This is a genomic window from Oceanobacillus rekensis, assembly GCF_002153375.1.
Lineage (GTDB): Bacteria > Bacillota > Bacilli > Bacillales > Amphibacillaceae > Oceanobacillus > Oceanobacillus rekensis.
The window spans coordinates 173,015-230,685 of record NZ_MTBQ01000004.1 but is presented as its reverse complement, the minus strand read 5'-3'; the positions used below and the strand labels follow the sequence as shown (position 1 = coordinate 230,685).

50 protein-coding genes and 1 riboswitch are annotated in these 57,671 nt (G+C 38.1%); of the genes, 32 read left to right on the top strand and 18 right to left on the bottom strand.

From position 1 onward, the window contains the following. Nucleotides 1-26 precede the first annotated feature (26 nt). Nucleotides 27-1,094 carry a dual-specificity RNA methyltransferase RlmN gene (rlmN, locus tag BV906_RS11865; protein WP_087973749.1) on the top strand — a complete coding sequence of 356 codons (1,068 nt, stop codon included), beginning with the start codon at nucleotides 27-29 and terminating at the stop codon, nucleotides 1,092-1,094. Nucleotides 1,095-1,175: 81 nt separating this feature from the next. On the opposite strand, the gene BV906_RS11860 is transcribed toward rlmN, so the two are convergent. Then, nucleotides 1,176-2,426 carry a GGDEF domain-containing protein gene (locus BV906_RS11860; RefSeq protein ID WP_087973748.1) on the bottom strand — a complete coding sequence of 417 codons (1,251 nt, stop codon included), beginning with the start codon at nucleotides 2,424-2,426 and terminating at the stop codon, nucleotides 1,176-1,178. 2,046 nt (nucleotides 2,427-4,472) lie between these two features. On the opposite strand from BV906_RS11860, the gene BV906_RS11855 reads away from it, so the two are divergent. The 9 genes from BV906_RS11855 (at nucleotide 4,473) to BV906_RS11815 (ending at nucleotide 12,443) form a co-directional block, all read left to right on the top strand. Continuing rightward, nucleotides 4,473-5,666, top strand: a complete 1,194-nt coding sequence (locus BV906_RS11855) for a ParM/StbA family protein (protein ID WP_087973747.1) — start codon at nucleotides 4,473-4,475, stop codon at nucleotides 5,664-5,666. 13 nt (nucleotides 5,667-5,679) lie between these two features. Continuing rightward, nucleotides 5,680-6,201 carry a hypothetical protein gene (locus BV906_RS11850; RefSeq protein WP_087973746.1) on the top strand — a complete coding sequence of 174 codons (522 nt, stop codon included), beginning with the start codon at nucleotides 5,680-5,682 and terminating at the stop codon, nucleotides 6,199-6,201. 118 nt (nucleotides 6,202-6,319) lie between these two features. Then, nucleotides 6,320-6,853: an RNA polymerase sigma factor gene (locus BV906_RS11845; protein ID WP_087973745.1), complete on the top strand. Its 534-nt coding sequence runs from the start codon at nucleotides 6,320-6,322 to the stop codon at nucleotides 6,851-6,853. After that, nucleotides 6,846-7,637 (top strand): hypothetical protein, encoded by a 792-nt coding sequence (locus BV906_RS11840; RefSeq protein ID WP_087973744.1) that lies wholly within the window; start codon nucleotides 6,846-6,848, stop codon nucleotides 7,635-7,637. Before BV906_RS11845 ends, BV906_RS11840 begins: the two co-directional genes overlap by 8 nt. A gap of 140 nt (nucleotides 7,638-7,777) precedes the next feature. After that, nucleotides 7,778-8,425 carry a DUF421 domain-containing protein gene (locus tag BV906_RS11835; protein WP_087973743.1) on the top strand — a complete coding sequence of 216 codons (648 nt, stop codon included), beginning with the start codon at nucleotides 7,778-7,780 and terminating at the stop codon, nucleotides 8,423-8,425. A 103-nt stretch (nucleotides 8,426-8,528) separates the two neighbouring features. After that, on the top strand, nucleotides 8,529-9,347 hold the full coding sequence (locus BV906_RS11830) for an MBL fold metallo-hydrolase (RefSeq protein WP_087974072.1): 819 nt from the start codon (nucleotides 8,529-8,531) through the stop codon (nucleotides 9,345-9,347). A gap of 175 nt (nucleotides 9,348-9,522) precedes the next feature. After that, a complete protein-coding gene (locus BV906_RS11825; protein WP_087973742.1) occupies nucleotides 9,523-10,506 on the top strand; it encodes an ABC transporter substrate-binding protein in 984 nt (327 codons plus the stop codon). Between the two features lie 157 nt (nucleotides 10,507-10,663). Further along, a complete protein-coding gene (locus BV906_RS11820; protein WP_087973741.1) occupies nucleotides 10,664-11,656 on the top strand; it encodes an ABC transporter permease in 993 nt (330 codons plus the stop codon). Continuing rightward, entirely contained in the window at nucleotides 11,649-12,443 is a 795-nt protein-coding gene (locus tag BV906_RS11815) for an ABC transporter ATP-binding protein (RefSeq protein ID WP_087973740.1), read from the top strand. The genes BV906_RS11820 and BV906_RS11815 overlap by 8 nt, the downstream gene beginning before the upstream one ends. 504 nt (nucleotides 12,444-12,947) lie before the next feature. Here the strand turns inward: BV906_RS11815 and gdhA are convergent. Beyond that, on the bottom strand, nucleotides 12,948-14,333 hold the full coding sequence (gene gdhA, locus BV906_RS11810) for an NADP-specific glutamate dehydrogenase (protein ID WP_087974071.1): 1,386 nt from the start codon (nucleotides 14,331-14,333) through the stop codon (nucleotides 12,948-12,950). 140 nt (nucleotides 14,334-14,473) lie between these two features. On the opposite strand from gdhA, the gene gltC reads away from it, so the two are divergent. The 4 genes from gltC to BV906_RS11790 all read left to right on the top strand — a co-directional run bounded on the left by gltC (nucleotide 14,474) and on the right by BV906_RS11790 (nucleotide 19,473). Next, the gene (gene gltC / locus BV906_RS11805) at nucleotides 14,474-15,379 is read left to right on the top strand and encodes a glutamate biosynthesis transcriptional regulator GltC (protein WP_087973739.1); all 906 of its coding nucleotides are present in this window, start codon (nucleotides 14,474-14,476) and stop codon (nucleotides 15,377-15,379) included. Between the two features lie 90 nt (nucleotides 15,380-15,469). Continuing rightward, a riboswitch (cobalamin riboswitch) is annotated at nucleotides 15,470-15,661 on the top strand. Nucleotides 15,662-15,825: 164 nt separating this feature from the next. Further along, nucleotides 15,826-18,018 (top strand): ribonucleoside-diphosphate reductase subunit alpha, encoded by a 2,193-nt coding sequence (locus BV906_RS11800; RefSeq protein WP_425435197.1) that lies wholly within the window; start codon nucleotides 15,826-15,828, stop codon nucleotides 18,016-18,018. Next, nucleotides 18,003-18,449, top strand: coding sequence for a flavodoxin (locus BV906_RS11795; protein ID WP_087973737.1), 447 nt, complete (start codon nucleotides 18,003-18,005; stop codon nucleotides 18,447-18,449). Before BV906_RS11800 ends, BV906_RS11795 begins: the two co-directional genes overlap by 16 nt. After that, nucleotides 18,430-19,473, top strand: a complete 1,044-nt coding sequence (locus BV906_RS11790; protein ID WP_087973736.1) for a ribonucleotide-diphosphate reductase subunit beta — start codon at nucleotides 18,430-18,432, stop codon at nucleotides 19,471-19,473. The genes BV906_RS11795 and BV906_RS11790 overlap by 20 nt, the downstream gene beginning before the upstream one ends. Nucleotides 19,474-19,853: 380 nt before the next feature. Here BV906_RS11790 and BV906_RS11785 read toward each other — a convergent pair whose 3' ends face one another. The 7 genes from BV906_RS11785 to BV906_RS11755 form a co-directional block, all read right to left on the bottom strand. Continuing rightward, nucleotides 19,854-21,119: a hypothetical protein gene (locus tag BV906_RS11785; RefSeq protein ID WP_087973735.1), complete on the bottom strand. Its 1,266-nt coding sequence runs from the start codon at nucleotides 21,117-21,119 to the stop codon at nucleotides 19,854-19,856. Between the two features lie 113 nt (nucleotides 21,120-21,232). Beyond that, on the bottom strand, nucleotides 21,233-22,345 hold the full coding sequence (locus tag BV906_RS11780; protein ID WP_087973734.1) for an N-acetylmuramoyl-L-alanine amidase family protein: 1,113 nt from the start codon (nucleotides 22,343-22,345) through the stop codon (nucleotides 21,233-21,235). A gap of 312 nt (nucleotides 22,346-22,657) precedes the next feature. Further along, nucleotides 22,658-23,188, bottom strand: coding sequence for a flavodoxin family protein (locus tag BV906_RS11775; RefSeq protein WP_087973733.1), 531 nt, complete (start codon nucleotides 23,186-23,188; stop codon nucleotides 22,658-22,660). A gap of 362 nt (nucleotides 23,189-23,550) precedes the next feature. Continuing rightward, the gene (locus BV906_RS11770; RefSeq protein WP_087973732.1) at nucleotides 23,551-24,789 is read right to left on the bottom strand and encodes an ABC transporter permease; all 1,239 of its coding nucleotides are present in this window, start codon (nucleotides 24,787-24,789) and stop codon (nucleotides 23,551-23,553) included. Then, the gene (locus BV906_RS11765; RefSeq protein ID WP_087973731.1) at nucleotides 24,782-25,714 is read right to left on the bottom strand and encodes an ABC transporter ATP-binding protein; all 933 of its coding nucleotides are present in this window, start codon (nucleotides 25,712-25,714) and stop codon (nucleotides 24,782-24,784) included. The genes BV906_RS11770 and BV906_RS11765 overlap by 8 nt, the downstream gene beginning before the upstream one ends. A gap of 444 nt (nucleotides 25,715-26,158) precedes the next feature. Then, entirely contained in the window at nucleotides 26,159-26,881 is a 723-nt protein-coding gene (locus BV906_RS11760) for a DUF2812 domain-containing protein (protein ID WP_087973730.1), read from the bottom strand. Then, nucleotides 26,878-27,195 (bottom strand): PadR family transcriptional regulator, encoded by a 318-nt coding sequence (locus BV906_RS11755; RefSeq protein WP_087973729.1) that lies wholly within the window; start codon nucleotides 27,193-27,195, stop codon nucleotides 26,878-26,880. Before BV906_RS11755 ends, BV906_RS11760 begins: the two co-directional genes overlap by 4 nt. A gap of 425 nt (nucleotides 27,196-27,620) precedes the next feature. Between BV906_RS11755 and BV906_RS11750 the strand changes: the two genes are divergently transcribed. The 6 genes from BV906_RS11750 (at nucleotide 27,621) to BV906_RS19200 (ending at nucleotide 34,819) form a co-directional block, all read left to right on the top strand. Continuing rightward, the gene (locus BV906_RS11750; RefSeq protein WP_087973728.1) at nucleotides 27,621-28,136 is read left to right on the top strand and encodes a DoxX family protein; all 516 of its coding nucleotides are present in this window, start codon (nucleotides 27,621-27,623) and stop codon (nucleotides 28,134-28,136) included. A 586-nt stretch (nucleotides 28,137-28,722) separates the two neighbouring features. Next, nucleotides 28,723-29,340, top strand: a complete 618-nt coding sequence (locus BV906_RS11745; RefSeq protein WP_087973727.1) for a superoxide dismutase family protein — start codon at nucleotides 28,723-28,725, stop codon at nucleotides 29,338-29,340. Between the two features lie 159 nt (nucleotides 29,341-29,499). Next, on the top strand, nucleotides 29,500-29,595 hold the full coding sequence (locus BV906_RS11740; RefSeq protein ID WP_176330336.1) for a putative holin-like toxin: 96 nt from the start codon (nucleotides 29,500-29,502) through the stop codon (nucleotides 29,593-29,595). 314 nt (nucleotides 29,596-29,909) lie between these two features. After that, nucleotides 29,910-31,094, top strand: a complete 1,185-nt coding sequence (locus BV906_RS11735; RefSeq protein ID WP_087973725.1) for an MFS transporter — start codon at nucleotides 29,910-29,912, stop codon at nucleotides 31,092-31,094. 75 nt (nucleotides 31,095-31,169) lie between these two features. Next, on the top strand, nucleotides 31,170-34,343 hold the full coding sequence (locus tag BV906_RS11730; protein ID WP_087973724.1) for a DEAD/DEAH box helicase: 3,174 nt from the start codon (nucleotides 31,170-31,172) through the stop codon (nucleotides 34,341-34,343). A gap of 284 nt (nucleotides 34,344-34,627) precedes the next feature. Then, complete coding sequence (locus BV906_RS19200) at nucleotides 34,628-34,819, top strand: hypothetical protein (RefSeq protein WP_140321991.1); 192 nt, start codon at nucleotides 34,628-34,630, stop codon at nucleotides 34,817-34,819. Nucleotides 34,820-34,866: 47 nt separating this feature from the next. Here BV906_RS19200 and BV906_RS11725 read toward each other — a convergent pair whose 3' ends face one another. Further along, a complete protein-coding gene (locus BV906_RS11725; RefSeq protein ID WP_087973723.1) occupies nucleotides 34,867-36,156 on the bottom strand; it encodes a hypothetical protein in 1,290 nt (429 codons plus the stop codon). Nucleotides 36,157-36,197: 41 nt separating this feature from the next. Next, on the bottom strand, nucleotides 36,198-36,983 hold the full coding sequence (locus tag BV906_RS11720) for a serine hydrolase (RefSeq protein ID WP_176330335.1): 786 nt from the start codon (nucleotides 36,981-36,983) through the stop codon (nucleotides 36,198-36,200). Between the two features lie 258 nt (nucleotides 36,984-37,241). Here BV906_RS11720 and BV906_RS11715 point away from each other — a divergent pair, with 258 nt between their 5' ends. Next, nucleotides 37,242-38,870 carry a glutathione ABC transporter substrate-binding protein gene (locus BV906_RS11715; RefSeq protein ID WP_087973721.1) on the top strand — a complete coding sequence of 543 codons (1,629 nt, stop codon included), beginning with the start codon at nucleotides 37,242-37,244 and terminating at the stop codon, nucleotides 38,868-38,870. Nucleotides 38,871-38,970: 100 nt separating this feature from the next. On the opposite strand, the gene BV906_RS11710 is transcribed toward BV906_RS11715, so the two are convergent. Genes BV906_RS11710 through nikC form a run of 4 tightly spaced genes read right to left on the bottom strand, consistent with a single transcriptional unit; the run spans nucleotide 38,971 to nucleotide 42,941 of the window. Further along, the gene (locus tag BV906_RS11710; RefSeq protein ID WP_087973720.1) at nucleotides 38,971-39,990 is read right to left on the bottom strand and encodes an ABC transporter ATP-binding protein; all 1,020 of its coding nucleotides are present in this window, start codon (nucleotides 39,988-39,990) and stop codon (nucleotides 38,971-38,973) included. Continuing rightward, nucleotides 39,965-41,008 (bottom strand): ABC transporter ATP-binding protein, encoded by a 1,044-nt coding sequence (locus BV906_RS11705; RefSeq protein WP_087973719.1) that lies wholly within the window; start codon nucleotides 41,006-41,008, stop codon nucleotides 39,965-39,967. Before BV906_RS11705 ends, BV906_RS11710 begins: the two co-directional genes overlap by 26 nt. Nucleotides 41,009-41,050: 42 nt before the next feature. Beyond that, nucleotides 41,051-42,007 (bottom strand): ABC transporter permease, encoded by a 957-nt coding sequence (locus BV906_RS11700; protein ID WP_087973718.1) that lies wholly within the window; start codon nucleotides 42,005-42,007, stop codon nucleotides 41,051-41,053. A 16-nt stretch (nucleotides 42,008-42,023) separates the two neighbouring features. Then, nucleotides 42,024-42,941: a nickel transporter permease gene (gene nikC, locus BV906_RS11695; RefSeq protein WP_087973717.1), complete on the bottom strand. Its 918-nt coding sequence runs from the start codon at nucleotides 42,939-42,941 to the stop codon at nucleotides 42,024-42,026. 377 nt (nucleotides 42,942-43,318) lie between these two features. On the opposite strand from nikC, the gene BV906_RS11690 reads away from it, so the two are divergent. From BV906_RS11690 to BV906_RS11655, 8 genes are all read left to right on the top strand, one after another. Next, nucleotides 43,319-44,320 carry a TAXI family TRAP transporter solute-binding subunit gene (locus BV906_RS11690; RefSeq protein WP_087973716.1) on the top strand — a complete coding sequence of 334 codons (1,002 nt, stop codon included), beginning with the start codon at nucleotides 43,319-43,321 and terminating at the stop codon, nucleotides 44,318-44,320. A gap of 134 nt (nucleotides 44,321-44,454) precedes the next feature. Further along, a complete protein-coding gene (locus tag BV906_RS11685) occupies nucleotides 44,455-45,006 on the top strand; it encodes a DUF1850 domain-containing protein (protein WP_087973715.1) in 552 nt (183 codons plus the stop codon). Then, the gene (locus BV906_RS11680) at nucleotides 44,999-46,996 is read left to right on the top strand and encodes a TRAP transporter permease (protein WP_087973714.1); all 1,998 of its coding nucleotides are present in this window, start codon (nucleotides 44,999-45,001) and stop codon (nucleotides 46,994-46,996) included. The genes BV906_RS11685 and BV906_RS11680 overlap by 8 nt, the downstream gene beginning before the upstream one ends. A gap of 119 nt (nucleotides 46,997-47,115) precedes the next feature. Beyond that, entirely contained in the window at nucleotides 47,116-48,456 is a 1,341-nt protein-coding gene (locus BV906_RS11675) for an MATE family efflux transporter (protein ID WP_087973713.1), read from the top strand. 24 nt (nucleotides 48,457-48,480) lie between these two features. After that, nucleotides 48,481-48,909, top strand: coding sequence for a hypothetical protein (locus BV906_RS11670; RefSeq protein ID WP_087973712.1), 429 nt, complete (start codon nucleotides 48,481-48,483; stop codon nucleotides 48,907-48,909). A 586-nt stretch (nucleotides 48,910-49,495) separates the two neighbouring features. Further along, entirely contained in the window at nucleotides 49,496-50,119 is a 624-nt protein-coding gene (locus BV906_RS11665) for a lysozyme family protein (protein WP_087973711.1), read from the top strand. An 82-nt stretch (nucleotides 50,120-50,201) separates the two neighbouring features. Further along, a complete protein-coding gene (locus BV906_RS11660) occupies nucleotides 50,202-50,579 on the top strand; it encodes a RidA family protein (RefSeq protein WP_087973710.1) in 378 nt (125 codons plus the stop codon). Nucleotides 50,580-50,594: 15 nt separating this feature from the next. After that, complete coding sequence (locus tag BV906_RS11655; protein WP_087973709.1) at nucleotides 50,595-51,764, top strand: iron-containing alcohol dehydrogenase; 1,170 nt, start codon at nucleotides 50,595-50,597, stop codon at nucleotides 51,762-51,764. Nucleotides 51,765-51,831: 67 nt separating this feature from the next. Here the strand turns inward: BV906_RS11655 and BV906_RS11650 are convergent, their stop codons facing one another. Both BV906_RS11650 and BV906_RS11645 read right to left on the bottom strand, forming a co-directional pair. Further along, nucleotides 51,832-52,077 (bottom strand): YuzB family protein, encoded by a 246-nt coding sequence (locus BV906_RS11650; RefSeq protein ID WP_087974070.1) that lies wholly within the window; start codon nucleotides 52,075-52,077, stop codon nucleotides 51,832-51,834. A gap of 150 nt (nucleotides 52,078-52,227) precedes the next feature. Continuing rightward, entirely contained in the window at nucleotides 52,228-53,433 is a 1,206-nt protein-coding gene (locus BV906_RS11645; protein ID WP_176330334.1) for an MFS transporter, read from the bottom strand. Nucleotides 53,434-53,723: 290 nt separating this feature from the next. Between BV906_RS11645 and BV906_RS11640 the strand changes: the two genes are divergently transcribed. From BV906_RS11640 to BV906_RS11630, 3 genes are all read left to right on the top strand, one after another. Beyond that, nucleotides 53,724-54,611 (top strand): DUF1002 domain-containing protein, encoded by an 888-nt coding sequence (locus BV906_RS11640; protein WP_087973708.1) that lies wholly within the window; start codon nucleotides 53,724-53,726, stop codon nucleotides 54,609-54,611. 70 nt (nucleotides 54,612-54,681) lie between these two features. After that, a complete protein-coding gene (locus BV906_RS11635) occupies nucleotides 54,682-56,196 on the top strand; it encodes an MFS transporter (RefSeq protein WP_087973707.1) in 1,515 nt (504 codons plus the stop codon). A gap of 300 nt (nucleotides 56,197-56,496) precedes the next feature. Further along, the gene (locus tag BV906_RS11630; protein WP_087973706.1) at nucleotides 56,497-57,291 is read left to right on the top strand and encodes a 3D domain-containing protein; all 795 of its coding nucleotides are present in this window, start codon (nucleotides 56,497-56,499) and stop codon (nucleotides 57,289-57,291) included. A gap of 82 nt (nucleotides 57,292-57,373) precedes the next feature. Here BV906_RS11630 and BV906_RS20040 read toward each other — a convergent pair whose 3' ends face one another. Next, the gene (locus tag BV906_RS20040; RefSeq protein ID WP_281254135.1) at nucleotides 57,374-57,505 is read right to left on the bottom strand and encodes a hypothetical protein; all 132 of its coding nucleotides are present in this window, start codon (nucleotides 57,503-57,505) and stop codon (nucleotides 57,374-57,376) included. Between the last annotated feature and the right edge of the window lie 166 nt (nucleotides 57,506-57,671).

Genomic DNA, 57,671 nt, shown 5'->3' with positions numbered 1-57,671 from the left:
GCAATGAATCGAAATGAGGGTATACAATGAGTAAAACATCCATTTATGGACTAACATATGAAAAACTTACGGAATGGCTTATAGAGCATGGAGAAAAGCGTTTCCGTGCCGATCAAGTATGGAACTGGTTATATAAAAAGCGCATTTCAAATTTTGATGAGATGAGAAATGTGAATAAGGAAACAATCGAGCTTCTGGATGATAATTTTGTCCTGCATACGTTAGGGGAAGAAATCAGACAGGAGTCGAAGGATGGAACGATTAAATTCTTGTTTAAGCTGGAAGATGGGAATTTAATTGAAACGGTATTGATGCGTTTTGCATACGGATTATCTGTTTGTGTGACAACACAAGTAGGGTGTAATATCGGCTGTACGTTCTGTGCAAGTGGTCTTTTAAGAAAAAGCCGAGATTTATCGAGTGGTGAAATAGTTGAACAGATTATGAATGTACAAAAACACTTGGATACAAGAGGCGAAGAGGAGCGTGTCAGCCATATCGTTGTCATGGGTATTGGTGAACCGTTTGATAACTACAACAATCTAATGGACTTCCTTCATGTCGTAAATGATGATCGCGGTCTTAATATTGGTGCAAGACATATTACGGTTTCAACTAGTGGACTCGCCCATAAAATTTACGAATTTGCGGATGAAGATCTACAAGTAAACTTAGCTATTTCACTTCACGCACCGAATAACGAACTTCGGACGAAGATTATGAAGATCAATAAGGCATTTCCAATCGAAAAGCTGATGAAATCGGTGGATTACTACCTGGAGAAGAAAAACAGACGTATTACCTATGAGTATATTATGCTGAGAGATGTAAACGATCATAGGGAAGAAGCAATACAATTGGCAAATTTGATCAAAAATCATCGTCATTTAGCCTATGTTAATCTAATCCCTTACAATACGGTAGATGAGCATATTGAGTATCAACGAAGTCAATCCGATTCTATCCAGGCTTTCTTTGAAACGCTTAAAGAAAGAGGAATTAACTGTGGCGTTCGTTGGGAAAACGGAGCAGATATTGATGCTGCATGTGGGCAGTTAAGAAGTAAACAGATTAAGAAATCAAAAGCTGTATAAACAAACAATAGAACCCCCTAAATCTAACAATTAGATGAGGGGGTTAACTTATATTCCTATAATTTTGTAGTAAGGCTGCTATTATGCCCTTTTCGATGGTAAGTCAATTATAGAATTTAAAGTGGAGACTTGATTTTTTCCTCTATTTTTTGCTTCAAAAAGCAGATCATCTGCATGTACATATGCATCTTTAATATTAGTTTCTGAATTAGACTGATAAAAATATAAACCAAATGACGCAGTATACGAGATGGTTATCTGCTTTGACTTAAATTGTGCAACTGCAGGTGTATTTTGAATGCTATTTTGCAATTGTTCAACCAATCGCACGCATCCTATATAACTTCTATTCCTTAAAATAATGGTAAATTCCTCTCCACCACTTCGGAATAGGTAATCCCCATCACTCAGCATGCCTTTTACAGTTGATGCAAAATGTTGGATGACACTATCACCAACAGTATGATTATATGTGTCATTAACACGTTTAAATGTGTCGATATCTCCAACAATGATACCGATTTCTTCCTCTGTATTGTTTAATTCAATCATAACTTTATTCATATATGTACGATTATGAACCTTTGTGAGAAAATCAGTATATGCCATCTTCTTAAATCGGTCACGCTCTATTTTATCTTGGATGCTTCTGGATTGGAACACCGCAGATCTACTGACAAGGTAATATAAGATAAATAGGGCGATTAGAACTTCCCATTGCTGCTCCAATAGGAAAATGAATAATAAACCGTTAGAGAGTGCCTTTTTTAAAATATCCATGAAGCTTCTGCCTTTAATAAAGTCCCATAAATCCTGTCCAGTATGAAGATTGCCTGATATATGAAATATGATGAGGAGCAGGATTGATGATAGTGTGTCTATAAGAGCAACAATTGTAATCAACAGTCCCCAATAGCCAAATGAAATATCACCAACATAAGGATACAGCCAATAAAAGATAAAATAGCCTAATGAATGGAGTAGTGCTGGCCCTCCAATATTATAAAACGTATGTAAAAACTCATCTTCATCTGCTATTCCGGTCTTTTTACGATAAAAATAAACATAGAACCGATTAACAATTTCAAATAAAAATAAACCTAATGGCCCAGCAAATAATACAAAGGAAAGTCCATAGGAGATGCTGTAATCGATATTTACATTACCTGTTTTAACGACCGTTTTTAAATGTGAATAAAGTGTAGTAAATAAGAGATACACAAAAAACAGATTGAAATAAAGTGATAAATTTATATTTAACGGACCTGATGCAACAGCAACGATTAGTCCAGTTATGAAAATACCAATCAAAAATATCTTTAATTTGTTCATGATAAGGTTGTCCCTTCATAAGCGAATTAGGAAGTTAATGCATTGCAATTGGCCTAGGTAAAATTTACCATTAATTATTATAATAGCATATTTTTACAAAAAGAGTTTGAAAATATAAATAATGTTTAAGATTAATTTTCGGCTTTTTTTCGGAGATATTGTTTCTTTATAATTGTGTAATTGAGATAAACTGCGAACTAAGTTAAGTTCTTCGCCGACCGCTCTGGGAAATACAATTCGCGCATCCGCCCGGAGCGATCCCGGACGGAGGAAAAGCACAATTTATAAAAATCAACCTGCAGTTACTTTGCAGTTTATAGATTTTGTAACATAAGAAACAATTTTCTGGGTGGGGCGAGTGATCACAGTCTTAAATTTTTTCGAATGGAATGAGCAGTTGTAGTTCTAAACTTTAGAAAAACATACTTTGTATAGGATGCAACTATAAAGAGGGACGCTGAACATCTATCCTTTTTTGGATCGTCTAATTGATAGGAAGAGGGGAGGGGGGAAGTAGATTAATTGTATAGATATTAGTTGATTACAAAAATGTTTACATGTGTTCTTTATACGTAGTTTTGTTTTCAATAAAGTATACAAGTACACAAAGTTGTTTGCATATTGATTTTATAGTGAATACAAAATGTTTACATGTATACGGTAAAGAAAACATTTAAATATTTCATGCATACAATGAAAAAGAAATTATTCATTGAGACTGCTTTTATAAAAATTTCTAATAGATTTTTACTTTTAATAAAGTCCCATAAATTCTATCCAATATGATTACCGGAAATATGAATGTTAGGAGCAGGAACGATGCTAGGGTGTTCATAAAAGCAACAATTAGAATTATTAGTCCTTAATAGACAAAAGGTTGTCATATTAACATAAGGATATAGCCCATAAACTATCCTAATGATTGAATTAATACTGCCCCAAAAAATATTATAAAAGTATGTAAAAATTTAACTTCACGGGCTGTCCACGTCTTTTTCCATTAAATGTATACATAAAACCAATTAACTATTTTAAATAAAATTTCCTCCAATGGCCTAACAAATACAAAAGAAAGCCCGTAAGAATTGCTGTAAACGATATTTACATTATCTGTTTTTAAATGCGAACAAAGTGTAGTAAATAAGAGATACACAAAAAAGATCTTCAAATAAGGTAATATATTTATATTTAACGAACAAGATGCAACAGCAATAATTATCCAATTGTGAAAATACGAACCCGAAATAGTTTAAGTTGTACATGAAAGGTTGTTTTTACTTAAAAAAATTAGAAAACTCCCTCACTGGATTACACCTAGGCAATAATCCTTATTTTCCAATTATAATAACGTAAATTATTAATAAGAGTTAGAAAGTGCTTAAGTTTATTTTTAGGTTTTAATAACAGGCTATTTTTTAGTATTACTTCATGATAATTGTCGCGTTTGGTATAAACACCTGTGGCTTAGGATAAGAATCTTTGGTGGACTGCTCTAAGAAATACACTATACGCACCCTAAGGCGGCTGTTGAGCCTTTCAAGTTAACGTATTTCAGTGTCTCACAAGTTCCTCCCTTCCCGGAGGAGTCTCCTTATATTTCACAGACTTGGTTAGAAGAATGCTGATAATTAATAAACTTACAATACCTATATAGCATCATACAGCTTCACCAATCCGGTATCATTCTGGGTGGTGACTCCTACGGGAAAAGCACATACTTTTAAAAAACAACCAGCAGTTACCTCGCAGTTTATATCTTTTCTACAAAACAAATATTTCCAAATCATCTTGGTGAGGGGGAGGGGTAAGAAATAGATTAACATGATAGATATTAGTTGAGTGCAATAATGTTTACATGTATACTTTGGTAGTAATGTTGTTTTCAATAATGTAAACAAGTACACAAAATCGTTTGCATGCTGATTTAATAACGAATGCAGAATGTTTACATGTATACGGTAAAGAAAACATGTAAACGTTGTTGTATATTCTATGAAAAACACTTATTCTAGTAGTATATGGAAATTTAGAGAGGGGTATTAATAAATGGTAAAAACAAGAGTCGCGGCAGTTGATGTCGGAAATGATGCATTAAAAGGAAACTTTGGTAAGCTGGAGAATGAATTATATATTCCGAATGTAATCGCACCTGATTTAGAAGATCGGCCTGTAATAGGAATAGAGGACTTGGATACGAAAGATGTGCTGGATAATATTCATATTCGAGTACACTCTCCTGCTTTAGATGAAAATAATATCATTTATCGTGTTGGTAATCTGGCAACGAAAACAAGTAATTCTCAAGAACTTGATCCAGGCAGTAATAAAGCAGAAGAAGATCAAACAATAATCATGCTTTTAACTGCATTGGCGTTGGATGCAGTTAACACGGATGATTTTTATGCAAGAAATAATATTATTGATGCAACCTATACATTAGGGACTGGACTTCCATTAAGAGAAGTAAAAGAAGGTAAAGATGTCGGATACAGATCCCAGCTTCTTGGATCTGTCCACCAAGTAGAATTTCTTGTAACACCAAAACACCAGGGTAAAAAGGTGAATATTAAATTTGAAGAAGTAAAAGTGTATCCAGAAGGTTTTGCGGCATATGTGAATCTGATTATGGATAATGACTTAAAAGTAATTAATAAGGAATTGATTGATAAGCAGATTTTGATCCAAGATATTGGAGGTTTATCAACAGATATCGCTGTGATTAAAAATCGTAATGTGGATGATGATAAGGCACAAGGATTCAATTTGGGTGTCTCGGAATCGTTGGAAGCAATTCGAGAAGAAATACGCTCGAAACACGGTGTTGAATTGGACAGCCGTCGTGATGTCGTGGATATTATTACGAGAAAAAATGATCGGCACCATATTATGGTAAAAGGAAGCAGAACGAATGTACATGATATAACAGATCATATTCTCCTTGAACTTGCGAAAAAGGAGTATCGCTTCTTAAGAAATGTATGGGCTAAAAACTCACAATCAGAAATCTGCTATTTCATTGGTGGGGGATCTGCAGTACTGAAAGATTATATAATTGCATTGAACAATAAACTGGCTGGCTATAATATTGAATTTTTCGAGGATGAAAATGAGAGTATTTGGATGATGGCAAATGCCTATTATAAATTGATAACTGATTTTATCCGTAAAAATGAAATTAAAGCTGATAAAGCTGATAAAGGTATCAAGGTAGAAGAAAAAACGACTTCAAAGGCAAAATAAGTAGGGTGAGATCATGTCGAAAAATAGTATAGAGAGGGGACAATCCATTACTTTCCGTGTTCCCTCCGATACGCCTGATTATCTATTAAAGCAATTGCAGAACCTGAAGGAAACCGAACGAAGGAATTTTTCAGGTAAGGTTGCCAGTTTTGTACTTAAAGGGGTTAATGAAACCTTTGTTAGAGAAAAGGAAACAGTAACAATCCCGCTGCCAAAGCAGCTTACAAAAGAACAGAGGAGCTGGCTGAAGCATGAGCATTCAGAAGCGCTTATTGGAAGTATCCTTTATCATCTATTAAGTGATCCAATGCGGGCAACCAGCTTGCTGGCAGCGATGAACAGTAATACAAGTAATATTGATGAAGCGTTATATCTTCAAGAAGAACCTGTGAAAGTAGTAGAAAAAGAGCCAAAACCGGAAATAGATCTGGATGATTTTAGTCTTGATGGTCTGGATTTGCATGAAGAAGAAATAGTGGAAGAAGAAGAGGATGAAGATCCTTTAGATGATTTCTTCTCCAGTATGAATAAATAATATAGCGAATACCGAATAGGATGAAAATCTTATTCGGTATTTTTTTAATGCATTGAAAACTTTTTACAAGTGGAGAAGGTATATAGTATAGAGCGATTGATAAAGGGGGGTATTGCTGTTGGCTGATCAGGAAATAAAACTCATCAAAAAGATAAGAAAAGGGAATCAACACGCCTTTAAGAAGCTATATGACATGTACGTAGATTATTCACTTCGAACTGCATATGCCATAACAAAGAATAATAGTGATGCATCAGATATTGTGCAAGAAACATTTATCAAAGTATATCGGAACATCAACTCCTATGATACTACGAAACCGTTCAGAGCCTGGTTTTACCAGATATTAGTTAATGAAAGTAGAAGGTATATGAAAAGGAAATCCAAAGATGCAATAAGTATTGAGACAGAACAACTACTGGACCACCTTAATCATCAGTTAGAAAAAGAGCCGGATTTCGAACGGCTGGAATCAGCAATGGAGCAACTAAGTGACGATCATCGTACAGTGCTCATTTTGAAATATTTAAATGGCTTTTCCGAAAAAGAGATTTCCGAAGTTCTTGCGTTAAATGTGAATACGGTAAAGTCTAGGTTGTATAAGGCAAGAATACAGTTAAAAGCAGTTTTGGGAGGTGTTGTTGATGAGTAATGAAAAAATGAATAAACAAATAGAGCAGCTATTAAAAAAGCAGACAGAGGACGCTGTTAATTTAAAAGAAGAAACATGGAATAAAATCAACAGTGAACTATTCTCATCCACAACTGGTAACACATCCAAAAGAAAGAAGAAAAAGAAAGGAATTGGAATTACGATTGCTGGGTTAAGTGTTGCCGCGATAATAACTATCTTTTTTTTAGGAATGACAACAGAACCGGGGCAGGCGATGTTTCACAATCTAAAAGATATGTTTATTCAAGAAAAACAAGAGGAAATCGAGTTGGAAGGTCAGAAAGAAGATACGAATGTACAGTTGGAAGTGAATGAAGAACTTCGTTATATCATCTATATCGATGAAGAACGTTACAAAATGGTTGAGGGTGAGACGATTGATCGAATTGAAACAATCGAACCACTAGGGGATAGATATCCTGATGTTAAAATGGAAATCACACGTTTTGAGAATACTTCCACAGAAGAAGTACTAGAAGAAATTAAACAAACAATTGAAAAAGATGATGAGTTGGAATTGCGCAGAGAAGAGCGAGTTACCGAACCAATTGAAGCAGAAATGATTCAAGGAATGGGACCTGAGACTACAAACGAATCTGGGAAAACAGGTCATCAATGGGATACACCAATTCATAGATATTATGTTACGGATGAAATTGATGGTCAAGTATTTGTTATCAAGCAAGCATACTTCCTTGAGGCGGCAGAAGGACATGGAGCGAGATTTCATTATATGCTGGAAAGCTTTCAAGTAGTTAAATAAATTGCAGAAAGGTATGAATTCTAGATAAAAAATAAAATTAAAAGCGCAATCTACAATGATTGCGCTTCTTTAATGCTACTAGGGAGAATAAAAACTCTATATCTTTAAATACTAATCATAACGGAAGGGAGATATGAACAATGGAATTTGATTGGATATGGAAGGCAATCCTTATTGTTCTGGCAGGTACATTCCTCTTGAGATTGGCTGGCAGGAAATCTATTTCACAAATGACACTTGCGCAAACAGTAATCATGATTGGTATAGGTTCATTATTAATACAGCCGTTAGCAGGCGAAAGTGTATGGACGACTATTGGTGTAGGATTCATCTTGATTTTGACCTTAATTTTTATGGAATATATTCAAATTAAAGGTAATTTCTTTGAAAGAATATTGACTGGTAATGCAAAGATTTTAATTGAGAATGGTACATTGCAGGAGAAAAATTTGAAAAAACTTAGACTCACGGTCGATCAGCTGGAGATGAACCTTAGACAAGCCAATATTTCGAAGATCAGTGATGTTGAATGGGCAACACTCGAACCAAATGGAAAAATTGGGTTTACTTTGAAGCAAGAGGCACAACCAGTAACGAAAAAGGAATTCCGCGAGCTTACTAAACTATTGGCAGAGATAGTTGGAGAAATGCACTCCGATAAAGATAGGAGTTATGAATTGTTGCAGAGATTGGAGAAACAGTCGCTTCCAGCAACTGAGCAGGAGAATCTTTTTGCTGAAGTAAAGCGGAATCATCATAATAATAACCCGCCAAAACATTTACAGTAATATCAAATTGTATTAGGTTAAGTGCTGATTATTGGGGAATGGAATTACATACTAATTTCATGGAGGTTTTTTTGTGGAAAAAAATGATGGTCATGATAAATACATGCCAATGACGTCTGTACAAAGCGGAAATCTGACACAAGTTGCTGATGATGTACATTGTTTTACAAATCAGATTGTCAACCTATGCTTTGTGGGCAATGTGGATAACTGGGTGCTTGTTGATGCCGGAATGCCAAGATCATTCAATAAAGTTATGGAGCAAGTGGAAACCCTTTATGGTGAAGGTGCAAAGCCAAAAGCAATAATCTTAACACATGGACACTTTGATCATGTTGGAGCAGCAGAAGAGCTTGTGAAAAAATGGAATATTCCCGTTTTTGCTCATCCATTGGAAGTCCCCTTTTTAACAGGGAAAGAAAGCTATCCATTTCCAGATCCGAGTGTTGAAGGAGGGATGGTCGCTAAGATTTCTGATTTGTTTCCAGAAGAGCCAATTAATTTAAATGGCAATATATCCCTGCTACCTAATGATGGAACGGTGCCAGGAATGCCAGGCTGGAAATGGCTGCACACTCCTGGGCATGCACCGGGCCATGTGTCTTTATTCCGTGACTCTGATAAACTCCTAATTGCCGGAGATGCATTTACGACGGTAAAACAGGACGAACTGTTAAAGGTAATGATGCAGACAGTTGAAGTTAACGGACCACCTAGATATTTCACTCCGGATTGGAAAGCATCAGAAGCTTCCGTTCAAAAGCTAGCGGCACTCCATCCGGAAAAGGCAATTACCGGACATGGCAGACCAATCTCTGGAGATGATTTGACTGCAGGTCTACAAAAACTTGTGGGGAATTTTAAAAAAATTGCAGTACCAGATTATGGGAAATATGTAAAGGGTGAAAACAAAGAAGAATAGCCCCGAAGAGATGGTTAACTAAGGAGACCGTCTCTTTTTAATGTTAAGGTACTTCTAAAGAATGTAAGGCGATCACTTCAGAGCTATAAAAAAGTTATCGCAAATGAGCAAATAGTATGATATAATCACGTTTAAATATTTAGAAAAAAGACAAGAGTCGAATGGGGGAATAAATGTGAAGAAGTTACTAATGCTCATGCTTGCTGTTCTTGTAATCACATTGGCAGCTTGTGGATCTGATGATGAAACAGATAGCGCATCTTCAGATGATGAAAATACATACCAGGTTGGGGCGACACAGATTGTGGAACATCCTTCGCTTGATACAGCCTATGAAGGGTTTAAAGACGCCTTGACAGACGCAGGACTTGACGTGGAATATGATTTCCAAAGTGCTCAAAATGATCAAAATAATGTAAAGCCAATTTCAGATGGTTTTGTTGCAGATGATGTTGATTTGATTTTTGCAAACTCAACACCTAGTGCGCTTGGTGCCCTTCAGGCAACAAGTGATATCCCGATTGTTTTCACATCTGTGACAGATGCTGTAGATGCTGGTCTTGTGCCGTCGATGGATGAAGCAGGTGAGAACATTACTGGCGTCGTTGATCTTCATCCGGAACAAATTGATAAGACAGTTGAATTCATTGGTACTTACTTTGAAGACGCTACAATAGGTATGGTATACAATGCCGGTGAACAGAACTCTGTAACCCAGGTTGACTCTGTAAAGGCGTCTGCTGAGGAGCAAGGGTTGGAAGTGGTTGAGCGTACAGTAGCGAACTCATCTGAAGTTCAACAGGCTGCAACAACACTTGTCGGTGAAGCAGATGTTTTTTATATCATTACAGATAATACGGTAGTTTCAGCATTGGATAGTGTTGTAGGTGTTGCAAATGAACAGGATATTCCGCTAATCGTGGGTGAGCCTGATTCATTAGCTGGCGGAGGTTTTGCAACATTTGGGATTGATTACCATACAATTGGATACCGTACTGGAGAAATGGCTGCTGAAATCTTGACTGGAGAGAAGTCACCAAGTGATCTCCCTGCTGAATATCCACCAGAGATTCAATTATTCATCAACAAGCAAGGTGCAGAGGAACAAGGTGTTGAATGGAATTCAGAGTGGGATGATAAGGCGCAATTTGTAGAGTAACTTTTTTTCGGAGCCAGGTATAATCTGGCTCCTTTCATATTTGAGATGAATACATATTTTCACTTAGAGTGCATGTTCAAAACGGAAGATAGCGTTCGGTGTGTCTTTTTTACACGACCTTTTGACATCCTCTTAAATGTAGCGGGAGGAAATAATCATGTTTATATCAATGTTTGGCGCTGTAGAATCAGGAGTTATTTATGCCATTATGGCTTTAGGCGTATACCTAACCTTCCGTGTATTGGATTTTCCTGATCTGACAGTGGATGGTAGTTTTGTTACAGGAGCAGCAGTAGCAGCTCTTTCTATTGTGAATGGTGTACCACCAGTTCTTGCAACATTGTTTGCATTACTTGCTGGATTTATAGCAGGCTGTATCACTGGCTTACTACATACAAAAGGTAAGGTAAATGCGTTGCTTGCAGGTATATTAATGATGACAGCTCTCTATTCCGTCAATTTACGCATATTGAGCCAGCCTACTTTATCCATGCTTAATGAGACAACTGTGTTTAATCAGTTGGATACACTCTGGTCTATGACTGGAATAGATGCTGTGTTAAATGGACTTCTTTCTGTAATCGGACTAGATCGATTCCCTAGTACATGGGGCATTGTTATTATTATGTTTCTTGTTACAGTTGTAATTAAGCTTGTTACAGACTTTTACTTGAAGACGGAAGTTGGCCTGGCGTTAAGAGCAATTGGTGATAATAAGAGAATGATCCGAAGTCTCTCTGCAAATACAGATAACCTGACGATTGTCGGTGTTGGAATATCAAATGGACTTGTTGCCCTTTCAGGTGCATTGATTGGTCAGCTTGGTGGATTTGCCGATGTAAATATGGGGATTGGAATGATTGTTATCGGTCTTGCATCCGTTATTATTGGTGAAGCACTATTTGGTACGAAGACAATTGCCAGAGCAACATTGGCTGTCATTGGTGGTGCAATCATATACCGTATGATTGTAACACTTGCGCTAAGAGTGGACTTTTTGGAAACCGGTGATATGAAAATGATTACGGCAATCATTGTTATCTTTGCTTTAGTAGGTCCGAAATTCATTCAAATGAGAAAAGAGAAGAAACGCAGACAGCAAAAACGTCAGGAGCTAAGTGTACAGTCAGGAGGCAGAAAACATGCTTAATATCGCTAATATTTCCGTAACTTTTAACGAAGGTACCTTGGATGAGAAAAAGGCATTAAATGGGATTGATCTTGAATTAGCACAAGGTGATTTTCTTACGGTAATTGGTAGTAATGGAGCAGGGAAATCAACATTGATGAATGTTATCTCGGGAAACACATTACCAGATGTGGGGGACGTTGTAATTAATGGGAAACAGGTCGTTCATTTGCCTGAATATAAACGGTCTGCATTGATTGGGCGGGTTTTCCAGGATCCTATGGCAGGTACAGCACCATCCATGACAATTGAAGAAAACCTTGCAATGGCCTATTCACGTGATAAGAAAAGAAAGCTGAAAATAGGTGTTACGAAAAAAAGAAAAAGCATGTTTCGTGATCATCTGAGAACATTAAACTTGGGGCTTGAAGACCGTCTGTCTGCCAAGGTCGGATTGCTTTCTGGTGGGGAAAGGCAAGCACTCTCACTATTAATGGCCACATTCACCAAACCCAATATCCTTCTGCTTGATGAACATACAGCGGCATTGGATCCATCCCGTGCAGAATTAATTACATCCCTTACTGAGAAAGTGGTCCGGGAATCGGGTCTGACAACTTTAATGGTGACACATAATATGCAACAGGCATTGGATTTAGGGAATCGATTGATTATGATGGATAAAGGGCAAATTATATTTGAGGCACAAGGCGAGGCTAAACAAAAACTAACAGTAGAGAACCTTCTCAAGGAATTCCAAAGGATTCGTGGAGAGCAATTTGAAGACGACCGGGTTGTATTGGGATAATCTGATTTATTCTGCTTATAGAAATAAAAAAACACATGCTATCTCACCACTTGAGTGGGCATGTGTTTTTTGGTGTTTGAGCTAGACTCTTTGATTAATTTTTATTGCTTTAAATTCTTCGCAGCCCGAGGTGAATTGCGACATAAGTTAAGAGTCTTCGGCGGCCGCTCTGGGAAATATACTGCGCGCATCCTATGGCGGCTGGTGAGCCTCTTCATACTAACTCATTTCAGAGTCTCACCTATTGCCTTTCCTCCCACAGGAGTCTTCGTATATTTCCCAGAGCTGGTTTTAAGCTTACAAACTATTAACTGCATTGAGTGATTGTTATAAAATTCATCCAACAGCTTTATCAGTCCAGCAACAGCACATATCTGGAAAACAGCCAGCCGTTAGTTCGTAGTTTATTGATTTTATGGCAATAACAAAAAATCTTTTCGCTGGGACGAGAATTACGCCGTCCCAACGAAAAGAAAATAGTTTTAAGCTAAAAACAAATGTCTATTATACTAGCCCTTGTTCAACCATTGCGTCGGCAACTCGTTTAAAGCCTGCAATATTAGAACCAATTTCAAGATTTCCTGTTACATCAAATTCCTCGGAAGCTGCATAACAAGCGTCATACGTATTTTTCATGATTTGCTGTAATTTTGCATCCACTTCTTCAAAACTCCAGGACATCCGCATACTGTTTTGGGACATTTCTAAAGAGGAAACAGCTACGCCACCTGCATTTGCTGCCTTTGCAGGTCCGAATGAAATATTATTTCCGATAAATAATTCGATTGCTTCAGGTGTAGAAGGCATGTTTGCGCCCTCAGCAACGGCTTTAACACCATTTTCGATAAGTTTCTTCGCTGAAGCTTCGTCAAGTTCATTTTGAGTTGCACAAGGTAGGGCAACATCACAAGGGATACCCCAAATTCCATTACAGCCTTCAAAATAGCTTGCGGAAGGATGTTTATCAATATAGGTTTCAATTCGATCCTGATTTACTTCTTTAATTTCTTTCACTGTATCTAGGTCAAGTCCGTTTTCATCGTATATAAATCCATTTGAATCACTGCAGGCAACAACCTTAGCGCCGAGCGAGATTGCTTTTTCCATCGCATAGATTGCTACGTTTCCTGAGCCAGAAACAGCTACCGTACTACCATTTATGGACAGGTTAATATCTTTCAGCATTTCCTGAACGAAGTAAATGAGACCATAACCTGTTGCCTCTTTTCTGGCGAGGCTTCCGCCATAACCAATCCCTTTACCTGTAAGTACGCCAGCTTCAAAGCTGCCACGCATTTTTTTGTATTGACCAAACATGTAGCCAATTTCTTTTGCACCAACACCGATATCTCCAGCAGGAATATCAGTATCAGGTCCAATATGCTTCGCGAGCTCACTCATAAAGCTTTGGCAGAAACGCATAATTTCGTTGTCGGATTTCCCTTTAGGGTCAAAATCTGCCCCGCCTTTACCGCCACCAATTGGCTGTCCGGTAAGAGCATTTTTAATTATCTGTTCAAGACCGAGGAATTTCACGATGCTAACATTTACAGAAGGGTGAAAACGTAAGCCGCCTTTATACGGTCCGAGTGCACTATTGAATTGAACACGGAAACCGCGATTAACATGTACTTTGCCGTAATCATCCATCCACGGTACTCGAAAAGTAATTACCCGTTCAGGTTCGACGAGTTGTTCGAGGATACCTTTTTCCATATAGACAGGGTGTTTTTTGAGTATTGGGAGAAGGGATTTGAAGATTAATGCTACAGCTTGGTGAAATTCAGATTCATTTGGATTACGTGTTACAACAGTGTTATATACCTCATCTAAATATCGTGCTTCTTTTGTAAGTTCTCTACTATTGTCTGTGTTAGATGGTCGTGTCATAATAATCATGAAAACCTCCTAGGATATATTTTGAAAATTTATAAGATAGATTTATTTTACTTTAGTTAATCAATCGAAACAATATAAAATATAGATATAATTGATGCCGATATGAGATAATGGAATCAGAGGTGTTCATTTTGGAGCTAAAACAAATTAAATATTTTATTGAAGTAGCAAAACGAGAACATGTTACTAAAGCTGCCGAATTCTTGCATGTCGCCCAATCTGCTGTGAGTCGCCAAATTGTTAACTTGGAAGCTGAATTAGGTGTAAGCTTATTTATTCGTGAGGGTCGTAATGTTCGATTGACCCCTGTTGGACGGGTGTTTTTAGAGCATGTCGAGAAGGTTGTGCATGTTGTTGATGACGCTGAGCGAGTTATTAATGAATACACTGATCCGGAGAGGGGAACGATTCATATTGGCTTTCCGAGTAGCTTGGCAGGCAATATACTTCCTTCTACTATATCAGTTTTTCGTGAACAACATCCCGACGTAATGTTTAAAATGAAACAAGGTACCTACTATGAACTAGTTGATGCAGTAATAAGTGGAGAAATTAATATGGCGCTGCTCGGTCCGCTGCCACCAAATGATAAAAGATTGAAAGGGTCCATTTTGTTTACTGAAAATATTGTTGCCTTACTGCCAGTAAAACATACATTATCAGGTGAAAGTGTTATAAATTTAAACCAGCTCCGTAACGATTCCTTTGTTATTTTCAAAGAAGGATACATTTTGAGAGAATTGGTTATGGATGCATGTAATCAGCTTGGATTCACCCCATCCATATCATTTGAGGGTGAGGATACAGATGCATTAAAAGGGCTTGTATCTGCAGGGCTTGGCGTAACACTTATACCAGAAATTACTTTAATGAACAACTTGCCCCCGGGAACAGTTAAAGTGCCGATTGTCGAACCCGAAGTATCCCGGACGGTCGGCATTATTATTCCTGTTGACCGCCAGCTGCTACCGACAGAGGTCATATTTTATGAGTTCTTAAAAGACTTCTATAGTCGACTGGAAAAATTCCAAAATTAGTTGACGCTAATTATTGATTTCATACTTTTTGTGTGATAATGTAAGTACAAGATATTGATAATTAATAAAATTAAAACACTATATATTGTATGTTATATATTGAGTAAAGGTGACATTGCATCATATGTCTTAAAAGGGAACCCGGCGTAAATCCGGGACTGTCCCCGCAACTGTAAGTGTGGATGAACGAGAATTCCACTGTATTGTTTTTAAAACAATATGGGAAGGACTCTAGTAAAACGAAACACAAGTCAGGAGACCTGCCATTACTTGAAGTTTCATTTCTCCGGGATGAGAGATGGTGAAACGATAGGGATATTCTACTTTTCTGTCGTTTTAGCCGTTCATCCATTTGGGGTGAACGGCTTTCTTCGTGTACATATAAAAAATGGGAGGCAGGAAATATGATTACAGATATGCAGGTGGAAGAGAACAAGCTTGGACAAATGATGGATAAGGCTACAAAGGGTTTGTCCGTTGATTCAAACTTATTGAAGGAGAAGGCTCTAAAAACGATTAACCCGAATGCTACAGTTGAAAAAGCAACAGATATTATGATTAAAATTGCCTTGGAGAATATTGATGAGACCAATCCGGAATGGACATATGTAGCATCAAGAATTTATTTACAACAACTGTACCGTCATGCAGCAGAAAATCGCAATTATAGCCAGGATAACCGTTATGGATCATTGTTTGAATTGGTTCAAACGTTAACAGATAAGGGGATTTATGCACCGAATATTCTTTCTAAATATACGGAATCAGAGATGAATTATTTTGAGCAACTCATTCAGCCTGATCGTGATTTATTATTTAATTATCTAGGAATCTATACAATTGCGACACGGTATTTGGCGACGGATCATCATAAAAATAGTTATGAACTGCCACAGGAACGCTGGATGATTATAGCGATGTATTTAATGCAGGATGAAGATGGGGAAAAGCGCTCCAAACTGGTAGAAGAAGCATATTGGGCATTAAGCAACCTATACATGACTGTAGCCACACCGACACTTACCAATGCAGGAAAGACACATGGGCAATTATCCAGTTGCTTCATCGATACGGTTGATGACAGCCTGCAATCCATTTTTGACAGCAATACCGATATCGCAAAGCTCTCCAAAAATGGTGGAGGTATTGGGGTCTATATGGGCAAAATACGCTCGAGAGGTAGCTCAATTAAAGGATTTAAAGGGATGTCGAGCGGGGTAGTTCCATGGATCAAGCAATTGAACAATACAGCGGTAAGTGTCGATCAGCTTGGTACGAGAAAAGGCGCAATCGCTATCTATTTAGATGTTTGGCATAAAGATATTGAATCTTTTCTAGACCTGAAGCTGAACAATGGTGACGACCGAATGCGTGCCCATGATATTTTTACCGGTGTCACTTTACCGGATTACTTTATGGAACAAGTGGAAAAACGCGGGGATTGGTATTTGTTTGACCCGCATGAAGTGCGCCAAGTGATGGGTTTTTCCCTTGAGGATTTTTATGATGAGGAAAAAGGGGATGGCCAGTGGCGCAGAAAGTATGAAGCCTGCGTGAAATCGGACAAGCTTTCGCGGGAGAAAATAGCTGCCATTGATATAATGAAGCGGATTATGAAATCCCAGTTGGAGTCAGGTACACCGTTTATGTTTTACCGGGATGAAGTCAATAGACAGAACAGTAATGCACATAATGGAATGATTTATTGCTCGAATTTATGTACAGAGATTACGCAAAATCAATCACCAACACAATTTGTCGAGGAATTTTTGGAAAATGAGAACACAATTGTTAAAAAGTATCAAGCAGGGGATTATGTTGTTTGTAATTTGAGTTCGATTAATTTAGGAAAAGCAGTACCGGATAATGTTTTGGAGCGTCTGATAAAAATTCAAGTGCGTATGTTGGATAATGTGATTGATATCAATACATTACCAATCAAACAAGCGGAGTTGACCAATCGAAAATATCGTGCGATCGGACTTGGGACATTTGGCTGGCATCATCTGCTGGCCTTGGAAAATGTTAAATGGGAATCAGAAGAAGCAGTTGATTATGCAGACAAACTTTACGAGAAAATTGCCTTTTTAACGATTAAAAATAGTATGGAACTAAGTGAAGAAAAAGGAAGCTACCCAGCATTTGAGGGCAGCAAATGGAGTACAGGCGCCTATTTTTCTGACAAGGGATATGAAAGTGAAGAATGGGTATCGCTTGCGGCTAAGGTTACGAAGCATGGCATGCGAAATGGATATTTGATGGCAGTTGCACCAAATTCAACTACTTCGATGATTGCAGGTTCTACTGCCAGTATCGATCCCATTTTCAATGTGTTTTACAATGAGGAGAAAAAAGACTTTAAAATTCCTGTGACAGCACCTGACTTGGATCATCATACGTATGATATCTATCGTCGATCAGCATATATCGTTGATCAGCGCTGGTCTGTGAAGCAAAATGCTGTTAGACAAAAGCATATTGATCAAAGTATCTCATTTAACTTTTATGTACCAAATACGATACGTGCATCGGTACTGTTAGATCTTCATTTACAGGCATGGAGAGAAGGGCTAAAGACAACATATTATGTACGTTCAACATCCAATGATGTCGAAGAATGTGAGTGGTGTCAAAGTTGAGAGCTCTAATTGCGTATTTATCTTATAGTGGAAATACAAAAGAAGTTGCTGAACTGGTGGAAGGCAAATTAATGGAAGAGGGAGTCTCTGTGGAGGTGCATCGAATCGGAATCGATGCACCAATCGATCCTGAGCATTATGATTATCTCTTTATCGGTACATTTACATGGGAGATGGGCAGCACACCGGAAGAAATCAAAGACTTTGTGTTAGAGATAGGTTACAAGCCTAGCAATATCGCTGTATTTGGTTCAGGTGACACGCAATTCGGTGGTGATGATATGTTTTGCAGGGCTGTGGATAAACTGGTTACATTTTATCGAAGTAAATGGAGCGGTTTAAAGGTGGAGCAGTCACCACGTGGCAGTCAGGAAGAGAAAGTTAAATCATGGGTGGAAGGAGTGTTGCATCATGCCAAAAGCATTGCTTGAAAAGGCGAAAACATTGGAACCAATGCATCCAAATAAATCTACGGCATTATTCGGTGGGAAATCCAGTGGAATTTTGAATTGGAATGATATTGCTTATCCACATTGGTATAAAATGTATAAGCGATTGGTCGGAAATTATTGGCAGGCAGATGAAGTGAATATGTCGAGCGATGTAAAGCAATTTTCTTCCTTAACGGAGGAGGAACAAGAGGCATATCTCAAAATAATTGGATTGTTATCCACATTGGATGCGCCACAGACAAGGACGGCACTGCTTATTTCTCTATATGCGACAGATCCTTCTGTACAGTCGATTATGGCGGTGATTGCTCAGCAGGAAGCGGTTCATAATGAAAGCTATTCCTATGTGCTATCATCCGTCGTTTCGCTTGATAAGCAAAATGAAGCATTTCAACATGGTAGGACAGATTACGTGCTGTTAAAACGAAACGCCAATCTTGTGGAGCAATATAATAACTTTGTGGATAACCCTACGATGGAAAATATCCTAAAAACATTGGTATATACATCATTACTGGAAGGTATGTTTTTCTATTCCGGATTTGCCTTTTTCTATAATCTGGCCCGCCATAATAAAATGGTCGGCACATCAACGATGATCAGCTATATTAATCGTGATGAACTGGAGCATGGCCGCTTTATCGCAGAGCTTTTCCGTGCGACATTAGCTGAGAATCCGGAATATAATACAGAAGAATTTACTAGTTGGGTTTATGCACATTTTCAGGAGTCTGTAGACTTGGAAATCGAATGGTCTAACTATGTTTTGGAAAATGTAGAAGGAATCGATCTAGATGAAATGTCTGGATATATTAAGTATCGCGCCAATAAAATGCTGCGAATGATGGGATTAAGTGAAATTTATCCGGAACATGTGGATAATCCAATGAAGTGGATTCGTGCCTATGTGGATAACTTTGACGGAACAAAGACCGATTTCTTTGAACAAAAGTCAAGACAGTATACGAAGACAAGTGATATGAATGGATTTGATGACTTGTAATCGGAATTTGAACTCACCTCCTAATACAGGGGAGTGGGTGTTTATGTCGCAAAATCTATAAACTGCGAACTAACTGTTGGCTGTTTTGTAAATATATGCGTTATTGCCGCCGTCCGGAATCGCTCTGGGCGGATGCGCACCTTAGGGCACGGCCTCAGCCCCGAAGAGAAAACCACTTTTCTGGTCTTCGGACACGTGCTTTTCCAGCAGGAGTCACCGCCCGCCGCCTACCCAGAGCGGTCGCCGAAGAAACTTATCTTAGTTCGCAATTTATCTCAACTGTGAGGATTAAAAAGGCAACGAGCTTATGAAAAGAGTCCAAAGAAAAAAAGAAGCATGAAGATTAGGATCAATCTCTAATCTTCATGCTTCTTCTCCTTTTACAATTCATTCAGCAATACAACCTCACCAGTTACAGCATTTACACCATATTCACAATCGATTTTACCGCATAAAATATAGCGATTCTGCTTTTTATCAAATACATATACTGGTGTGAATTCAATATGCTCACGCAGCTTTTTAAATGCTTCTTCTTTGGATAGTTTCGGTTGTTCGGCCTTCTCGAAATTCTTAAACAAATTCAAGATGGGATGGTTGTCTATAAAGTTCATTGCGTTGTAGTCTTTTTCATCGATAATTAGTTTGATTTTCCGGTCAATGACACGTGCATCCGGAGCAACTGGTTTTATCTCAGCAAAAATATAACCCATTTCGCGCCATAACCCGGATAATTTCCACTTTCCACTATCCTCGGGAAATTCACTGCGAAGGAAGTTTCTGCTTGTCTCCTCAGCATGTTGCTGATCATCAACAGTTAATATATCATTGCCTAAAGCTTTCTCCTTACTGAATGCTTCCTCAGGTGTTGCTTCCAATGAAAGATCAATATCCTGTTTTGTAAGTTTTTCTTTAATGGGTTCCTGCCATTCTAGAAGTACATCTTTTTGTATATAAGATTTTGGACTTTCCACTTCTTCAAAAGAAACGGTGCGCCTACCATCATTCGTTACAAAAACTGTTGTTGTACCGTAAATAGCTTCCCACTTTTCTTCATCTTCAAGTGGGATTTCGAGCAGTTTGCTTTGTGATTTTGCAATTGGATCCAAATGCTTGGCTGTTAATGCAAATGGCTCCCAGTTTAGCTGTTCTTCATTTGGAAAGATACCATCGATGGAAAATAATGAAAGCTTACCTTCTTCATTAAATTCCATCTCAATGGAACCGGATGGAAATACGGCAACATTATCAACAGCTGCCTGAAAAAGCAATTCCTTCTCTTCTTCATGAATCAGCTTGAATTGTCTGCCAAACTCTAATCCTGTCTGCTTTTCAATCCATTCAATGGCAAGTTCTGTACTTGCGGCAGGCGGGAAATCAGCTTCTGTTTTGTTTTCACCGTTAACAAAGATAATTCGTTTGACCAAGTTAGTTTGAAGGTCCACATCAATGCTGGCAGTACCGGAAGGATTATAATCTTCGTCGGTTTCATCAGCATCTTTAGGAAACCACTCCATATTTAATATATATGTTGTTTCATTCATATCCGATTGTTCGCGGAAGATATGATGCCTTTTTAAAAAGTGATTTTCAAGATTAAACTTCTCAGCTGTCAAATTAATGACTTTATTTAGCCTCTCGTCCATGTCAACACCTCACAAATTGGATTATTTGCCTATAGTATAACACAGGTGCCTGTCACTACCCATGATTCGACAAAATTCGGGAAGTGACAGGCACTGTTTGCTGTTTGTTTTTCCTAATGGAAGTATTCAATTAGTCCGTTTGTGATTGCACTAGCTACTTTGTTTTGGTAGTCCGCTGTTTGGATGGTAGCGAGGTCTCCTGGATTAGAGATAAACCCTTGTTCTACCAATACAGATGGTGCGGTCGTATCACGTAAAACGCGGTAATCCCCTTGCATGATTCCGCGGTTATTCAAGGTTACAGATGACGCCAATGATGATTGGATATCCCGTGCCAATTTGCGATCAGTACTGTCGGCGAAATATGTACTTACCCCGTTGATAGAAAGAATTGGGTAGGAATCAAAATGAAGACTGATAAATGCATCTGTTTGATAGGAGTTACTAACAGTGACACGTTCATCGAGAGATACGTAATAATCTCCCTGCCTTGTCGTAATAACATTGGCTCCAGCATTTTTTAATTGATTTTCCACTTTGCTTGCAACAGAAGATACCAATTCTTTTTCATATATACCACCAAGACCGATGGCGCCAGGGTCTTTACCCCCATGTCCAGGGTCAAGTACGATAGTATAACCATTCAATGACCCATTGGAGGCGGACTCCGTATCGTTACTGCTGTTATTAGTAGTAACAGATTCTACATGGGTCTCAGAAGAATTAGAATCTGTTAACCATGCAGCAATCCATCCAGTAGAATTGTTTTCAAGATCAACTTTATACCAATCTCCAGATGTCTCTACTAAATAATATTGATTGCCTGGTCCTGCCCCACCAATAATGGAATAATCCAATCCAGGACCAGAACGAATATTGACACTGGAAGCTGTAACAGTAATGGTATCGGTTGTAGACTGGGAAACAGTTGATTGATCTTGACTGTTGGTTCCAACTGGTACTAAGTGATGCTTAGCCACCCAAACTTCTTCTCCACCGTAGTAGGTTTGTACCCACCCATACTTCTCATTAAAAGCCATTACGCTATTGCCTTTTCCGAGTGATCCAACTACTTGTGAATCTGCAGCAGGTTCGCTACGGACATTTAGAGAGTCTGGACTGACTTCATAGGTTTGTCCACCACTAGCATAAGTCGAATTTGATAGAAAGATAGATGCGGTAATAAGAATTCCAATGACCGCTATCATGTTTCGAAAGTTTTTCATATATGCCTCCCACTATTATGACTATTACATACATCATAATAGTTTCCAGATATATCGACAAGAATTATACTAATATCTGACAAAAAATCATTCAATTAGACTAGCGATAGTATATGATAAATGGATTTAAGCCTAAGCATAAAGGTCGAAATTGCTACGAAAGGCAAAAGGAATGATAGGTGTTAACGAAACGGGGAGTGTAAGGATTGTGATTTTCGCATGATAAATAGCGTGCTGATTGTCATAATCACCACGCTATTTATGTTTTATTTTTTTTGATTTGATAATTAAAATAATAATGAAAGCCACAGGTCATTTGATCAGTGTGGAGGCAGCCTTTAATGCAGCCGTATCTTTTGTAATTTCTCCAGGTTTGCTTGCCTTACCAATAACATAGTCTGCAAAAGTCATTTTATAAAACTGGCAAATATAATTGAATTGCTGGACAAGTGGTAGTCCCTTAATCTTTGGTGTGTCCCCGCCAACTGCAATCAGATATGCTTTCTTTTTCGATAATTCTTCACGGAAATGGACATAACCAGGATCCCTTAAGATTTGGGACCAGCGATCAATAAAAATCTTCATCGGCGCTGACATGCTATACCAATAAATTGGTGTCGAAAAAACAATTACATCATGGGATAGCATTTGATTAATAAGATCTTTGTGATGATCTTCAACGACATCAAAGCCACTTTCATCATGACGTTGATCAATAATAGGAAGGACATTATAATCACGCAAGTAAATATGTGTTCCTTTTTCTTTTGGGACTGCTTGGTAAGTTAACAACTCTGTATTTCCATTATCACGGGTTGAACCGTGAAAGACGATTATTTTCATATACATCCTCCTTGAAGGTAAGACTCGAGGGGCGCAACTTTCATATAAGTATATGATGCAAAACCCAATAACATGTGTAAGAATTTAAATGGCAGACACCCAGTAGGTACCTGCCATTTATATATTTAGTAACCATTTTAATGTATCAGTCCCATACCTCACTTGCAATAATCAGACTAACGGACAGACTAACACAAATAGCAATCACAGCGATAAGCATAAATAATTCCTCCTAACTGTGGTTTACAACATCCATTTACTATTATTATAGTATAAAACAACTTGGAAGAGAATATGATTTGTTTGACAAATTTACTTGGAAAGGAATTTGACTACAATAATTTATCATATATGTTAAGGACTTAGGCGCGAATCCACTTCCATATTTCACCAGGTGTTGCATTTTTCCCATACATTAAAATACCAACTTTAAATATTTTCCCTGCCAGTTTCATGAAAATAAAAATACTTACGATTATAACGGCAAGTGAAATAATAATTTCCAGCCATGGCCATTCTTCAAGCATTGTCAGACGCATAATCAGAACACCAGGAGCCGTAAATGGAATATAGGTCCCAATCTGGGCAACGAGGCCATTGGGATCACTGAGCACAGGACCAATCATAATAAATGGTAAGAATGGAAGCATCATTACCATCCCTTGGAAATTCCCTGCAGTTGACACGTCTGCCATTGTTGCACCAATTCCAACGAATATAGACGCGAACATTAAATAACTGAGGATTGCAATACCTACTAATAATGCAGTTTCCGGTACGAGTAAATATTCAATAACCGGAATATCGGTTTTCCATAGGACAAAAGGAAAGAGAAGCCCGATAAAGACCACAACTTGAATAAGTCCCAACACAAAATATCCAATGATTTTCCCTTGCATCAGCTCAGAAGGGGTTAAAGATGATAATATAATTTCAGCAATTTTGTCTTTTTTCTCCTGTGAGGCACTTTGGAAGATTGCCATTCCAGTGAACACAATGGATAACATAATGACTCCAGCAAAAATTCCTGGTACGAGTCGTTCCATCGAGCCATCATCAAGCCCACCCGCTTCTGCTGATGACTCCTCGGATGCATCCGTGTCTGGAATTGTCTCAACAAAGGCTATACCTTGCAGTAAAGTTGTTGCTTCCTCCTCTGAAAATCCAAGGTCAGCAATCTTCATCGCTTGAAGGGGGGTACTTAATACCTGTACCTGGTTTATGAAAAACGGATCAATTTCCTCACTCATATAGACAGGAACAGTGCCACTTTCCACTGCCTGATCATTGATGAAAATATATGCTGTATTTTCATTTCCAGCCAAATCAGGTACTTCAGACTCGGTTAACTCTGTCGATTCCATTTCCCAGTTAAATTCACCTTGTTCGACGGTCTCCTCTAGTGCAGGATATACACCCAATTGGTCATTGACAAAAACAGTTGTAGTTTCTGGCTCATCATTATCTGAGTCATCAAACAGACTTCCAATAAACATAAAGGCTAGGAAAAGAATCGGTGAGATAAACAGTCCAATAAGGAAGGTTTTGTTTTTCATGTTTCGTTTGATTTCCCATTTGGCAACTTTTATCGAATTACGCATGCACGACACCTTCTTCCTTCAGTAAATTCTTATCTGTTGCAATATCGATAAAGATTTCATGCAAAGAGATGCGGTTTATTTTTAACTCATGGATGACAAGATGATCAGGAAGATTTTTCAACCAAATCGATGGCTCCACGTCTTTATCCAGATGCAGGATAGTTGTGTCACCCTTTTGTTCGACTCGAAGCACATCGGGAAGACTCTCCAAATCTCCTAATTGGTTTCTGCCATTAATGGTACATTTGAAATTCGCATATTGTTTCTTGACATCACCCAACGTACCGTAAATCACCTTTTCTCCCCGCTGAATGAGAAACAGACGATCACACATTTCTTCAACAAGATTCATTTGGTGGGATGATAGTAAAATGGCGGTTCCATTATTGGCCAAGCTACGTATCTCTTCTTTAAATACTTCCTGACTAACCGGATCAAGACCAGAGAATGGTTCATCTAAAATTAGCAGTTCGGGCTCATGAATAATTGATCCGATAAATTGGACTTTTTGCCCCATCCCCTTGGAAAGTTCTTCGACAGAGACATTTTCTTTACCTTCCAAATCGAACTTTTTTAAATACATGAGGATACGTTCCTTTGCTTTATCAGTTGGATAGTCCTTCAAATCTGCGAGATAAAGCAATATATCCATTACTTTAACGTTTTTGTATAATCCTCTTTCTTCCGGCAAATAGCCAATTTTATTTCTTGGGATATCTTTTCCACTATAATTATGAAAAGTAATACTTCCTGAATCGGGATACATGATTCCCATGATATTTCGTATCGTTGTTGATTTCCCGGCACCATTTGGACCAAGAATGGCCATAATTTCACCTTTTCGTACCTCAAAGGAAATGCCTTTTAATGCCTGTTTATCCTTGAAGGATTTTTCCAAATTTTTTACAGTTAACATTGTTTCCATTCTATCTCCTCCGTTCCTTATTTTACTATGTTATTTCGTACAAGAAAATCACCATCAAATCGTATCGGAATTCGTACTCCATCTTTCTCTACGTGAATATGTAGATATGGTTCCGTTGTATTTCCGAATCTTCAAACAAGTTCAATTGGGTTCCCTTCTTCGACCGAATCATTTTCAGCAACTGTGATACTTCCTTCTTGCATATGTGCGATATACAATGTAGCGTCCTTCCATCACATTGTAAAAGTAAGTGTAAACAGCAGCTGGATAATAGCTAAAGTCACTCGGAAACCTCCCCTCTATTGGCTAGAGCGTTTGGTAGCTTGCTGTTAGAGCCTCCTTCCACGGTCTCCGATAAGATCCAATACGTAATACGGTTAAGCAGTCAAAAGGTTTCCTAAAATCCTCAGTTTGATTACTTCTTACTTCATTATCATTCCTACTCTAATCCTTCTTCCCTTTGATTCTATGATTAAGGGACATGATGACCCAAATAGCAGTTGGAAGAGCGATGCCTCCAATCATCATAGAGGTTAAGATGTCAACTGTAGTGTTTATACCACCGACAAATAACAAAATAATAACAGCGATTAATAAGAGAAGGAATGGTATAGTTTTCACTAGATTGACTACTCCTCTTCTTCCTTCTACCTCCCACTTGTTACTGTATGTTGTGATGACAGTCCAAGCTGTTGGGATCGCAATTACACTGAGAATAGCAGCTACTACAAGAAGTATTGTTTTTAAGGTGCCAGAGCTTATTATTGTTCCAACCCATACGAGTACTGTTAGAAAAACAAACGGAATTGCCAAGTTTTTCATAGAGTTAATTGAATTCTCATATTTCTCGACTGTTGTTTCGCGGTCAGTATAAATCGGTTTTGTACCAGGATGTGCCCGAAATAAGTGAATATCTCCTTCTGAGGTAACATGCGACCATCCAGAAGATGAAAAAAAGTCAAAGTATTCCTCTGCTTCATCCTCTTTTAACCAACGATAATCTACACTGTAGATATAATCTGAGCTTTCTCCTTTTTTAAGCGCATACCCCATAAATGTAAAGTCACTGACATGCCAACCCTTCAATGAATATCGGCATAATTTTTCCATATCCTTATCCTCAGAAAAAGCTAATCCACCTGACATAATATACTTTGTTTGTCTCATTCTCGGGCCTCCTCGAGTCCAGTTTCCGCTAACTGAATCATCAGTTTCCTTAGCTTCACATCTTCTTCTAATACTTCTCTGCCCTTTTCAGTAAGCAGATATGTTTTACGTCTTGAATCTGACTCATCATGCAAATAAATCCACTCTTGTTTTAGTAACTTTTTAATAATCGTGTACATTGAAGCAGGACCTATAGTAATTGCACCTTTTGTTGTTTCTTCAATTAAGTTCATAATAGCGTAACCATGTCTTGGTTTAGTTAATGCAGCCATAATATAAGACATTGAATCTGTTAATTGCTCAGTTTTCTTCAATTAATCACCCTCTATATCTTTTTAAGATATATCATAAAACGATATATATATTTGAAAATAATATATCATAATGTGATATATATGTCTATAGGTATATCATAGTTTGATACATCAATATGTGATAGTTTCCCTTTAGAGTCAAAAAGGAACCCTTACACACAATGGGCTCTTCGTTAAACCGTCTTATTTCTTTGTCCGAAATGTCCCTGGAATTTAGCAAGGGTCTCACTTTTAGTTGGTAATAATCATCTTTTTCACAAAAAAGACACAAAGTTGTTTCTAACTTGTGAACATATTCACAAACTATTTTCAAATAGGTTATGCCATGATATTCTATGAATGTACCAAGTAACACCTTTGCAATATATTGTGAAACAGTGAACAAGGGAACTAATAAAATTATAATAAATAAGGAGCTGGATGAAATGATTATGAACTTCATTCGTAACAACAAAGTTGCAGCTGGAATATGGGCAGTACTCAGAATTTATATTGGATATACATGGTTCATGGGTGGTCTTGGAAAAATTACTAGTGGTGGATTTGATGCAAGTGGTTTTATTCAAGGAGCCGTTGCAAACTCTGCAGGGGAAGGTGCTACCGTGCAAGCTTGGTGGGGGACATTCCTCAATGCAGTTGCCTTGCCAAACGCAGAACTGTTTAGTTTCATGGTAATGTGGGGTGAATTGCTTGTTGGTGCTGCACTAATTCTAGGAATCTTTACAAACTTCGCTGCCTTGATGGGAATTACAATGAACTTTGCCTTCCTATTCAGTGGAACAGTCAGCACAAACGCACAAATGGTACTACTAACCGTTTTCCTTATCGTAGCTGGATTTAATGCAGGAAGATATGGTTTAGACAGATGGGTTATTCCTTTCTTGGAAGATCACACTCCAATTGCAAAAAACAAAGTAAAAAAAGAAGTTGCCGTTGCATAACTATCTTCTGAAAGAGCCAATCTGAATAGAGCGGCTCTTTTATTATGGATTTTTTCTAGAAGATTGGGATTACGGTTATTCATTCCATGAAATTAATGTAGTTATTGAAGCATCATCTATAAACCTCGAAGTACCTACTGGTTGATTTCTGTCAGTATGTAGAAACTTTGCGACCGCTCTGGGAAATACACTGCGCGCATCCTAAGGCGGCTGGTGAGCCCCTTCATGCTGACGCATTTCAGTGTCTCACCTATGCCTCTCTTCCCGTAGGAGTCTCCGTGTATTTCCCAGAGCTAGTTTGATGGTCGCTGACGATTACTTCACTTCCTAATAGCTCAAAATAGCATCTTACAACTTCACCAGTCCGGGTGAGCGGAGGCCGGTGACTCCTGCGGGAAAAGCACGTGTCCGAAGACCTCGCAGAGTGGGTTTCTCGAGGAGGCTGAGGCCGTGCCCTAAGGTGCGCATCCGCCCGCAGCAATCCCGGACGGCAGCATTATGGATAACATTATTCATTAGTATATGTTTATTTTCCAATTAGATTGTGAAACCTACGTAATACAATACTGAAAGGAGATTACATACAATGAATCGTTTGGCGAAACTTATATCCGTATTATTGGTTGCTATATTTTTAACAGCATGTGGCACAAACAATGAGGAAGAAACGGATACACAAAATCAAGAGAATACATCATCAGAAAGTAATTTGAATAATGAAGAACAAGCGGTGGAGACAAATGCTACCAAAGAAGAAGAGGTTTTAGTTTCACTAGAAAACACAGAGGGTGCGGTTGTTGGTACGGCAACATTAAAGGGAAAGAGTTCTGGGGTAAGCATCCATTTGGAAGCTGAAAATCTACCACCAGGTACACATGGATTCCATATTCATGAAGCGGGCGTATGTGAGCCTCCGACTTTTGAATCTGCTGGAAGTCACTATAATCCCACTGGCGCAAAACATGGTTTCGATCATCCGGAAGGACCACATGCAGGCGACCTTGAGAATATTGTCGTCTCTGATGATGGTACGGTAAATGTGGAAGTAATGGCCGAAATGGTAACACTGGAACAGGGCGCTGAGAATACATTGTATACGGAAGACGGAACATCCTTAATCATCCATTCTGATGCGGACGATTATATTTCCCAGCCATCAGGTAATGCTGGAGACAGAATTGCATGTGGTGTCATTGGAGAATAAACGAATATAGTCAAAAAGAATCAATTTCCACGATTGCAGAATATACGTTCTGTTTTATGTGCTAGTTATGCTATAATAGACGGAGATAAAGTTCTCATAGAGTGTGGTTCAAAAAGGAACAAGGTCGGCTAAACCCTTTTTCAGAAAGGGGGAATGCCTATGAGCATGTATGAAGTAATGATGACTTTGGGGAGTTTCGGTACATTTCTGATTGCATTGCTCGCATTGGTCATCACCTTAATCAATAAAAAATAGGCCCTCTCTATTTTCCGTCTAAAGTGAATAGGGGAGAGGCCTTTACAATCACCATCCGATTCCTCTCTGAGAACCGCTTATCTGATGGCCCAGTGACAGCTGGGTCTTTTAATTATATTTATTATTCAATTAAATTATACCATATTTCATATAATAAAACGTTGGATAAGCGTTTTTCGGGTGATGATTTCCGTATTTGCTTTAAGAAATAATAAATCATCGGTTAACTTCTAATAGCCTGATAATTGAATCATTTCATTTAGGGTCCATCTCCTGTATAATATGCTATTAATGATGGGAGAGGAATTTTTTCTATGAACCAACAGGCAAAAGTACAAGTAGCACCGCATGAAAACAAAATTCTAACACGTGATTTCCTGTTTATTTGCATTGCTAACTTTTTTGTTTTTCTCGGATTTCAAATGACATTACCGACCATTCCGTTATTTGTTAAGGAGCTTGGCGGAAGTGACCAAATGGTAGGGGTAATTGTAGGGATTTTTACATTTTCGGCATTGCTTATCCGACCTTATGCTGGGCATGCGTTGGAATCAAAGGGCCGTGGATTTGTTTACATGGTGGGACTTGGTATATTTGTGATTGCAGTCGGTGCATATGCTTTTACGGCCAGTATGTTTCTTTTAATCATCATACGTATGGTGCAAGGAGTCGGTTGGGGACTTTCGACAACAGCAGGAGGAACAATTGCAACAGATCTTATTCCACCGAAAAGGCGTGGAGAGGGTATGGGCTACTTTGGCCTTTCTGGCAATATTGCCTTAGCATTTGGTCCGGCACTCGGCCTGACACTTGTTGGCATCATTTCATTTTCCCACCTGTTTCTCATTTGTGCTGCTTTTGGATTGATTGCATTATTATTTTCCGCAAAAATACATTATAAAACGGTAGTACAATCACCACATAAGACCAAGACGGTGAGATTTGATATTTTTGAAAAAACAGCATTACAGCCATCGATCCTTTTATTTTTTATAACGCTTGCCTTTGGGGGAATTGCAACATTTCTTCCATTACATGCATTAGAGCAAAATGTAACTGGTATTCAATTATATTTTCTTGTTTTTGCTATATTTATCATGGTATCTAGAACATTTGCCGGCAGACTTTACGATCGGAAAGGACATATATTTATATTTCTCCCTGGAACATTATTAATTTTCATCTCTATGCTTCTCTTGTCCTGGTTACCAAACACAACCACGATGTTGATTGCAGCGGGATTATTTGGACTAGGATTTGGCGGTGTACAGCCGGCATTACAAGCATGGGCCGTCGACCTTGCACCGGGAAATCGAAAAGGTATGGCCAATGCGACCTTCTTTTCCTTTTTTGACCTGGGAGTGGGGATTGGTGCAATTGGATTTGGCCAGGTTGCTTCATTTTCCAATTACTCGACCATATACATAGCATCAGCAGTATCGATTGTCATATCCATGGTTATTTATCTAATTTTAGTCTTGAAAATGAAGAAGAAATAAGCTCGATTATTTCTAAATGACGATAATTTCGTATACAATAATAGAATCAGATACTAGAAGGTGGGTTCCTTTATTTTGAAAAACTTAAGTGATATTAACATCCAGAAATTGTTCCCAGCTGTGATTTACAGGCGAGGGATGGATTATTATAAACAAAATAAGGTGAGCGATCTTTTATACGATATAAATTACCAGGTTTGGACATCCACTGTACATGGTTCAGAAGATTACTTCGTGGAAATCAATATGAAGGATTTTGACAAAGGTTCCATTGATACGTATTGTGACTGTCCGGCCTTTTCGACTTTTGGATCCTGCAAGCATATTGCAGCGACACTTATCAGTATTATTAATAAGGAATCCGCTGCTGCAGGTACACCAGCAAAACCAGATTACCAGTTGACAAACAGCTTTATACAAGCAATTAGCCAAGTACCACAACAACAAACAGCCGAAGTTTTAACAGATAAGATTCCGATGTATGTCGAATATTATTGCAGATGGAGTTTTGATAAAAACTTGCAGCTTGAAATAAAGACCGGTGAAAAACATTGCTATGTTGTTAAGGATGCGTTTGAGTTCTTAAGGGATGTACTTCATGGACGTGACCACTATTTCACTAAAAAATTCGCCTATAATCCGGAAACACACTATTTCTTGCAAAAGGACTATGAAATATTCGAGTCGCTTTTTGCAATTAAACGAAATGAAGAAATTTATCATAATTCCTTTTACATGGATGGAAGGAATGGTGATAAACGGTATTTAACGATTCCACCTCTTGCTGCAAAGGAGCTGCTTGAGAAACTGTCCGAAAGGGATTTCACGGTTGAGACAAAGGGAAGAGGCTTTCGGGATGTTGCAATAGAAAAGGATACATTACCATTTAACTTTTCCTTATCGAGGAATAATCAGGACGATTTGGTACTGAAAATGGGAGATGCGGATGGAGCTACATATTTTCCATTATATGAAATGATGTTTTATCAAGGAATTTTTTATTATCCTGCTAAGGATCAAGTACAGATTATCGAAGAAATATCCCGATTTGGCATGAAAGAACTTGAGCTACCGATAAAAAATTCACAAGCAGATACCTTCTTATCTGAGGTTATGCCATCTTTGAAGAAGATTGGAAATGTAGATGTTTCAGAGAAAATCACTTCAGAAATTGTGCAGGTTGCATTGCGTGCAAAGTTATATCTTGAATTAAAGGCTGACTGGATTACAGGTAAATTGGAATACCATTATGGTGACCAGCTGATTGATCCATTTACAGGTCGAAAAGAAAATGATGATATCATTATTATTCGTGATGTCGAAAAAGAACAGCAGATTATGCAGTTAATCGAACATGCGAATTTTCATTATAATGGCAAGGATCTCTACATGGAAGCAGAGGAAGATGAACTATATGATTTTCTTTATTATGTACTTCCATTGCTTAATGATCATGTCGAGTTATTTCTGACCCAGGATATCCGTGGAATGATCGTTGAAAATGATCCCCTGCCAAGTACAAGTGTACGTCTGGAATCGTCATCCAATCTACTGGAAATTGGATTCGATATTAACGGTGTAAACGATTCGGAAATCAATGAAATCCTTAATGCAGTTATCGAAAAGAAACGTTATTATCGCTTAGACAATGGAGAAATGCTGTCGTTGGAAGGGGAAGAATTCTCTTCCATGAAGCGCTTTTTTGAGGACATGGACATTCAAAAAGACGATCTGCTTAATGGAAATGTTCATATGCCAGTATATCGGGGAACACAGCTTGATGAGCTGATCGATACGAAAAAGAATTATGATCCATCCTTCAGGCAACTGCTGGATCAATTGAAGTCACCGGAAGATCAGGTATATGAACTGCCGGAAACACTCACTGCTTCCTTAAGGAACTATCAGTTGACCGGTTTCAGTTGGTTTAAGTCTCTCAGCCATTATCATCTTGGTGGTATTTTAGCGGATGACATGGGGCTAGGGAAGACCTTGCAAGCAATTGCATATATTTCGTCTGAATCAGAGGGCGAAACGATTGGTCCACATTTAATCGTTGCACCTTCATCAGTTGTTTATAATTGGAAAAATGAACTTGATAAATTTGCACCAAATCTGACTGCCGCTGTTCTGACAGGGATTCCGGATGAACGCCATCAGTTAATTGAAAAATCGGCTGATACGGATGTTTGGATTACTTCTTATGCTACATTGAGGCAGGACATTGAAATTTACCGTGAAATGACCTTCCAAACAATGATTCTTGATGAAGCACAATATATTAAAAACTATGCTACCAAAACATCAAGGGCAATCCGTGAGGTTAAAGCTACACGCAGATTTGCACTGAGCGGAACGCCGATAGAGAACTCAATTGATGAATTATGGGCAATCTTCCAGGTAGTATTACCAGGCCTGATGCCAAATCACCGGAATTTTAAACAATTATCAAATGAGAAAATAGCGATGATTACTCGGCCGTTTATTTTAAGGCGACTAAAAAAAGATGTGTTAAAAGAACTCCCTGACAAAATCGAGTCAGTACATGTTTCAGAGCTTACAAAGGAACAGAAAGATTTATATGTTGGATATTTGAGGCAAGTACAGCAGGAAGCAGCACAATCCATCAAAGATAGTGGTTTCAACCAGAATCGGATGAAAATACTTGCAGGATTAACCCGCTTACGTCAAATTTGCTGTCACCCAGCACTATTTATTGAGAACTACGAGGGATATTCTGGGAAGCTTGAGCAATTAATGGAAACAATCAAAGCTTCCATGGAAAACGGTAAACGAATGTTGATCTTCTCACAGTTTACAAGCATGCATGAAATTATTATCGAGCGATTGAAAAAAGAAGGTTATGGTTATTTCTACCTTAATGGGCAAACACCATCAAAGGAAAGGGTAGAAATGAGTGAACGATTTAATAATGGCGAGAATAATATTTTCCTTATTTCGCTAAAAGCTGGTGGGACCGGTTTGAATCTCACAGGTGCAGATACGGTTATTTTATATGACTTGTGGTGGAATCCAGCAGTGGAGGACCAAGCCACAGGCCGTGCACACCGGTTCGGTCAAAAGAATGTTGTTCAAGTAATCCGACTTGTAACAGAAGGAACGATAGAGGAAAAAATATATGCCCTACAGCAGAAAAAGCGTGAACTCATCGACCAGGTAATCCAACCAGGCGAAACAATGCTTTCCAGCTTAAGCGAAGGCGACGTCAGAGAACTGTTGAGTTTATAAAGATAGAACAATCATGAAGAGAGCATAATTTATAGATAATTAGTCCGTTATAACGGCTAGTTATCTTTTTTTATGTACCTAATTATATTGAAGTAAATAAAAAGAGGAAATATGTTAAAAAATAACGTGGAAAAGATGTTATCCTTAATGACAAAAAATATTCTCGCCTATTTCAGAACTGAAAATGATGCAGAATCAGCTCGTTCGGCATTACAAACACTGAAAGTAACAATTTAATCGTAGACAGTATTCCTGACGCAGGTAAAGACGCCAGATTTATACCAATGTCTCCAATCGGAACTACAAAGAGTATGACAGGTGCAATACCACTGGATGGTGGCTTACGTGAGGAGGGAATTTCACAGGGAAATGATGAGCAAATAACCCATTTGGTTGAAGCCCAAGTTGAAGGGGAAGACATTGACGAAGCAATCAAAATAGTATCGGAAAAAAACGGGTTTAAGTTAGAAAAATAAAAGTTACAGGAATTAAGGTTTCGGACACTTAATCCTGCAATCTAAGATTAAACCTTTATAGTAAATAACTTCCTTGGTCTACCTTTCAAATATGGGCGTTCTTCACCGGATACTTTAATAACATCTCCTGTCAGGAGCTTATTAACTGTTCGCTCTGCACTTCTCTTGGTTACTTTATAATAAGTTGCAATATCATTGGAGGAAAATGGCTCATTATTTCGGTCTGTAATAAAATCAATAAAATTATAGGATAGCTCATTATTCAACTTGGCTTTATGGATGAGTGCTTGGAATAAGCGGGAAGTATCAATATCTCGCATGATTCCGATTGGCCCTATGGTGTCCTTGCGTTCATTGGTAATGTAACAAATACTACGGTTATCTTTGCTGCATTTATCCAGTGCAAGATGTGCATGTTTTTGGGATTCCTCTGCCGTAAGACCGAGTCCAAATCCCATATCAATAGCCATGCTTAACGTTGATTGGATTTCACTAAGGAGCGGAAATTCGCGATAATGATTCTGCAAATGGTCAAGTAATTTCTTTGTTCCAACCATAACAAATTGATCGCTTCTATTATGTACGAGCAGGGCATCTGTTTGCTTTCCGAAATCTGTCAGGATTTGTTTTAATTGATAGATATTCTCTTCATAAGTCCGACTATTTTCAGCAGGAGCTACTCCAGTTTCTTTCAAGCGGATATATCCAGTCACAAGCAGTGCACCTTTATTTCTATTCAATATAGTTAGGGACTTGGCCTCTTGAATAGCCTGATTTAACAGGATATCAGGAATGATCATTGTACTGGCGGGTATACCAGAATGCTTCATATGTGACTCAACTTCTTTACTGGATGAAAGAACGTAGTCGATCGAGCCATCATCCCAAAGTTTCTTATGAAATGCTACAATTTTATCAATATCAGGAGCATCATCATCTTCGTAACTATAGTAATAAAACTCTTGTTCCTCGCCTCCAAATTCTTTTATCACTTCTGACATATGCTTTCTATTTGGAATATCAATAGAAATTCTGTCATGTTTTTGATTCCGAATATCCCTCCGTTTATAGAGGGAGCCAAGAATCATATATTCATTATGGGCGACAAGTACAGCAGGTAACTTTTCCTTTTCTATCTTCTCTCGTGCATATAGATAGGATAATGGTTCCGTAAATAAGTATACGTCACACATCAAAGCGCTTTCAATTATTTCTGTAACTTCACTTGAATGTGCATAAACGAAAGGGAGGATTTCAACATTATCATATTCTTCTGTTAATATATTCACGCGGTTTAAAATCTCCGTCCGACCAAACACTGCAATTTTTGTTTTCAATTTATTAAACCACCCTTTTAGTATCTCATTTCAGAAAAATATCAGCTGACCAGATAATTCATTAACAAACGTCCGATTTCTGCCATATACTTACTGGCATCACCGTTATTTTCCCAACCATCTGTCAGGACTGCTACTTCTAACACATTTCCGTTTGCTTCCATAATTGCTGCATCATGTTCCACACTATGTAATTCGCCGGTCTTATGATAAATTTTAATGCTCGTATCGTTTATATAGGTTGATAATTTGCTATTAAATTGTTGATTACCTAAAGTGTTTAAGATTTGCTTCCGACTATCATTTGAAAAGAAGTCATTTTCCCTTGAGAAAAGCTTCAGTAGACAAATGATATCAGCAGAAGTGGTAACGTTTTCATTTCCCTGTAAATGTGATTTCTGATCCATAAATTTCCGCTGAAGTGATGTATGATTACAGCCAATCTTAGTTGCAAAATGATTGATGTATTCCATTCCTATCGTATCAAGTAAAATATTTGATGCTGTATTATCAGAAACAATAATCATAAGTTCTAATAGATTTTGGTAACTAAATACATGGGCGTCTGTTAAATACGTAATAACTCCAGATCCTTCTACCATTGATTTGGGAGTGATATAAACGAGTTTGTCCAAAGAAATTTGCGTTGCTTCCACTTGCTGGTATGCCTCACCTAAGATAAATAACTTTGCAAGACTTGCTGCTTTTCTGGGTGTACGAACATTGATTGCTATACTTCCTTCATCAGTATGAACTGCGATGGAGAATTTGCTGGCAACCTCCTTCGTTAAGGCTCGTAACGCTGTTTCCAGTTCGTTTAGATGCATGTACTTCCTCCTTCCTTTACAGAGATGGGAAAGTATACTAATTATACTATTTATTAGGTTCATCATATTGAATTTTCTTACTATTGTCAAGAAGGCTATATAAGACAAAAGCAATGATGAAGCTGATGTTTCAATTGTATTAATAGAAAGTTTCACTTGTATTTCATTGAAACTTTTGGAATTATAGGTTAATCTATTATAAGGTAGCCTTAGATTTCTATTATATTGGCTATTACAAGAAATAGGGGGTTAATAAGAATGAAAATATCTAAAAAATCACTATTATTAGTTGTCTTCGGATTACTACTAAGTGTAGTACTTGTGGCTTGCGCAAGTGAACCAGATGAATCGGGTACAACAGATGATAGTGGAGAAGAAACAGATAGCATAGAAAATACTGAAGGTGGAGATGGATCTGGAGGAGATTTAGTCATTGCAAACCTTTCAGATGCAGTTTCCTTAGATCCAGCAGGTTCAAATGATACCGCTTCAAGTGATGTACAAGCGAATATTTTTGAATCTTTAACAACACAGGATGAAAATATGGAAGTACAGCCAAAACTTGCCGAAAGCTGGGAAGCTGTAGAAGATAACGTTTGGGAGTTTAAATTGCGCGAAGATGTTACATTCCATGATGGTTCTACGTTCAATGCTGATGTTGTAAAAGCTAATATTGATCGTATATTGGATCCAGAAGTGGCATCACCACGTGCATTCTTATATGATATGGTAACTGAAGTTGTCGTTGTTGACGACTATACCGTGCAATTTGTAACAGAGTATCCTTTTTCTCCGCTACCGGCTCATTTAGCGCATCATGGCGGTGCAATGGTTTCTCTTGAACAAATTGATGCTGATTATGCTGCAATGGAAGCTGGTGAAGAACCTGGTAGTGTGATTAACGAAAATCCAATTGGTACTGGTTTCTTTAAATTTGAAAGTTGGAATCCAGGTTCAGAAATCGTTATCGTTAATAATGAAGAATACTGGGGTGAACCTGCAAAACTTGACAGCGTAACATTTAAAGTTGTTGGTGAAGGTGGAACCCGTGTTGCTGAACTTGAAACAGGAGATTCCCATATTGCAAATCATGTTAGCCCGAATGACGTTCCACGTATTGAAGGAATGGAAAATGCAAGTATTTCCCAACAAAGCAGTGTAAGTTTATCTTATATTGGTTTCAACAATGAAAAAGAACCATTTGACGATCCATTAGTACGTCAAGCAATAAACATGGCAATTGATAGAGATGCAATTATCAATGGTGTATACGATGGAATTGGTACACCAGCTGCCGGACCTTTAGCTCCAGATGTATTTGGTTATGATGAAGATGCAGAAGGACTTGAATATGATCCAGAAGCTGCGAAACAACTTTTAGCAGAAGCTGGCTATGAAGACGGGTTCTCAACAACTTTATGGACAAATGATAGCCAAGAACGTATTGATATGGCTACTGTTGTACAGGCGCAACTTGCTGAATTCGGAATTGATGTAGAAATTGAAGTACTTGAGTGGGGTGCTTACTTAGAGCAAACTGCCAATGGAGAGCATGATATGTTTATCCTAGGCTGGAGTACTGTAACAGGTGATGCTGACTATGGATTATATCCATTATTCCACTCTAGCATGGTTGGGGAACCTGGTAACCGTACATTCACTGAGAATGATGAATTAGATGCATTACTTGATGAAGCACGTCAAGAAGCTGATCCAGATAATCGCCTTGAATTGTATAGTGAAATTCAAACCTTGTTGACAGATGTTGCACCATTTTTGAATATTCATCATCAAGATTTCCTTGTTGGTGTTAGTGATTCTGTTAAAGGATTTTGGCAGGACCCAACACAGATTCTACGATTGCAAGACGTTTATATAGAAGAGTAAGGTATAAAATAAGCCCGGAATGGTAGATTCACTATTCTGGGCTTATTTTTGTATACATAAAAAAAGAAACTCCATTTCATAGAATGGAGTTTCTAAGGAGTTAGACTACTGTTGGTTCATGTTCCCCACTTTTAATCTCTTCCATATAGTGACAAGCCGCCATATGGCCATCCAACATGCTATCTGCACTGCGCAGTTCTGGTGTTTCAGTTCTACATAGGTCCGTAGCGAATGGGCACCGAGTGTGGAATCTGCATCCTTTAGGTGGATCAATTGGAGAAGGGACATCTCCTTTTAAAATAATTCTTTCTCTTTTCTTTTCTACATCTGTACTTGGAATTGCAGAAAGTAGTGCCTGCGTATAAGGGTGCATATGATTATTAAACAGCGATTTTTTATCCGCAATTTCGACAATTTTACCTAAGTACATAACAATGATCCGATCTGAGATATGGCGTACAACGCCCAAATCATGAGAAATAAATAAATAGGTTAAGTTAAAATCCCGTTGTAGTTTTTTAAGCAGGTTTATAACTTGTGCTTGTATGGAAACGTCTAATGCAGATACAGCTTCATCTGCGATAATCAGCTGCGGGTTTACGGAAAGGGCACGAGCAATTCCAATCCGCTGACGTTGTCCACCACTAAACTCATGTGGCATTCGATCTGCCTGATGTGGCCCTAGACCAACTGTTTGCATTAGTTCGAGTACACGGTCATTACGCTCACTTTTAGGTACGGAATTTTGAATTTCCATTGCTTCTGTTAATATTTGACGAACTGTATGACGCGGATTAATTGATGCATATGGATCTTGGAAAATAATTTGCATGTCTTTTCGAACTTTATTCATTTCTTTTTTGTTGTATGCAAGTAAGTTATTACCGTCAAACTCTACTTCACCACTTGTTGGTTCATCCAGTCTCAGGATTGCTCTACCAGTTGTAGATTTACCGCAACCAGACTCACCTACAATACTAAGCGTTTCACCTTCATAAACAGTGAAGGTAACCCCATCAACAGCTTTAACATGGTTCACTGTTCGGCCTAGAATTCCGCCTTTAATCGGGAAGTGTTGTTTTAAATCGGTAACTTTAAGAAGTTCTTTCTGTTTCTGCATGAACGTTCACCTCCGGATCGCCATCCCATTCATCTGAATAGATCCAGCAACGAATTTGATTCCCATTTTCATCTGTCATGAGGTCTGGTAAGTTCTCTCTGCACATGTCTGTAGCAAACGGGCAACGCGGAGCAAACCGACATCCCTTAGGCATTTCCGCGGGGCTAGGTACCGAACCTTGAATAACAGACAGGTCGCCTTCTATATCATGATCATGTGGTGGGATGGACTTCATTAGACCTACTGTATATGGGTGTTTTGGCGCTTTAAATAATGTTTTTGTATCTGTAAACTCCACTACTTTTCCACAATACATAACTGCAACATAATCACATGTCTCTGCAACGACACCAAGGTCGTGTGTGATTAATAAAATACCCATGCCGAGTCTTTCTTGTAAATCCTTCATTAAATCAAGAATCTGAGCTTGAATCGTTACATCCAACGCAGTAGTTGGTTCGTCAGCAATTAATAATTCAGGGTCACAGGCAAGTGCCATGGCAATCATGACCCGTTGTCTCATTCCACCAGATAGTTCGTGTGGGTATTGATGGACACGTTTTTCAGGTGATGGAATACCAACAAGCTTAAGCATTTCAATTGATTTTTCGGTTGCTTGCTTCTTATTTAAACCTTGATGTATTTTATAAGCTTCACCAATTTGCTGTCCTACTGTAAAGGTTGGATTTAAGGAAGTCATGGGCTCCTGAAATATCATAGAAATTTCATTTCCACGGATACTTCGCATTTCTGATTCACTTTTATTCAGTAGGTTTTCACCCTTGAAGCGAATTTCTCCACCAACAATCTTCCCAGGTTCTTCTATTAAACGTAGAACAGAAAGGGCAGTGATACTTTTACCTGAACCCGATTCACCTACAACACCAAGGATTTTTCCTTTAGGAATGGTAAATGAGACACCGTCCACCGCTTTCACTTCAAGTTCTTTCGTAAAAAATGAAGTTTGTAGTTCTTTTATTTCTAATATATTTTCATAATGTTTAGGTGTACTTGTCATGTTAGTTGCTCCTTTCTTTCAATCTATTATATCTGTCAAAGCTTAATCTAAATCGATACGTTTGTTTAAGAATCGATAAGCTATATCTACTAATAAGTTTACAAATACGAACAAGAGAGCTACTACTAATATTGTACCTTGAACGACTGGAAAATCACGAGCCATAATCGAGTCGATAATTAACTTACCCATTCCATTTACTGCAAATACAGTTTCCGTAAGTACTGCGCCACCAAGTAAACCACCGAATTGTAGTCCGACAACAGTTACAACAGGAATTAAAGCGTTTTTTAATGCATGTCGATAGATAACAATACGTTCTTTAACACCTTTCGCCCTTGCTGTCCGAATATAGTCTTGACCAATAACGTCAAGCATGCTGGAACGGGTCATTCTAGCGATAATTGCTGCACTACCCGTTCCAAGCGTTATAACGGGTAACACGACCTGCTGGAAGCTCCCCCATCCGGATGGTTTAAACCAGCTTGTGTCACTTATAAATGGAACCCAGCTCGGCAAATCAATACCAATCGCAAACCATTGAATTAACATCAGTCCAAGCCAGAAGTTAGGCATGGATAAACCAAATAATGCAATAAGCATGAGTGAAGTATCGGCAAAAGAATATTTTCTTGTTGCAGATATTACTCCTGCAATTAATCCAATAAATACTGCTACAATCGTACTATATAGTGCTAATTCGACTGTCACCCAGAAGCGTGTACCAATCTCCTCGGTTACTTCTCTTCCGCTCCTCATGGAATTACCAAGATCACCTTGAATGGCGTCTCCAATGTAAGAGAAATACTGTACAGGCAAGGGTTCGTTTAGCCCTAATCGTTCTCTAATATTTTCAACTTGTTCCTTAGGCGCGCTTTCTCCCGCCATAATCTGTGCAGGGTCACCTGGAACTAGATGCATCATACTAAATACTAAGATAGAAACCCCTATTAATACAGGGATCGTTTGAATGATTCTTCTGATAATAAATTTAAACAAGACCGTTCACCTCTTTCTATTCTTTCGTTTTAGGATCAAATGCGTCCCTTAAACCGTCACCGAGCATATTAAATGCGAGTACGACTGCGACAATGGCCAGACCCGGAAATAGTGCAACATGTGGTGCATTATATAGGAAGTTCCGTCCGTCACTCAACATGGCTCCCCACTCTGGTGTAGGTGGCTGAGCACCAAGCCCGAGGAAGGATAGACCACTTGCAGAAAGGATCGCTGTTGCGATATTCAGTGTAGCTTGAACAATAATTGGTGAAGTTATATTTGGGAAAATATGTTTAAAGATGATTCGAGTATCACTAGCTCCTAGTGCTTTCATAGCATCTATGTATTCCAGTTTCTTAACGGATAGAGTTGATCCGCGGACAATTCTAGCGAAGACAGGAATAGATGATATTGCAACTGCGATAATTACATTTACTAGACTACCTCCAAGTACAGTAACAATAGCTAGTGCAAGAAGAATTCCAGGGAAAGCGAGCAAAATATCCATAAATCTCATAATAATACTATCTGTACGTCCACCATAATAACCGCCAATAATACCGAGTAATATTCCTATTGTTGCTCCGAGCAACACAGAGAAAAATCCAACAAGTAAAGTAAGTCCTGTACCATGGATGATTCTACTAAAAATGTCACGACCGAAATTATCTGTCCCAAACCAATGCTCCCCTGATGGAGTTTGAAGTTTGTTTACGAGATTTTGTGTGTCAGGAGCATAAGTTGTCAGGAAAGGTCCAATAATTGCAACAATTATAAAGAAAAGAATGAAAAAACCACCAATCATAGCGGATTTATTCTTCTTAAGTTTCCGAAAGACAATTTTCCAATTCTTGAACCGTGGATTTGAATTTGGATTCGGGTTTGATGGTTCAACAGTTCTTGTATTGTCGATATGTTCTGTCGAATGGCTCATATATTGCTAACATCCTTTCTATAATTTGATATAATACATAGACTTTGATTATATCATGAAAAGGGTGTTTTACAACTAAGGGGATAAGACTTTAGGAGGTTTCGCTCGGTTATAAAACCCTTTATATAAAAGGGTTTTCAGCTGCCTCTCCAAGTATCTAAGCTTTCAAAAATCTTATAAATCCCATTTATCTGTAAAGTGGTAATAGTAAGGATTTATAAAATAATGTCGTTTATTATTAGGCTTTTCCTTAGAAACTTATTTTCTAACTTTTCCATCCCTTGTCTAAGTGATTTTATTTTTAAAATAATTTGACAATAATGTAGATTCCGTTGTAAGATGATTTTACTATGTTCATATAATAAGGGGGAATTTACATGAGAAATAAAAATTTGTTTTCAAAGGCCGCTCTATTATTGGCAATGATTCTATTATTAGCAGCTTGTGGTGGAAATGAGAGCGGTAACAATGCAGACGATGGGGAGTCTACAGACGGTGAAGGTGAACCAGAATTCTTGCAAATGCTAACAGGAGGAACTAGTGGAACATATTACCCGCTTGGTGGAGAAATGGCTACCAATATCTCAGACGCAACTGGGATTGAAACAAGTGCTGTTTCCTCAAACGCATCTGCCGATAATGTAATTGCTCTACAGGAAGGTGAAGCAGAACTTGCTTTCGTACAGACGGATGTTGTAGCAAATGCTGTGGAAGGTGTTAATGCATTTGATGGTAATCCAGTTGATAATGTGCTTGCCGTTGGATCACTTTACCCAGAAACTATTCAAATCGTTACTACAGCTGATTCTGGGATTGCAACTGTCGAAGATTTAGCTGGTAAAACAGTATCTGTTGGTGCACCTGGGTCAGGAACATATATTAACGCGGAACAGATTCTTGAGGTTCATGGAATGACAATGGATGATATCGATGCCCAAAATCTGGACTTTAGTGAATCAACCGGTGGTATTCAAGATGGAAATATCGATGCAGCATTCATTACAGCTGGTACTCCGACAGGGGCTGTAGAAGGTTTATCTGCAACGATTGATGTAAGTATTATTCCTATTGCACAGGAAAAAGTCGATGAAATGATTCAACAGTATCCATATTATGCAGCAGATACAATTGAAGCTGGAACATACGGACTCGAGGAAGAAGTGACTACTGTAGCAGTTCTTGCAATGCTAGCTGTAGCGGAAGATGTCCCAGAAGATACCGTATATGAACTGACAAAAGCAATTTATGAAAATGCATCAAGTATGGCCCATGCAAAAGCTGAATTTATTAAATTGGAATCTGCTTTGGATGGTGTTGGTATTGATGTGCATCCTGGTGCACAGAAATATTTTAATGAAGAAGGAGTTAGTGCAGAGTAGATAGATAAATAAATAGCCGATTGCCCACCTTGGCTGTCGGCTATTTTTTACTTTGGAGTTAAGGTCGCCAGTAATGAGCTTGCTTGTCACCAAGCATCAAAAAATCCCTGTAAGATTTCATAGGTGGTTTATAGATGAAACATAGAATAAAGGTCGCAATAATAGTTTTAGTTTTACTTAGCGTATTAGGATTCATCTTGCTTTTACCTTTTCGTACTGCCCTGGTTTTTTATGAAGAGAATACCGACCATATAAATGCATTTCTGCCAATATCGATAGGTGATTCATTTCAATTAATTTTTACTCATTCGATTCACTTAACAGATGTTTCTGAGAAATACGAGGTGATGGACGATTATCGTATAAAGCAATTTGAAATTGTTTATGAAGAGTTCGGTATCGGTATGCCTTCGAACGCTGAGGAGGGTGAAAAGTTCATTTACGAAGATGGAAAATACCATGTGAAAGATTTGGATAATTATTTTCCTGAGATAAAAGTTAGAAATGGAAAAACAGTGTCGAAAAATCGCCTTGCTTGGGAAGAATCTCAATCCGATAAAATTACTCCCGAAAACATAAATATAGTTTGGTTTAATGATTACTTTGACCCTGGTGCCTGGTTTACAGTGAAAGTAGAGAAGCTTACTTTAATGGAATATTTGAAAGGAGTGAAAATTCATGAGTGATAAAAAAGATTCCAATGAATTAACAGAACAACAACATCGAGAATTATTAGAGAAATATGATGCTGAATCAAATACACGTAATGTCGGCGGAATAATTGGTAAGGTCATTTTTCTTACATTAATCCTCTTTTCCTTGTTTCAGATTTATACAGGTATATTCGGGCAGTATACCGCCTACATACAACGAACAGTCCACTTGGGATTTGCATTGTCCTTGATTTTTCTTTTATTTCCTGCGAGAAGAAAGACAAAAAGATCATCGGTACCATGGTATGACTATGTACTCGTAGTATTATCGATTATCGTATGTGCCTATTGGCCGGTATTTTATGAAACACTTGTACAGAAAATTGGTGGGATTGATAATGCACAGGCAATTATTGGTGGGATTGCGATATTACTCGTATTAGAGGCTGCTAGACGTGCTGTAGGGCTACCGATTACAATAATTGCTGTTCTATTTCTTGTCTATGCGTTATTTGGACCTTCTATGCCAGGGATGTTGGCACACCGTGGATTAAGTTTGCATCAATTAATTGGTTCGATGTTCTTTACAACAGAAGGTATCCTCGGCACGCCATTACAGGTATCATCAACATATATTTTCTTATTCCTATTATTTGGTGCCTTTCTTGTTCAAACTGGTGTTGGAAACTATTTTAATGATTTAGCTATTTCGATTGCTGGTAAACGTGTAGGTGGACCTGCAAAGGTTGCCATCTTCTCTAGTGCATTGAATGGTACGATTTCAGGTAGTTCCGTAGCAAATACAGTGACTACCGGTTCCTATACGATTCCAATGATGAAAAAACTTGGATATCATAAAAACTTTGCTGGTGCTGTAGAAGCAGCCGCATCTACAGGCGGACAAATCATGCCACCGATTATGGGGGCAGCAGCATTTCTAATGATCGAATTTGCTGGTGAGAGCTACTGGAACATTGCGAAGGCAGCAACAATCCCAGCAATTTTATATTTCGCTGGAATTTGGATTATGACCCACCTGGAAGCAAAAAGAATTGGATTACATGGATTGCCCGACGAAGACATACCGAGTAAAAAAGTTGTATTAAAAAAGATACATTTACTATTACCTATATTAGCTATTGTATACTTTCTCTTTATCGGCGTTAGTGTGGAAAGAGCAGCACTGTATGGTATTTTATCAACGATTCTCGTCAGCTTATTTAGAAAAGATACACGAATTACGCCGGCTAAATTTATCGTGGCATTGGAATCTGGGGCAAGAACTGCTCTAGGGGTTGCTGCAGCTACAGCCTGCGCAGGGATTATTGTAGGAGTTGTAACAAAGACAGGGCTTGGACTTAAATTGGGAAATAGTCTAGTAAGTGTTGCAGGTACACTTGCAAGCTCTGTGGAAGCGCAGTTGCTTCTAACATTATTCTTTACCATGATTGCTTCAATCATTTTAGGTATGGGATCGCCAACTACAGCTAACTACATTATTACCTCAACGATAGCATTACCAGCTATTTTGGCTTTGAACGACCAGCTTGAGGTTGCTATTCCTGTACTTGCTGCACATATGTTTGTGTTTTATTTTGGTATTGTCGCAGATATTACGCCACCAGTTGCTCTTGCTGCTTTTGCTGCAACGGGAATATCGGGTGGAGAACCGATAAGAACAGGATTTAATGCATCTAAGCTTGCGATTGCAGCTTTTATAATCCCGTATATGTTTGTATTAAACCCAACGTTGTTAATGATAGAGGGAACTGTATTGGATATAGCCTGGGCACTTATATCAGCACTCGTTGGGATGATAGCGATTGGTGCTTGTATGATTGGTTTTTGGTATAAAAGGCTAAACTGGGTTGAAAGGATTATTACACTTATAACAGGTTTAATGTTATTATATCCAGAAGGAAATACAGACATGATTGGATTAGGAATATTTATTGTTCTCCTCATTATCCAAATTATGAAGCGAGAAGATAAAAAGGGTAACATACAGAGATCGGCTAGCTAAGCATAATGTTATACTGATAATTAAGGTGATCGGGTGTTCTGCCTGGTTGCCTTAACTCGTTTATATATTTAACTGCTTAGAAAATAAGACTTAATTAAAGGTAGAAGGCTGGTTTTTTCATGAAAAGGCAACATGACTTTACGGAAGGAAATATAGTAAAGCAACTAATCATTTTTTCGGGTCCAATTATCCTCACCAATTTATTACAAACGTCCTACCAGTTTATTGATAGTCTATGGGTAGGGAATTTATTAGGAGCAACCGCACTAGGGGCCATTGCCGTTGCGAGTACAATAATTTTTATCGTACTTTCATTCGTTATCGGTTTGAATAATGCGGCTTTAACCATTTTGTCCCAGCAAAAAGGTAAAGACAGTGAGGATGGTCTAAAACGGTATTTAAATGCATTTGTCGTACTATTGACAACTATTGCTATTGTGCTGGGCAGTATAGGATTTGTATTCTCGGAACAGTTTTTATTGCTCCTTGGAACACCGGAAGAAATGCTGGAACAAGCAAACGCTTATCTTCAAATTAACTTCCTTGGAATATTGTTTTTATTTGGCTATAACTTCATTAGTACGGTCCTGCGTTCTATCGGTGATAGTAAAACACCACTACGTTTTGTGACGATAGCTGTATTATTGAATATCGTTTTAGACCCGCTATTTATAAGTGTGCTTGGTTGGGGAGTGGAAGGTGCAGCATATGCAACTGTAATATCACAAGGGATTGCCTTTTTATATGGAATTATTTATGTTTTACATAAAAAACTTGCACCATTTAGTGTTCCAACGTTGCCCCGAAGTGCGGAGATAGGTCTGATATTGAACCTGGGAATTCCTTCAGGTTTACAGATGTCTGTAATTTCTGCGGGATCAGCTGCAATCATGACAGTTGTCACTACGTTCGGCAGTGGAGCAGTTGCGGGATTCAGTGCAGCGCAACGATTGGATAGTGTACTTATGCTTCCTGCCCATGCGCTAAGTACAGCAGTTAGTAGTATGGCAGGCCAAAACATTGGTATTAAAAATTGGAACCGAGTGAAAGGTATTGCTAAATATGGAGTGCTATACAATTTTTCAGTTATGCTTTTTATTGGCATCATCGTTGCTTTTTTTGCGGAGTATGGTGTAAAACTGTTTATCCGTGAAGAAGAAGCGGTAGAATTCGGAACGAGGTATCTACAGATTATTGCATTATGTTATCCATTTCTGGGTATCAATTTTATTTTAAATGGAATTGTAAGAGCTGCTGGTGCCATGTATCAAGTATTGGCTTTAAATATCATCTCATTTTGGGTCCTACGTTATCCACTTACTGCATTATTTGCATCTATTTTTGGTGAGACAGGAATTGCAATAGGGATGGGTGCAAGCTTTATTGTAAGTAGTGTAGTTGCTGCACTGTATTACCGGTTTGGCAAATGGCGTAAAAAGGATTTGTTTAGAGGAAGATAGCCATAAAAATAATGGAGATAATATATGAAACTATTTATCAAGCTTTTTAGTATAGGAATTATTTCCGGATTACTACTTGGCGGATTTCTAATGCTCATAGAGGGCTTTACAGGGAAAACAGTTTATGTACTATTAATGAATATAGACTATTTCCCTGTGGTAGGCAGTTGGGAAATAGACGCTATAACTGAATTTGCATTGCATTTAATGGTATCTATTTTGCTCGTATTTGTGATTTACTTTTTGTTCTCAAAGTGGAATATCGTTACTAGGTTGATTCCTTATATCCTAATGAATGCTTTAATCGGTGGAATGTTGTATATTACTACTAAACTATCAGAACGAACACCGGCAATTGATGATATCGTTGCATTAATTTACTGGATTAGTGGGCATATTCTTTATGGTATAATAGTTTGGTTTCTAGTAGTCAAATTGATAGTTAAAAAGTAAGGCTGTGCTAGAAGATTAGTTTACTCGTCCTACCAAAAAGATTTAGGACTGTGCATTGCTCATCCCACCGAAAAGATTTGTTGTTTTTCTGAATTCTATAAAATGCTCGTAACTGCTGGTTGTATCCATAAGTATGTGCTTTTCAAAGCCGTCCGGGATCGCTCCGGGCGGATGCGCACCTTAGGGCACGGCCTCAGCCTCCTCGAGAAAACCATTCTGCGGGGTCTTCGGACACGTGCTGTTCCCGCAGGAGTCACCGCCCACAGCGATGCCGGACTGGTAAAGCTATATGATATGATTTACAACAATCACTAATGCAGTTAATAGTTTGTAAGCTTAATACCAGCTCTGGGAAATATACGGAGACTCCTGCGGGAGGAAAGGCATAGGTGAGACTCTGAAATGCGCTAGCATGAAGAGGCTCACCAGCCGGCCGCCCTAAGGTGCGCGAAGTATATTTCCCAGAGCGGTCGCCGAAGAAACTTACCTTATGTCACAGTTTATCTCAACTATGAGCTTTATAGTAACGTTGGGACAAGTTACCGCAGTTAAAAACATTAATCATAGAGCCAAAAGGACGATATAAATGAAACTTAAAAGAAAAGTAAAACAGGTACTTAATCAAGTCTTGTTAATAGGATTACTACTAATTGGAGCCTTCCTCATCCTGTCATTTTTGACATATGAAAGCCCGAGTAAGTTGCCACAAAAATCATCCGCCATGATTAGTGAAGAAGTTCGGAATTATGAACCGTTGGTCGAAAAGTATGCGAAGGAGCACAATGTAACAGAATATGTTGATGTTCTCATGAGTATGATGATGCAGGAATCAGGTGGTCGGGGAACTGATCCGATGCAATCATCCGAAAGCTATTGTGGACAAATTGGTTGTATAGAAGATCCAGAGTTATCTATTAAACAGGGAGTCTATTATTTCCAGAAAACATTAGAGGATGCCGAGGGAGACCTGAAGCTTGCTATTCAGTCCTATAATTTCGGTCGTGGTTTTATTGATTATGTACAGGAACAAAAGGGAAACTATTCAGTGGAGACGGCAATCGACTTCTCCCAACATATGTATGAAAATGCACCAGATCAATCAATCTATACATGCCTTCGTGAAGAGGCCAAACAGTACGAGGCTTGTTATGGGGACATCTACTATGTTCAATCTGTTATGCAATATAGGGACGTATTAGCATTGGAATAAAGAAACTGGTAAGATTAAGGAAAGTATTGTGATTTATTACATGCGATACTAGATAAAAGGGAATGAAATGGGAGGAATTCAAATGGTAAAAGCAATTCATACAGAAAAGGCACCAGCAGCAATTGGTCCATATTCACAAGCAATTCAGGCAGGTGACTTTTTATATGTTTCCGGGCAAATACCAATTAATCCACAATCAGGTGAAGTAGTCGATGGAATTGCAAATCAGACGAAACAGGTACTGGAAAATCTAAAAGCAATCCTAAATGAAGCAGACACTGATTTTTCCAAAGTGGTTAAATTCACTATTTATTTATCATCCATGGAAAATTTTGCAGAAGTTAATGAAATATACGGAAGTTTTCTTGCAGAGCCATACCCAGCAAGAGCAACGGTTGAGGTGAGTCGTTTACCAAAAGATGTCCTAATTGAAATGGATGTCGTAGTATACACCAAATAACTGGAGGTAGTTTTCATGGAGAATTTCATCTATCAGAATCCGACGAAGTTGATATTTGGTAAAGGTCAGCTGGATAAATTAGCTGATGAAGTAGAGTTATATGGCAAGCGAGTACTTATCGTCTATGGCGGTGGCAGCATTAAACGTAACGGTGTCTACGATAATGTGATAAATGAGTTAGGCAAAATCGGAGCGGAAATATTTGAATTGCCAGGTGTTGAACCGAATCCACGAATTACTACTGTTCGCAAAGGTGTAGAGATTTGTAAAAAGGAAGCAATTGAATTCTTGTTGGCAGTCGGTGGTGGAAGTACAATAGATTGTACAAAGGCAATTGCAGTTGGTGCTGCAACAGAAGCGGATATGTGGGATGTAGTAACCAAGAAAGAAAAAGCTGAGGCAGCCCTTCCGTTCGGTACCGTATTAACTTTAGCTGCAACCGGATCGGAAATGAATGCTGGATCTGTTATTACAAACTGGGAAACGAATGAAAAGCATGGATGGGGTACGCCACATACATTTCCTAGGTTCTCCATTCTAGATCCTGTTCATACATTTTCCGTTCCACTTGACCAGACAATATATGGAATCGTGGACATGATGTCACATGTCCTGGAACATTATTTTCACAAGACGGAAAATACGCCGATTCAGGATCGCTGGTGTGAAGGGATACTATTAACGGTCATGGAAACAGCTCCAAAACTTCTCAAGGAACCGGAAAACTACGATTATCGGGCAACAGTCATGCTTGGGGGAACATTAGCATTAAATAATATGCTGAACATGGGGTATAAAGGTGATTGGGCCACACATAATCTGGAGCATGCTGTATCTGCCGTACATGATATTCCACATGGTGGAGGACTTTCAATTCTGTTCCCTCATTGGATGCGCCATGTATTGGATGAAGAAAATGCAGATCGATTTAAACAGCTTGCTGTTCGCGTATTTGGAGTGGAGACGACAGGTAAATCGGACAAGGAAGTTGCATTAGAAGGAATTGACAGACTACGTGAGTTTTGGAATAGTATTGGTGCGCCATCAGCGTTGGCTGACTATAACATTGACGAAAGTTCTGTGGATATCATGGCTGGTAAAACAGTTATTGCCAGACCGGAATATGGTGTTTATAAAAAACTCTCCAGACAGGATTCTGTCGATATACTTAAGGCAAGTCTATAATGTAATACAGAATATCTTCATTATTTCCCTGGAAATAATGTCGAAAAAAGTAAAAAGAACTTGCTGTTTATTGATATACAGCAAGTTCTTTTTTTATTTGTTCTCTTATTTTATCCAGACATTCTTCTGGAGTTTTAGCGGAAACACGTTTATTATTCACGAGCGCATATGGTCGTAACGCACATAAGCCACAAAACGATAGACATTCATTCATTAGAACGGCCACTTCGGGAAATTCTGTTTCGATGATACTTTCTATATCTAATGTAGTGATTGCATTACCGTCACAGATTTCTACAACGACTATACCCATTGCCATCACTTTCTTTCTTAAAAGGTTTTAATCGAACTCTGTTAGTTTTAGCATATTTGCCAAGAAAAATCAATCATTGCGTTTAAAAATATATTCTATAGTATAAAAAGACAGGAAGCAACACTGCTTCCTGTCTTCATCTTCTACGGTTTATCGGGATGAAAAACGATGTGATTCTTTTGGTGAGTATTCATATTTATACCAGACAATAAGCATGATAGTTCCACTTAATATAAGCAGTATACTTGTTATTACAAATACAGAAGAGAATCCCCATGCAGCTGCAATCAAACCACCAAGTGCTGGTCCGATAATATTACCAAGGAAACGGAGGCTAGTATTATAACCAAGTACTTCTCCTTGCATGGATAATGGTGCTTTCTGACGAATATAAGCAATTCTTAATGGAACGATTCCGCCAATAGAAACTCCAAGCAAGAATCTGAGAACAACTAGTTGCCATATGTTGGTTACGAATGCGCCAGGTAAATAAGCAATACCCGCTAAGAACAATAGGGCAATCAATATTTTAATATGCCCAATACGGTCTCCAAATTTACCCCAACTCCTGGCCATCAACAGATTCCCTAGTCCAGCGGCAGAGAAAGCCATGCCAGCGAAAAATGCGATATTTACCGGGCCGTGAATTTCTTCAACAAACAAAGAAAGGATTGGCTGAATACTGAAATGGGCAATCTGTACAAGTGTAGATAGTAACATGACAACAAGCAGTACAGGCCTCGCGATAATATGCTGTAATACTTCTTTACTGCTATAGGATTTATAATCATTTTTATCGTTGGATAATTTTAGTTTAACCTCTTTAACACCGAACATAACAAGTAGTCCGGAAATGAAGATTGTAATGGACACCCATTTAAATGTGCTTGTAAATCCAAATGCATCTGCTAAAAGCCCACCAAGCATTGGCCCCATTAATGCACCTGTGATACTTCCTGTCTGAAGTGTGCCAAGCACCTTCCCGGCGACTTCCTTGGGTGTCTGTGTGGCTATGAATGCCTGTGACATTGGAATAAACCCGGTCACAATTCCCATTACTAAACGCAATAAAAAAAGCTGCCATACGGTTGTGGCAAACCCCATAAGAAAAACAGAAATTCCAATACCAAATGCAGAAAGAATCAGTAACTTTTTTCTGCCGTACTTATCACCAATTCTTCCCCAAATCGGAGAGAAAATAAAAGCAGTAATAAAGGTTACTGCAAAGGTTAATCCTGACCATGTTTGCACATAGGCATCGGAAAAGTCCCCCATGGATTCAATGTATAAAGAGATAAATGGAATAACCACTGTCATACTACCGCTAACAAAAAAGTTAGCAAACCACATAATCATTAAATTACGGTTTACTGCTTGATTTGTATCTGAGATTCCAAAGACCTTCTTTCTTGAACTTTACTTCGTTACCCTAAATATACATTAACGCGAAATAAGTGGAAAACTATCTGCTCATGGTTATATAGTTAAAGGTAAAATAAATGATAGTATCCTGTTATAATGAATTAAAAACCGTTATACTAAAAGGGAAACATAAATTTGATTATTAAAATGAATGCTGGGTGTTGACAGGACAAAGTAAATCAATATACTCTCCTAACCCAGCCTGAAAAGGAGATTTTTAAACGATGAAATATACATTAAAAATGGTTGGATTAATTCTTATAGTCTTTGCGTTTATCGTCGGATTCGCTGCACCCGCAGCAGCAGTATCCAATACAATCATTATTTATGGTGAGAAATTAACAGACGCGCAGCGTGCGGAAGTACGTGAACTTTTGGAAATAACAGAATCAGACCCTGTTGAAGAGTATGATGTGACAGGTCAGGACTACGCAGATTTTATCAATGGAAATCCAGATTCTAACATGTATTCTTCGGCAGGAATTGTATTGGAAAATGAAGGTACCGGACTGACAGTTAATATTGTCACTCCTGAAAATATTACAGAAGTTACTGCAGCAATGTATGAAAATGCTCTACTGACTGCTGGAGCTGAAAATGCTACCGTTGATGTGGTTTCCCCTGTTAGGGTGAGTGGACATTCTGCTTTAACCGGTATTTATAAAGCTTATAATGTAGAAGGCGAAGAACTGGATAAGGAACGGATGGAAGTAGCCAATGAAGAGTTGAATGTTGCAACAGACCTTGCCGAAAATGAGGGTGTATCACAGGAAGAGGTTAGTACATTATTAAGTGAAATTAAACAAATGATTGCAGAGCAAAATCCAGCAACAAGGGAAGATGTCGAGCAAATCGTCAGTGAGCAATTGAACAATCTGGAAATCAACTTAAGTGAGGAAGATCGGCAAATGCTGATTAACCTGTTTGATAAAATGCGCGATTTGGATATTGATTTTGGTGCGGTAAAAGGTCAGCTGGAGGACATCGCCAATTCTATTGTCGATAAAGCAGATGAACTTGGTCTTGATGCAGGATTCTGGGAAAAGGTTGCTAACTTTTTTAGTGAAATTTTCCAATCTATAAGCAATTTATTCAAGGGATTGTCTAACTAATTTATATGCAGCAAAAGGACTCCATTAACCACCCGAGTCCTTTTGTTATGTCTGCCATGGAGTGATTATAATGGAGCAAAACAAGGTATCACAAAAATGGGCCATTACGCTTTTTACGATAGCAGTATTTATGGCTGGGCTCGACAATGGGATAATTAGTACTGCTTTAACAACAATTAATGATTCCTTTGATGTTTCTCCGTCCTGGGGAACATGGAGTATTACTATTTATACATTAGGTATGGCAATAAGTGTACCGATAATAGGCAAATTATCTGATCGATATGGTAGAAAAAGACTGTTTATCATGGAAATCTTATTATTCGGTATCGGATCTTTAGCGGTAGCTCTTAGCCCAAATTTTACTTTTTTACTTATATCCAGATTTATTCAAGCAGTTGGTGGTGGAGGGATATTCATCATTGGAACTTCACACATTCTGTCCACATTACCTAAAAAAAGTCAGGGGAAAGCATTGGGATTACTTGGAGGTATGCATGGACTTTCTGCTCTTATTGGTCCCAATCTAGGTGCAGTCATCTTAGGCCTGACCGGAACATGGCAATGGATGTTTCTGATAAACCTACCGATTGCTTTATTTCTAATCATTTTTGGCTTTTTAAAAATTAAAGATTCCAAACCTGGAAAGAAAAGGCCGTTGGATCTAAGTGGTACATTCCTCTTATCGACAGCAATTCTGTCCTTTATGTATGGAATAACACGTTTGGACAGTACTTCTATTATGGATAGTTTCCTAGATATTGGTACATTGGCATTTCTGATTACAGGTAGTGGCTTATTTATCGTACTAATCCTATATGAACGTCATGTAGAAAAGAGAAATGGTGATCCGATTATCGCCTTTTCATTACTGAATCAACGAAACTACCAAGTTACCTTATTACTTGGATTGCTTTCTGGTGGATTTTTAGCAGGTATTATTTTCATTCCTGCTTTTGTGCAACAGGTTTTATTTGTACCAGTTGAAAATGCAGGTTTCTGGCTTACTCCACTAGCAGTGGCATCAGGTGTAGGTGCTGGACTTGGTGGTGTGTTCGCAGATAAGTATGGAGCTATAAAAACGATTATTATTTCCGGCTTTATCGGTTTATTCGGCTTTTTCTTGTTTTCCTTTTTCGTAGAAGAACTCGTTCTATTTTTAATTGCAAGTATATTTGCTGGAACGGGACTTGGAATGCTTTTGGGAGCACCATTAAATATACTTGCAGGTGAAAGCGCCTTGGAACAGGAAAAAGGGTCTGCATTAGGTACGCTATCGTTGGTTAGACAGATTGGATTAACCGTTTTCCCTACCCTGTTTGCCGGGTTTATGACAGGAAGCATATCGAAGGCTAGTTCTTTTGTGCAAAATAAATATAGTGAAGCTTTAATTGTATCTGGTACAAATTATGGGGATGTTATGAAAAGCATTAATCAAATAGAGGAGCCTACTATAAAAAGTGAAATTATCCATGATGTATCAGAAATTATTCAAACGGGCTATTCTCAAATGTTTATAACAGCAATGGTTTTATCAGCACTTGTTATAATCTGTGGTTTTTATTTGTATACCAAAGCAAAATAGAAAATTTGTTAAAAGAAACCTCTTATAAATGGTAGGAGGTTTCTTTTTTATTGATAACTACTACAAATCTATCAAATTACGATAAATGATGACTTTATATTATTACAAAAAGCGACCATTCCTAGGTAATTTGTAACAAAAACATGGAAGGAAGCACGAATTATGACAATTATGTTACATATGTAATAAATTAATAGATTTTAGTAATTCTTGTAATAGACTCTTAAACCTCTTGTAACTGTATTCTATATTTTCCTGTGGTAGTATTGGGATTGTCAGAAATTCAAGGAGGTACATCAGATGAAAAAAATAGTCGCAGCACTTACTGCAGCACTTATTGTTACTGTCACGGCTGCAACATCTGTTTCAGCTGAAGAACATCGGGTACAAAATGGAGAAAGTCTTTGGAAGATAGCTAATGATTACAACACAACTGTTGAAGAGTTGATGGATATAAATGATTTAAAATCTACTGTGATTCACCCGAAGGAATTACTGTTTATTAATACTACATATGTAGTCAAAAGCGGTGATACATTAAACGGTATAAGTAAAGAATATAACATATCTGTAGAAGAGTTAATGGATTGGAATGAATTATCAACAGATATTATCACAATCGGTCAAGAATTATCTATCAAGGGTGCAAACGTAAGCCAGGAAGATGCAAGCCCGGCTGAAACAAATTCAGTAGCAGAAGAAGCACCTGTAAAGGAAGATAAGAAATCTAGTGAAGAAAGCACAGTAAACACTGCAGCAGCTAAATCTGAGAAAGTGGACAACAACTCAGAACAAGCTTCTGAAGGTAAAACAATCTCAGTATCAGCAACAGCCTATACTGCAAAATGTGATGGTTGTTCAGGTGTAACGTATACTGGTGTTGATTTGAATAAAGATCCAAATGCCAAAGTAATTGCTGTAGATCCTAATGTCATTCCGTTAGGTTCGAAAGTATATGTTGAAGGTTATGGTCATGCAATTGCAGCTGATATTGGCAGTGCAATCAAAGGAAATAAAATTGATTTACATGTTCCAACAAAAGATGAAGCCTTTGCTTGGGGTGTTCAAACAGTTAACGTAACAATTGTTGAGTAATTTTTAAATAAAAAGGAAAGCACTCTATTAGGTGCTTTCCTTTTTGTCGTTAATATTAAACATAAATATATATGTGTAACACTTATAATTTAATCTCAGTGGAATGTCCCTTCTCATCAATAACTTCATTAGGTTTATCAGTTATATCATTATATCCTACAATTCCAATTCCAAGAATAATTATTGCAAATATTGCAAGTAAAACCTTTCTCATTTAACGTATCCTCCAACATTTAAAAAATATATAGTAATAGTATAGTAGATGCAACTGAAAATGACCATAGGGAAGTCCGGTAAATAATATTATTTTTTGTGAGTATCAATTTGCAAAGATGAAATATTGGATAAACGTTAAATAAGTAAATTAAATAACTGGAATC

What these genes read in the sequence shown, in the direction of transcription:
- gdhA (WP_087974071.1), bottom strand. Translation starts at nt 14,333, where the DNA reads ATGACACGACCATCTAACACAGACAATAGTAGAGAACTTACAAAAGAA.
- BV906_RS11815 (WP_087973740.1), top strand. Translation starts at nt 11,649, where the DNA reads ATGCTTAATATCGCTAATATTTCCGTAACTTTTAACGAAGGTACCTTG.
- BV906_RS11850 (WP_087973746.1), top strand. Translation starts at nt 5,680, where the DNA reads ATGTCGAAAAATAGTATAGAGAGGGGACAATCCATTACTTTCCGTGTT.
- BV906_RS11780 (WP_087973734.1), bottom strand. Translation starts at nt 22,345, where the DNA reads ATGAAAAACTTTCGAAACATGATAGCGGTCATTGGAATTCTTATTACC.
- BV906_RS11745 (WP_087973727.1), top strand. Translation starts at nt 28,723, where the DNA reads ATGAATCGTTTGGCGAAACTTATATCCGTATTATTGGTTGCTATATTT.
- BV906_RS11635 (WP_087973707.1), top strand. Translation starts at nt 54,682, where the DNA reads ATGGAGCAAAACAAGGTATCACAAAAATGGGCCATTACGCTTTTTACG.
- BV906_RS11660 (WP_087973710.1), top strand. Translation starts at nt 50,202, where the DNA reads ATGGTAAAAGCAATTCATACAGAAAAGGCACCAGCAGCAATTGGTCCA.
- BV906_RS11760 (WP_087973730.1), bottom strand. Translation starts at nt 26,881, where the DNA reads ATGAGACAAACAAAGTATATTATGTCAGGTGGATTAGCTTTTTCTGAG.
- rlmN (WP_087973749.1), top strand. Translation starts at nt 27, where the DNA reads ATGAGTAAAACATCCATTTATGGACTAACATATGAAAAACTTACGGAA.
- BV906_RS11835 (WP_087973743.1), top strand. Translation starts at nt 7,778, where the DNA reads ATGGAATTTGATTGGATATGGAAGGCAATCCTTATTGTTCTGGCAGGT.
- BV906_RS11645 (WP_176330334.1), bottom strand. Translation starts at nt 53,433, where the DNA reads ATGATTATGTGGTTTGCTAACTTTTTTGTTAGCGGTAGTATGACAGTG.
- BV906_RS11685 (WP_087973715.1), top strand. Translation starts at nt 44,455, where the DNA reads ATGAAACATAGAATAAAGGTCGCAATAATAGTTTTAGTTTTACTTAGC.
- BV906_RS11800 (WP_425435197.1), top strand. Translation starts at nt 15,826, where the DNA reads ATGATGGATAAGGCTACAAAGGGTTTGTCCGTTGATTCAAACTTATTG.
- BV906_RS11710 (WP_087973720.1), bottom strand. Translation starts at nt 39,990, where the DNA reads ATGCAGAAACAGAAAGAACTTCTTAAAGTTACCGATTTAAAACAACAC.
- BV906_RS11675 (WP_087973713.1), top strand. Translation starts at nt 47,116, where the DNA reads ATGAAAAGGCAACATGACTTTACGGAAGGAAATATAGTAAAGCAACTA.
- BV906_RS19200 (WP_140321991.1), top strand. Translation starts at nt 34,628, where the DNA reads ATGTCTCCAATCGGAACTACAAAGAGTATGACAGGTGCAATACCACTG.
- BV906_RS11655 (WP_087973709.1), top strand. Translation starts at nt 50,595, where the DNA reads ATGGAGAATTTCATCTATCAGAATCCGACGAAGTTGATATTTGGTAAA.
- BV906_RS11665 (WP_087973711.1), top strand. Translation starts at nt 49,496, where the DNA reads ATGAAACTTAAAAGAAAAGTAAAACAGGTACTTAATCAAGTCTTGTTA.
- BV906_RS11750 (WP_087973728.1), top strand. Translation starts at nt 27,621, where the DNA reads ATGATTATGAACTTCATTCGTAACAACAAAGTTGCAGCTGGAATATGG.
- BV906_RS11690 (WP_087973716.1), top strand. Translation starts at nt 43,319, where the DNA reads ATGAGAAATAAAAATTTGTTTTCAAAGGCCGCTCTATTATTGGCAATG.
- BV906_RS11705 (WP_087973719.1), bottom strand. Translation starts at nt 41,008, where the DNA reads ATGACAAGTACACCTAAACATTATGAAAATATATTAGAAATAAAAGAA.
- BV906_RS11860 (WP_087973748.1), bottom strand. Translation starts at nt 2,426, where the DNA reads ATGAACAAATTAAAGATATTTTTGATTGGTATTTTCATAACTGGACTA.
- BV906_RS11740 (WP_176330336.1), top strand. Translation starts at nt 29,500, where the DNA reads ATGAGCATGTATGAAGTAATGATGACTTTGGGGAGTTTCGGTACATTT.
- BV906_RS11775 (WP_087973733.1), bottom strand. Translation starts at nt 23,188, where the DNA reads ATGAAAATAATCGTCTTTCACGGTTCAACCCGTGATAATGGAAATACA.
- BV906_RS11670 (WP_087973712.1), top strand. Translation starts at nt 48,481, where the DNA reads ATGAAACTATTTATCAAGCTTTTTAGTATAGGAATTATTTCCGGATTA.
- nikC (WP_087973717.1), bottom strand. Translation starts at nt 42,941, where the DNA reads ATGAGCCATTCGACAGAACATATCGACAATACAAGAACTGTTGAACCA.
- BV906_RS20040 (WP_281254135.1), bottom strand. Translation starts at nt 57,505, where the DNA reads ATGAGAAAGGTTTTACTTGCAATATTTGCAATAATTATTCTTGGAATT.
- BV906_RS11840 (WP_087973744.1), top strand. Translation starts at nt 6,846, where the DNA reads ATGAGTAATGAAAAAATGAATAAACAAATAGAGCAGCTATTAAAAAAG.
- BV906_RS11785 (WP_087973735.1), bottom strand. Translation starts at nt 21,119, where the DNA reads ATGGACGAGAGGCTAAATAAAGTCATTAATTTGACAGCTGAGAAGTTT.
- BV906_RS11715 (WP_087973721.1), top strand. Translation starts at nt 37,242, where the DNA reads ATGAAAATATCTAAAAAATCACTATTATTAGTTGTCTTCGGATTACTA.
- BV906_RS11630 (WP_087973706.1), top strand. Translation starts at nt 56,497, where the DNA reads ATGAAAAAAATAGTCGCAGCACTTACTGCAGCACTTATTGTTACTGTC.
- BV906_RS11650 (WP_087974070.1), bottom strand. Translation starts at nt 52,077, where the DNA reads ATGGGTATAGTCGTTGTAGAAATCTGTGACGGTAATGCAATCACTACA.
- BV906_RS11855 (WP_087973747.1), top strand. Translation starts at nt 4,473, where the DNA reads ATGGTAAAAACAAGAGTCGCGGCAGTTGATGTCGGAAATGATGCATTA.
- BV906_RS11680 (WP_087973714.1), top strand. Translation starts at nt 44,999, where the DNA reads ATGAGTGATAAAAAAGATTCCAATGAATTAACAGAACAACAACATCGA.
- BV906_RS11720 (WP_176330335.1), bottom strand. Translation starts at nt 36,983, where the DNA reads ATGCATCTAAACGAACTGGAAACAGCGTTACGAGCCTTAACGAAGGAG.
- BV906_RS11735 (WP_087973725.1), top strand. Translation starts at nt 29,910, where the DNA reads ATGAACCAACAGGCAAAAGTACAAGTAGCACCGCATGAAAACAAAATT.
- BV906_RS11830 (WP_087974072.1), top strand. Translation starts at nt 8,529, where the DNA reads ATGCCAATGACGTCTGTACAAAGCGGAAATCTGACACAAGTTGCTGAT.
- BV906_RS11820 (WP_087973741.1), top strand. Translation starts at nt 10,664, where the DNA reads ATGTTTATATCAATGTTTGGCGCTGTAGAATCAGGAGTTATTTATGCC.
- BV906_RS11640 (WP_087973708.1), top strand. Translation starts at nt 53,724, where the DNA reads ATGAAATATACATTAAAAATGGTTGGATTAATTCTTATAGTCTTTGCG.
- BV906_RS11770 (WP_087973732.1), bottom strand. Translation starts at nt 24,789, where the DNA reads ATGCGTAATTCGATAAAAGTTGCCAAATGGGAAATCAAACGAAACATG.
- BV906_RS11790 (WP_087973736.1), top strand. Translation starts at nt 18,430, where the DNA reads ATGCCAAAAGCATTGCTTGAAAAGGCGAAAACATTGGAACCAATGCAT.
- BV906_RS11765 (WP_087973731.1), bottom strand. Translation starts at nt 25,714, where the DNA reads ATGGAAACAATGTTAACTGTAAAAAATTTGGAAAAATCCTTCAAGGAT.